Origin of the sequence: Rathayibacter sp. AY1C4 (assembly GCF_002932195.1) — a bacterium.
In the GTDB taxonomy this organism is placed as follows: Bacteria; Actinomycetota; Actinomycetes; order Actinomycetales; family Microbacteriaceae; genus Rathayibacter.
Genome location: NZ_PSWE01000019.1, coordinates 1 through 55158, shown reverse-complemented (window position 1 = coordinate 55158; position 55158 = coordinate 1). Strand labels below are relative to the sequence as shown.

Here is a 55158-nt window from a genome sequence, read left to right as displayed (position 1 = left end):
ATCAGCAGGTGCTTGCCGCGGGGGACGACCTCGTCGATCGTCTCGCCGGTGAGGTCGACCGTCGCGTACTTCGGCACGCGGACGTCGCATCGGGTCAGGACCTCGCCGTCCAGCGCCTCGGCGAGGTTGTGGGCGGATCGGTAGACGGTGTCACCCTCGGGCACGCGGGCTCCCTCCGGCGCTCACGAGCGCATCCTCAGGCCGCGCGGATTCGCGACGAAGCCGGCGGCGACGAGGGCGTCGCCGAAGGGCGTGCCGAGCGCGAAGACGCCGTCGATCTTCTCGACGGTCAGCTTCTCGACCCCGCGGGAGCGGACCAGCTGCGAGAGGGAGGCGGCCGCGTCGGCGAGGGCCGCCTCGTCGGCGGTGAAGGTGAGGGCGGTCTTGCCGCCGCGCTCGAGGTAGACCGCGAGCGCTCCGTCGACGACGGCGACCAGCGCGCCGGCCTTCCGACCGGGGCGGTGCCCCTCGCCCTGCGGCCACGGCAGAGCGGCGCCGAACGGATTGGCGGGGTCGGTCGCCGCCAGCGCGAGCACCGGGCGTGAGCGCTCCTGCGCCTCGTCCTGCGGGGCGAACGTGCGGAGCCGGTCGACGCTGCCGGCTGTGCCGAACTGCGCTGCTCCCAGCTTCTCGATGAAGTAGCCCCTCCGGGCGCGGCCCTGCTGCTCGAAGCCGCTCAGCACCTTGTAGGCGAGGGCGAAGCCGCCCAGGACGCCCTCGGCCTGCACGGAGCCGCGGGTGACGATCCCGTACCGCTCGAGCAGCGTCTCGCCGAGCGCGTGCCCGCGGATCGTCGCGTCCGACTCCGCGAGCGGCACGATCGACCAGCGGCCGCCGGCGGTCGGCGGCCCCACGCGGGTGGCCATCGTGGGGCGGGCGGTCATCCGGCCCCGGGGCGCGCGGGCGCGGGCGGGGGCGCGCGGCTGGCGGTGGGCGCCGCCGGTCGAGCCGACGAGGGTGCGCAGCGGCGCCAGGGTGTCGTTCGTGACGAGCCCGGCCCAGACCAGCTCCCACAGGGCCTCGACGAGGCCCGCGTCGTCGGTGGAGCCGACCGCGTCGGAGAGCTGGCGGAAGAAGTAGCCGCCGCCCGAGCCGAGCACGCCGACGATCTCCTGCTGGAGCTCGGTCAGGGTCACGGACTCGGCGGCGGGGACGGGGAGGGTCAGCCCTGCCGTGTCGGCGAGATGGAGGCTCACCCAGCCGTCGTTGCCGGGCAGGGTGCCCGCGCCGGCCCAGAGGACCTCGCCGGTCGCGGTGAGCTCGTCGAGCATCGCGGGGGAGTAGTCGCGCACCCGGGCGGGCAGGATCAGCGACTCCCAGGCGGACGCGGGGATGGGCGCGCCGGCCAGCTGGTCGATCACGGAGGCCACGCCGTCGATACCGCGGAGCGAGCCGCCGACGTGCTGCCAGGCGGGGAGGAAGCGGGCGTACGCGGCCGCGTCCACCGGCTCCACCTCCTTGCGGAGCGCGGCGAGAGAGCGGCTGCGCAGGCGGCGCAGCACCTCGGCATCGCACCACTCGGTCCCGGTGCCGGTGGGGCGGAACTCGCCCTCCGAGACGCGGCGCTCGCCCGCGAGGCGGCGCAGGGTGTCGGTGACGACCGCGACTCCGAGGCCCAGGCGGGTGGCGACGGCGGCGGCGGTGAAGGGGCCGTGGGTGCGCGCGTAGCGGGCGACGAGGTCGCCGAGCGGATCGCGGACCGGGTCGATGAAGGCGACGGGGACGCCGATCGGCAGGGGCACGCCGAGAGCGTCGCGGAGCCGGGAGGCGTCCTCCATCGCGGCGTACCGCTGCTCACCGCCGAGGCCCACGGGCAGGACGCGCTTGGCCTTCACGAGCGCGGCCACGTCGGCCTCGAGCACCGCGCGCTCGATCGCGGGCGCCTTCGCGACGTCCGCCGAGGCGACCGACTCGTCGACCAGGCGCTCCCCGAGCTCGTCGAGCGTCAGCGGGCCGAGCAGCCGGAGCAGGTCGGCGGCGCCCTCGAGCCCGCGGAGGCGGCGCTCGGGCTCGACGCGCTGCAGCTCGCGCTCGATCTGCGCGAGGACGGCCGGGTCGAGCAGCTCGCGCAGCTCCGCCCGGCCGAGCAGCTCGCCGAGGAGCGTCGCGTCGACCGAGAGCGCCGCCGCGCGGCGCTCGGCGAGCGGGCTGTCGCCCTCGTACATGAAGGCCGCGACGTAGCCGAAGAGCATGGACCGCGCGAACGGACTGGCGGTCGGCGTCTCGACCTCGAGGATCCGCAGCTCGCGCCCGTCCAGCCGCGCGGCGAGCCGGAGCAGCGCGGGCAGGTCGTAGACGTCCTGGAGGCACTCGCGGACGGTCTCGAGGATGATCGGGAAGGTCGGGTAGGTGCGGGCGACGTCGAGCAGCTGCGCCGCCCGCTGCCGCTGCTGCCAGAGCGGGGAGCGCTTGCCCGGGTTGTACCTCGGGAGCAGGAGCGCCCGCGCCGCGCACTCGCGGAACCGGGCGGCGAAGAGGGCGGAGCCGCCGACCTCGCTCGTGACCAGCTGCTCCAGCTCCTCGCGCTCGAACAGGAACAGCTCGGAGCCCGGCGGCTCCGACTCCGTGTCGGGGATCCGCACGACGATGCCGTCGTCCCCGGCCATCGCCGCTCCGTCGACCCCGTGCCGCTCGCGGACGCGAGCGCCGATGGCGAGCGCCCACGGCGAGTGCACCTGCATCCCGTACGGGGAGTGCAGCACCAGCCGCCAGTCGCCCAGCTCGTCGCGGAAGCGCTCGAGCACGAGGGTGCGGTCGTCCGGGATCTGCCCGGTGGCCAGGCGCTGCTCGTCGAGGAAGGAGAGGAGGTTGTTGGTCGCGTACTCGTCGAGCCCGGCCGCCGTGCAGCGCTCGCGGGCCGTCTCGGGGGCGGCGGCGCCCACCTCGCGGGTGAACGCCCCGATCGCCTCGCCGAGCTCGGCGGGGCGCCCCTGCGAGTCGCCCTTCCAGAACGGGAGGCGCCCGGGCTCGCCGAACGCCGGCGTCACGATCACGCGGTCGTAGGTGATCTCCTGGATGCGCCAGCTGGTGGCTCCGAGCGCGAAGACGTCGCCGACGCGGGACTCGTAGACCATCTCCTCGTCGAGCTCTCCGACGCGGTTGCCGGTCGAGCCCGGCTCGCCGACCATGAACACGCCGAAGAGCCCGCGGTCGGGGATGGTGCCGCCGCTGGTGACGGCGAGGCGCTGGGCGCCGGGCCGGCCGGTGAGCGTGTTCGCGTCGCGGTCCCAGACGAGGCGCGGCCGCAGCTCCGCGAACTGGTCGGAGGGGTAGCGGCCCGAGAGGAGGTCGAGGGTCGCCTCGTAGGCGGAGCGGGGCAGGGACACGAAGGGGGCACTGCGGCGGACGGTGTCGAACCAGTCGTCCACGTCGAGGCTCTCGAGGGCGGTCGCGGCGACGGTCTGCTGCGCGAGGATGTCGAGCGGGTTCGCGGGGACGGCGATCGCCTCGATCAGGCCCGAGCGCATCCGCTCCGTCGTCACGGCGGAGTGGAGCAGGTCGGCCCGGTGCTTGGGGTAGAAGGACCCGCGCGAGACCTCGCCGACCTGGTGGCCGGCTCGACCCACGCGCTGCAGGGCGCTCGCGACCGAGGGCGGCGTCTCGACCTGGACGACGAGGTCGACCGCGCCCATGTCGATCCCCAGCTCGAGGCTCGAGGTCGCGACCACGCAGCGCAGGCGGCCGGACTTCAGGTCGTCCTCGATGATCGCGCGCTGCTCCTTGCTCACCGAGCCGTGGTGGGCGCGGGCGAGCAGCGGCTCCTCGTCGGGCGCGGACTGCCCGCTGCCGCTCGTGCCCCCGGCCGCTCCCATCGCCTCGGCCGGGGAGCGGCGGACGGAGGAGGAGGCCGCCTCGGCGAGCAGGGCCCCGACGGCGACGGGCTCGCCCGCCTCGCGCGCCCGCTCCGCGGCGAGCTCGCGGCGCTCGGCGTAGATCTCGTTGAGCCGGGCGGTCAGCCGCTCGGCGAGACGGCGGGAGTTCGCGAAGACGATGGAGGAGGTGTGCGCGAGGACCCGGTCGACGATCGACTCCTCGACGTGCGGCCAGATCGACCCGCTCTGCGGACCGGTGGCCCCCATCGTCGATCCGTCCTGCGGAGCCGCCGTCCCCAGCTCGGACATGTCCTCGACCGGGACGACGACGCTGAGGTCCCACTGCTTCTCGGACGCCGGAGCCACGATCGCGACCGGGGAGCGGCCGGCGAGGAACCGGGCCACCTCCTCGCGCGGGCGCACCGTCGCCGAGAGGCCGATGCGCTGCACCGGCTTCGGGAGCAGGGCGTCGAGCCGCTCGAGGGAGACGGCGAGGTGCGCCCCGCGCTTGGTCGACGCGACCGCGTGGACCTCGTCGACGATGACCGTCTCGACGCCGCGGAGCGACTCGCGCGCCGCCGAGGTGAGCATGAGGTAGAGCGACTCGGGGGTCGTGATCAGGATGTCCGGCGGCGTCTTCTGCAGCACGCGCCGCTCGGCGGCGGGCGTGTCTCCCGACCGCACCCCGACGGTGACCGTGGCCGGCGCGCTGCCGATGCCCTCGGCGCTCAGCCGCAGCGCCGTCTGGGTGACGCCGACGAGCGGCGAGCGGAGGTTGCGCTCGACGTCGACGCCGAGAGCCTTCAGCGGCGAGACGTAGAGCACGCGCGTGCGGTGCTGCGGATCCTCCGGCGGCGGGCCCTGCACGAGCCGGTCGATCGCCCAGAGGAAGGCCGAGAGCGTCTTGCCGGAGCCGGTGGGAGCGACCACGAGGGCGTGCGCTCCGCTCGAGATGGCCGACCAGGCGCCCTCCTGGGCGGCGGTCGGCGCCGGGAACGCGCCCTCGAACCACGCGCGCGTGGCGGGGGAGAAGCGCTCGAGGACGTCCGGCATGCAAACATCCTCCCTGCCACCTCCGACATTGCCGGGGTCGCGGCCCGGGGGCGAGCCCTTGACGCGGGGGAGCCCGCCCGTCAGGCGAAGCAGAGACGCACGAACGTGCCGATGTCGGCGAGCTCGGCCTGCCCGACTCCGTGGGCGACGCCCTCGTAGACCCGGGCGTCGAGCGCCGTGTGCTCCGGGAACCAGGCCGCCGCGTCCCGCACGAGCTCCTCCGGGATCACCGTGTCGAGCGTCCCGCGGCCCCAGAACACCGGAGGACGCTCGCGGGCGAGCCGCTCGTCCGCGTCGTCGCCCTCGGCGAGCGGGACCACGAACCCGGACAGAGCGACCGCGAAGGCGAAGCGGCCCGGCGCGCGCCGCAGCAGCTGCACCGCCAGCGCGGCGCCCTGGGAGAAGCCCAGCAGCCCCACCGGGCCCGGGTGCTCCAGACCGTCGAGCCACTCGATCACACCGGCCGCCGCCGCCTCGACGGCCTCGGGATCGGCCCGCGGCTCGTCCGGCACCAGCGGGACACGGAGGGGCCACCACGCGTTCGCCCCGCCGCCCAGGGCGAGAGGCGCCCGGAGGGACGCGAGGACCGGCTCCAGCGGCAGGTAGGCGCCGAGCGAGAACAGGTCCCCCTCGTGCGAGCCGTAGCCGTGCAGCAGCACCAGGAGGGGCCTGCCGACGCGGTCGCGCTCGGAGGAGGACCACAGCACCGCGTTCGCGTCGATTCCCATCGCACCATCATCCCCCTGAGTGCGGGATCGCCGCCGCCGGTCGGAACACCAGCCGCGAAGGGTGAGAATGGCTGCATGAGCGTGCGCACCCCTGACCCGAACTCCGGGTGGCTGTCCGACGACGAACTCGCCGAGATCCGCCGGCGGCTCCCGCTGCTGTACGTGGAGGCCGTGCCCGTCCGGGTCGACGGGCTCGGGCAGGTCACCGAGGTCGGCGTGCTCCTGCGCGCGACCCCCTCCGGCCAGATCACCCGCACGATCGTCTCGGGCCGCGTGATGTACGGCGAGACGCTGCGCGACGCGCTGTTCCGCCACCTCGAGAAGGATCTCGGCCCGATGGCCTTCCCCCTCCTCCCGGCGAGCCCGCTCCCCTTCCACGTCGCCGAGTACTTCCCGATGCCCGGCATGGGACCGTTCACCGACGACCGCCAGCACGCGGTCTCCCTCGCCTACGTCGTCCCCGTCACCGGCACCTGCGACCCCCGCCAGGACGCCCTCGAGCTCACCTGGATGACCCCCGACGAGGCCTGCTCCGACGCGATCTCCGCCGAGATGGAGGGCGGGCGGGGCGCGCTGATCCGCGCCGCGCTCGCTTCCGTCGGCCGCCTGTCCTAGCGGCGCGGATCGGCCGCGGCGCTCCCTTCTGCGCGCCGCTATCGGTGCGCAAGATTGGCGGGCCGGCTGGAGTGTCGGGCGTCCGCCTGGACCCATCCGCCGGCACGCGACCCGGCCGTTCGGCTCGTGGATCCGGCGTCCACGGGACCTCTGTGACCGGGCGAGGAGAGGCGGCGCCCCTGCCCGACGACGGCGCAGCAGGGAATCGCCTGATCAGGACGCGGTGAGGACTTCCGGAGCTCCCTGCGCGGGACTCCGCTCGAAGAGGTGAAGCGTGAACGACGAAGGGCCGGGGCCCGCGACCAGTAGTCGCGGGCCCCGGCCCTTCGTGATGTCGGCGCCCTGATCAGGACGAGCGCTGAGGTGCGATCACCGAACGCTCAGCCCCCGGACCAGCCGCTCCCCGCGAGGCGAACGGTCGATCCGCGTGCGAGCGGATCGGCCTAGCCGGTCGCGACACGCTCTGCGCGTCGCGACCGTGCTTGAAGCCGACCGCGGTGCGCCGCTCCGCGGCTGCCCACGAGGCGAACGGTCGATCCGCGTGCGAGCGGATCGGACCTAGCCGGTCGCGACACGCTCTGCGCGCCGCGACCGTCCTTGAAGTCGACCGCGGTGCGCCGCTACGCGGCGCACAAAACGGTTCAGCCCTGCGCGCGGCGGCCGCCGCGGCGGGCGCCGCCGCCGGCGGACTCGCGGGCGGGAGCGGCCGAGGCTGCTCCGCCGGTCGCGGTGCTGTAGAACGAGCGCGATCCGCCCGAGGTCGAGGGGGCGCCGGCGGCCGAGCGGCTGCGGCCTCCGCGGGCGCCGCCGCGGGCGGGTCCCTCGGCGGCGGTGCGGTCGCGGCGGGGGCGGTCGCCTCCGCCGGTCGCGGCACCCGTCGAGCGTCCGCCGCGGGGTGCGGCGGTGCCCTCGGTGCGGGCCGCGCGCTTGCGCTGCGCGTTGGCGCCCTGCGAGCGTCCGCCCTGCGACTGGCCGCGGACGGGCTCGACGACGGCGCTGGGGGTGACGTACGGAGCGACGTCGCCGACGAGCTTCGCGACGGCGGCCGAGTCGGCCGTCACCTGCTGGGGCGCGACCTGGATCGCGGCCTTGCGGAGGAGGGTCTTCACGTCGCTGCGCTGCGTGGGCAGGACGACGGTGACGACGTCTCCCTCGCTGCCGGCGCGGGCGGTGCGGCCCGAGCGGTGCAGGTACGCCTTGTGCTCCATCGGCGGGTCGACGTGGATGACGAGCTCGACGTCGTCGACGTGCACACCGCGGGCGGCGACGTCGGTGGCGACGAGGACCTTGACGGTGCCGGCGCCGAACGCGGCGAGGTTCCGGTCGCGGGCGACCTGCGAGAGGTTGCCGTGCAGGTCGACCGCGGGGATGCCCTGGCCGGTGAGCTGCTTGGCGAGCTTCTTCGCGTGGTGCTTGGTGCGCATGAAGAGGATGCGGCGGCCGGTGCCGGACGCGAGGGTCTTCACGAGAGCGTTCTTGGCGTCGAGGCCGTCGACCTCGAACACGTGGTGGGTCATCAGCGCTACCGGCGAGTTGGCCTCGTCGACCGAGTGGAGCACCTCGTTCTGGAGGTACTTCTTGACCAGCTTGTCCACGCCGTTGTCGAGCGTCGCGGAGAACAGCAGGCGCTGCCCGCCGCGGGGGGTCTTGTCGAGGATGCGCGTGACGACCGGCAGGAAGCCGAGGTCGGCCATGTGGTCGGCCTCGTCGAGGACGGTGATCTCGACGGCGTCGAGGTTCACGAAGCCCTGCTTCATCAGGTCCTCGAGGCGGCCCGGGCAGGCCACGACGATGTCGACGCCCTGCTTGAGCGCGGCGACCTGGCGCTGCTGCGAGACGCCTCCGAAGATCGTGGTGGTGACGATGCCGTACGCGTCGGCGAGGGGCTGCATCGCGGCGGTGATCTGCGTGGCGAGCTCGCGGGTCGGCGCGAGGACGAGTCCGAGCGGGCGGCCGGGGCGGCGGCGTCCGCCGGCGAGCGAGCCGCCGAGTCGGGCGATCATCGGGATGGAGAAGGCGAGGGTCTTGCCGGAGCCGGTCTTGCCGCGGCCGAGGACGTCGCGTCCGCCGAGGGTGTCGGGCAGCGTGTCGACCTGGATCGGGAAGGGCTCGGTGATGCCGCTCGCGGTGAGCGCGGCCACGAGGGGGGCCGGCACGCCGAGGGCGCTGAAGGAGAGGGGGGTGTTCGACATGGAGTGGTGCCTTTCGGGGGCATCATGCCGATCGAGGACGCGCGGGCGGTGGCCGGGGCGCGGGTGATCGGCGTTCGGGCGAAGGTGACGGTGGTCACATCCGTTCGCCGTACGATTCGGTGCGCGCGGCCGGGGGCCTCATGCACGTGCGCCAGATGGTCGGGACGGATCCTCGACGGTCAGAGTCCTAGGGGACAAGGGGCGTTCTACGACGCGGGGGAGCGCAGTCGCTGCGCTCGCACCATCCCACTCTAGTGGATGCCGATCCATCCGCGCATCGCGGCCTGCACGCGGGAGCCGTCGCGGTCGCTCAGCTTGGTCCCGACGAAGTCGCCCGCCCAGTCCGAGGTCTGCACGCGGAAGGCCGGCTCCGGGTCGCGCAGGGTCTTCAGGATGACGGCGGCGACGTCGGACGGGTCCTGCGCGTGGGTCGAGGAGAAGGACGACGCGGCGCGGTCGAGGTAGGCGCCGAGCGCCGGCGAGTAGGGGCCGGCCTGCGCGAGCATCGCCGCCGCGTCGATGCCGACGTTCTCGACGAAGCTGCTGCGGACCGCTCCCGGCTCGATCAGCGACACGTGGACGCCGACGGAGGCGGCGACGGGGGCGAGTGCCTCGAAGAACCCCTCGACCGCGAACTTCGCCGCGCAGTAGTCCTCGTTGAACGGCTGCCCGATCGCGCCGCCGACGCTCGAGACGGTGACGATGCGGCCGCGGGACGAGCGCAGCATCGGCAGCGCGGCGCGGGTGACCGCGACGGTGCCGAAGAAGTTGACCTCCATCACGCGGCGCAGCTCCTCCGGATCCTCCAGCTCGAGGGTGCCGAGGTGGCCGGCTCCGGCGTTGTTCACGAGGGCGTCGAGACCGCCGAGCTCCTCCTCCACGGCGCGGAGGCAGCCGGCGACGGAGTCCGCGTCGGTCAGGTCGAGCGCCCGCAGGTCGAGCTCGACGCGGGCCTCGGCGGCGGCGGCGTGCAGGCCCTCCGCCCGCTCCGGATCCCGCACGGTGGCGACCACCCGCCAGCCCGCGCGCGCGGCCTCGATCGCTGTGGCGCGGCCGATGCCGGTGGAGGTTCCGGTGACGAGGAGGACGGGACGGGGCATGCGGCTTTCCTGCTTTCCGGCGCACGACGGCGCCGCCCGGAGGCTATCGGCCGCCCCTCCGAGAACGTCCAGGGTCGGTGTCAGCCCCGGTAGCGCTCGCCGACCGGCACCTCGACCGGCAGCCGGTTGCCCGCCTGGGCGAGCGGGCAGGCCCAGGCCGGGTCGTAGGCGCAGGAGGGGTTGTAGGCGAAGTTGAAGTCGAGCACCAGCGTCCCCGGGGCGGAGCCCGGGCCGAGGTCGGCGCCCTTCACGGTGTCCAGGAGGTAGCGGCCGCCGCCGTAGGTGCCGCCGGGTGTCCCCGCGAGGGCGTCCTTGACCGGCAGGAACAGGCCTCCGCCGTAGGACGCCAGGCGCCAGACGTCGAGGCTGCCGGTGTCCGGCACCTCGACCGTGCCGATCAGCTCGAAGGGGACGGTGCCGTCGGTGCCGGTCTCCACGTCCATCCGCCGCGCCTCCTCGGCCGGGGCCACCTCGAGCTCGAAGCGCCAGGCCGCGTCGTAGGGCGCGATCGGCAGCGAGCGGAAGTGCGCGCGGTCGGCCGGGAGGAGGGGGGTGGAGGGGTGCTGCGCGAAGAGCGCGTTGCGCCCGCGGATCCAGGACGCGTGCGCGGCGAGCAGGTCCACGTTCGAGAGCCGGCGCACCTCCGCGTAGAGGGCCTGGACATGGCGGCGCCAGTCCGACACCTCGACCGCCGTCGTGAGGCGGCGGCGGGGCGAGACGCCGTCGTCGTCCTGCTCCTCCTCGTCGGCGGAGGGCCACTGGAGGCGCAGGAGCTCCGAGCGCGACAGCTCGGTCTCCTCCTCGGCGACGCCGTCGGGGCTCATGCGGCGGACTCCCCGCGCGGGCGGGTGTCGGCACCGAGATCGTGGCGCCAGGACGGGGCGAGGGAGCGGATGCGGATGCCGCGCCACTGCCAGAACGCCCACATCGAAGGCCAGAGCGCGGCCGAGGCGAGACCCGCCGAGAACTCGAGGCGGTCGCGGAAGAGCGTGCGCCCGTCGGGGAGCGGGGCCACGGCCATGCGGTGGTCCCACGCGGTGATGAGGCGGAGGGAGCCCGTGAGGGGCCCGCCGCTGTCGCGCAGGATCCGCACGTCGGGCATCGAGGGGACGCGGCGGTAGGAGAGGTCGATCTCCTGCGCGCCCATCGGCACGATCCCGAGGGCGTCCATCGCGACCTCGTGGGAGCCGAGCCCCCAGGTCGGGCGGAAGCCGCCCTCGTCCAGCGACGCGGCGGTCAGGAGCGGGGACATCACCTCCCGGAACACGGCCGGACTCTGCAGGGCGCGCCAGGCGGAGTCGGCGTCGGTGTCGAGCACGTGCTTGAGCATCACCTTCACGAGGGACATCCTCCTCCGCCCGCCCCTGCGCGGGAACCGGGTGCGCGCGGAGCCCCGGACGTGTATGCGCCTCCGGGGCTCGCTACCGTGTCAGGGTGACCGCTCCCGCCGCCTCCGTCGACCAGTCGACCTACCAGATCCGCTTCGAGTGGGGGGCCCGCGCCCTCCGCGTGCTCGCCCCCGCCCACGTCACGGTGCTCGTCGACGCTCTGCCCGGAGGCGAGAGCCCCGACCTCGGGGGAGTGGAGGGCCGCGTCGTCCGCGCGGGCCTGGCCGACCGCTCGGCCGTCGCCCGCTGGATCCTGGAGCGCCAGCACGAGAACGGCGGGCGCACCAGCGTCAACGTGATCGCACTCGGCGACGTCGACGACAGCGGAGCGGCGCGGTTCGCGATGGAGGACCAGCTGGCGGCCGGCGCCGTCGTCGACGCGCTCATCGGGCTGGGCATCGACCACGTCTCGCCCGAGGCCGCGGTGGCCTGCGCGTCCTACGAGGGCCTGCGCCGGGCGTGCGCGCATCTGCTCACCGCGTCCGAGTCCGGCCGCCTGCTCGCCGCCGAGGGGCGGGCGGACGAGGTCCGCGCCGCCGCCCGGGTCGACACCGTCGACGAGGTGGCGGTCCTCCGCTGACCCGCCGCTCCGGCGGGCGCGGCCTCCGAGCGGTGCAGGGCGTCCGCGGAGCGCACAAGCCCCTGCGGATCCGAGCCGCCGCCTCGACCACTCGCCCGCCCCCGGCGTAGCGTTCGGCGGAGGCGGTCCCTCCGCCCCCCGCCCCGACCGAAAGCTGGCCCGCATGAAAGCCGTCCTCAACGACGTCGTCCTCGCCGACGCCCCCGACTCCGACCTGATCTCGATCGAGGGCAACTGGTACTTCCCGCCGTCGAGCATCGCCGAGGGCGTGCTCGTCGAGAGCCCCACGCCCTACACCTGCCCGTGGAAGGGCGAGTGCCAGTACTTCTCGGTGCAGACCGGCGACGGCCTGCAGAAGGACAAGGCCTGGTCGTACCCGCACCCCTACCCGACGGCGTTCGACCGCGTCGGCAAGGACTTCTCGGGCTACGTCGCCTTCGACCGCTCGGTCCGCGTCTCCGACTGACTCGTCCCGCCGCGGCGCCGCTCCCGGTGCCGCGGCAGTGCGTCAGCCGCGCGGGGCGGCGGCGCGCGCCCGGTACGCCCGGACCTTCGACCGGTTCCCGCAGCGCTGCATCGAGCACCAGCGGCGCGACCCGGCGCGGGACGTGTCGAGGTAGAGCATCCGGCACTCCGGATCCGCGCAGCGCCTCAGCCGTCCGGCCACGGCCGGGCCCAGCAGCCCCACGGCCTCCCGGGCGATGGACGCGAGCGCCTGCCTGCCCGCCGCATGGAGCCGTCCTGCCTGCCGCGACCCTCCGCCCAGCACCGGTGGGATGTCGGGCATCGCCGCGACCAGGTTGACCACGTCGACGTCGCGCGGGTCGGGCGCGGTGCCGGCCTCGGCCGCGACGGCCAGCCGGGCGATCGCGCCCCGGAGCATCAGCGCGTCGTCGAGGCGCGCGTCCCGGCTCTCGGGGCCGACCGCCTCGAAGCGCTCGGCGAGCCAGGCGGCCAGGGCGGCGTCGGAGTCGAGGTGCTCGGCCGCTCCCGGAGGCAGTGCTCCTGTCGTGGCGAAGTCGAGTGCGAGGCTTCCGGAGTCGAACCACCAGCGCCGGCCGTCGGCCTCGGGGAGCCACTGCCCGGTGACCGGCGTGCGGCCGCCGTGAGAGGCCTCGTCCGGGGTCACGGCGCCGGGACCGGTCGGCGCCGCCACTGGATCGCGTTCGCGGGCTCGAACCGGCGCGCGCAGCGGCCGCAGGCCAGGGGCCGGGTGGGCCGGCGATGGCGGTAGAAGAGGTGTCCGCCTGGGCAGATGCCGACCCACGGCGCGAGCTCGTCCGCGGTCGGGTTGCTGTGGGTGCGCGATCCCGTGTAGCCGAGCCGCGCCGCGATCCGCCGCCACTGCGGTCCGTGCCCGGCGTCGGGCCCCGCGAGCGCGTGAGCGACCTCGTGCAGGAGTGTCTGCCGGACCTCCTCGTCGCTCCAGCGGGCGGCGAGGTGGCGCGAGACCGTGATCCGGCGGCGCGTCCAGTGGCAGGCGCCGCCGCGGGTGCGCGCGTGGTCGAGCGCGAAGGACCAGGAGGGGTCGAGGTGCTCCTCGATCAGCGCGTCGGCCCAGCGGGCCACGTCCTCGAGGTCGGCCACCGGTGGCGCTTCCTAGGACTCGTCGCCGTCGGCGCGGCGGCGGCCGCGGGCGGTGCCGTCGGTGCGGGCTTCGCGGTCGGTCCCGTCCTGGAACTCGGAGGCGGCGGCGTAGCCCAGGCGCGCGACCTCGAGCTCCTCCTCGGGGACCCCGACGCGCTCGCCGAGGGCGGTCGCGGCGTCGAAGTCGCGCATCGCCCGGCCGTACTCGCCCAGCTCGAAGAAGGTGAGGCCGCGGTGCTTGAGCGCGAAGGAGTGCTCGAGGTGCCACTCGTGCGTGCGCGCCTCCTCGACGCAGAGCGCGAGCTCCGAGAGGGCCTCGTCGGTGCGGCCCCGCAGCTGCATGAGGCGGGCGCGGTTGACACGGGCGGTGAGCAGCTCGGCGCGGTCGCCGGAGAAGCGGGTGCGGCGGACGGCCTCGTTCGCGAGGTCCCACGCCTCGTCGACGCGCCCGAGCAGGCGCAGCAGCTCCGCCTTCTCGGTGAGCGCGGCGAGGCTGCGCAGCGCGCCGATCTCCTCTAGGCGCTCCTGGGCGGCGTCGACGTCGATCTCCTCGTGGAGGGTCGCGGGGTCGTGGCGGATGATGATGCTCAGGGCGATGCTTCCTCGTGGAGTGCGGATCCGGATCGTCGCGCGCGGCGGACGAGAGGACGGTCGGGGTCGCTGACCCCGGCGTCGAGTGTACCGGCGGGTCCCCGGACGGCGCCCCGACGCGCGGCCCGGGTCAGCCCCGTCGCACCTGGAAGATGCTCCGCGCCGGCAGCGGCGACGGGGTGGCGGTCTCGTCCGTGACGACGAGGGCGCCGGCGATGAAGTTCTCGAGCTCCCGCCCCTGCACCAGCTTGGAGGGCGCGGGGTCGGAGGCGAGGCGCCGCGGCAGGCCGTCGAGCGGCAGCGGATCGGCCGAGGCGAGCATCACCACGTTCCCGAAGCGCTTGGCCTTGAGCATCTGGGTGTCGGTCATGATCGCGGTGTGCGCGAAGACGGAGGCGAGCGTCGCGGCCTGGGCGCGGGCGAAGGCGAGCGCGCCGCCGTCGGCCACGTTCACCGCGACCAGGCCGCCGGGGGCGAGCAGCGGCGCGATCGCCCCGTAGAACTCGGCGCTGGTCACGTGCGCGGGAGTGCGCGCGCCCGAGAAGATGTCGACGACGACCACGTCGACCGTGCTGCGCAGCCCGGGCGGCAGCTTGCCGAGCACCTCGCGGGCGTCGCCCTGGCGGATGCGGATCTGCGCCCCGCGGGGGAGCGGGAGCGCCTCGCGCACCAGCTCGACCAGAGCGCCCTCGATCTCGACGACCTGCTGGCGCGAGCCCGGCCGGGTCGCGGCGACGTAGCGGGGGAGGGTCAGCGCTCCGGCGCCCAGGTGGAGCGCCGTGACGCTCTCGCCCTCGGGGGCGACGAGGTCGATCGCGTGGCCGATCCGGCGGACGTACTCGAAGGAGAGGTGCGTCGGATCCGCGAGGTCGACGTGCGACTGCGGAGTGCCGTCGACGACCAGGGTCGCCGCCTCGGGCGAGTGCCGGTCGGGCTCGATCCGCGCGGTGTACCCGCTGGCGAGCACGGCGCGGGGGTGCTCGGAGTCGTCTCCGCGTCGGCGGCCGGTGCGTTCCTGCATCCGACCAGTCTGCCGCGGCGGCGGGACGGCGGGGCTCCGCGCCGGGCCCGGTCGGATCGATCCGGGAGGCCGTGGCCTCGTATACCGGACCCCGCGGGGCGGCGCAAGCATCCGCACTTGCGCGGCGTGGCGCGATGCGGCTATATTCGTACTTTGCGCTCCCGAGTACCCATGCCCTCATATCGCGGTCGGCAGGTCACCGGAACCCGGCATCAGATGGTGGATGCCGTTGCCACACTCTAGCCCCGCCCCCAAGACCGAGTCGCCTCGGTCCGCACGGCGTGCGGGCAGGGGTGGCGGCCCGTCCGGCGGGAGCCCACTCCACACATCCCACAGATTGAGACCCGCGAGGGTCTACGGAGGTTCCTTCCTTGGCTGCTGCGTCCACCGCGACCACCACCTCACCCAAGAACGGACGCGGAGCTTCGCGTCTCTCGTTCGCCAAGATCAGCGACACCCTGACCGTTCCGGATCTGCTCGCGCTGCAGACCGAGAGCTTCGACTGGCTCGTCGGCTCGGAGGCGTGGAAGACCCGCGTCGCCGAGGCGAAGGCCGCCGGCCGGGAGGACCTCCCCGCCAACTCCGGCCTCGACGAGATCTTCGAGGAGATCTCCCCGATCGAGGACCTCAGCGAGACGATGCAGCTGAGCTTCACGAACCCGTACCTCGAGCCCGAGAAGTACACGATCGAGGAGTGCAAGGAGCGCGGCAAGACCTACGCCGCTCCGCTGTACGTCGAGGCCGAGTTCATGAACCACCTCACGGGTGAGATCAAGACCCAGACGGTCTTCATGGGCGACTTCCCGCTGATGACCGAGAAGGGCACGTTCATCATCAACGGCACCGAGCGTGTCGTCGTGTCCCAGCTCGTGCGCAGCCCCGGCGTCTACTTCGAGCGCCAGCAGGAGAAGACGTCCGACAAGGACATCTACTCCGCCCGCGTCATCCCGAGCCGCGGCGCCTGGCTCGAGTTCGAGATCGACAAGCGCGACCAGGTCGGCGTGCGCATCGACCGCAAGCGCAAGCAGTCGGTCACCGTGTTCCTCAAGGCCCTCGGCCTGACGAGCGAGGAGATCCTCGAGCAGTTCGCCGGCTACGAGTCGATCGAGCTGACCCTCGAGAAGGACAACATCCTCACCAAGGAGGACGCCCTCCGCGACATCTACCGCAAGCTCCGTCCGGGCGAGCAGGTCGCCGCCGAGGCCGCCCGCGCGCTGCTGGACAACTTCTACTTCAACTCCAAGCGCTACGACCTCGCGAAGGTCGGCCGCTACAAGATCAACCGCAAGCTCGGCATCGACAAGGCGCTGTCCGACTCGGTGCTCACGGTCGAGGACATCATCGCGACCATCAAGTACCTGGTCGCCCTGCACGACGGCCGCACCGCCCTCCCCGGCGTGCGCGACGGCGAGTCGGTCGAGCTGCGTCTCGACGTCGACGACATCGACCACTTCGGCAACCGCCGAATCCGCGCGGTCGGCGAGCTGATCCAGAACCAGGTCCGCACCGGACTGTCCCGCATGGAGCGCGTCGTCCGCGAGCGCATGACCACGCAGGACATCGAGGCGATCACCCCGCAGACCCTGATCAACGTGCGCCCCGTCGTCGCCGCGATCAAGGAGTTCTTCGGGACCAGCCAGCTGTCGCAGTTCATGGACCAGAACAACCCGCTCGCGGGTCTGACCCACAAGCGCCGCCTGTCGGCGCTCGGCCCCGGCGGACTCTCCCGCGAGCGCGCCGGCGTCGAGGTCCGCGACGTCCACCCCTCGCACTACGGCCGCATGTGCCCGATCGAGACCCCGGAAGGCCCGAACATCGGCCTGATCGGATCGCTCGCGTCCTTCGCGCGCATCAACTCGTTCGGCTTCATCGAGACCCCGTACCGCAAGGTCGTCGACGGCACCGTCACCTCGCAGATCGACTACCTCACCGCGTCCGAGGAGGACGAGTACCTGGTCGCCCAGGCGAACGCCCCCCTCACGAAGGACTTCCGCTTCGCGGAGGGCAAGGTCCTGGTCCGCCCCAAGGGCGGAGAGGTCGAGCTCGTCGACGCCGAGCGCGTCCACTACATGGACGTCTCGCCGCGCCAGATGGTCTCGGTCGCGACCTCGCTGATCCCGTTCCTCGAGCACGACGACGCGAACCGCGCGCTCATGGGCGCGAACATGCAGCGTCAGGCCGTCCCGCTGCTGCGCAGCGAGTCGCCCGTCGTCGGAACCGGCATGGAGGGCTTCGCGGCCATCGACGCCGGCGACGTCATCACCGCCGACAAGGCCGGTGTCGTCCAGGAGGTCTCCGCCGACTCCGTCACCGTCCAGCTGGACGAGGGCGGCACGCAGACCTACTTCCTCCGCAAGTTCGACCGCTCCAACCAGGGCACCTCGTACAACAACCGCGTGGTCGTCTCGGCCGGCGAGCGCATCGAGGTCGGCGAGGTCGTCGCCGACGGCCCCGCCACCGAGAACGGCGAGCTCGCGCTGGGCAAGAACCTGCTCGTCGCGTTCATGCCGTGGGAGGGCCACAACTTCGAGGACGCGATCATCCTCAGCCAGAACCTGGTGAAGGACGACGTCCTCTCCTCGATCCACATCGAGGAGTACGAGGTCGACGCCCGCGACACCAAGCTCGGCAAGGAGGAGATCACCCGCGACCTCCCCAACGTCAGCCCGGAGCTCTTGGCCGACCTGGACGAGCGCGGCATCATCCGCATCGGCGCCGAGGTCCGCCCCGGCGACATCCTCGTCGGCAAGGTCACGCCCAAGGGCGAGACCGAGCTCTCGGCCGAGGAGCGCCTGCTCCGCGCGATCTTCAACGAGAAGAGCCGCGAGGTCCGCGACACGTCGCTGAAGGTGCCACACGGCGAGCAGGGCACGATCATCGGCGTCAAGGTGTTCGACGCGCAGGACGGCGACGACGAGCTCGGCTCGGGCGTCAACCAGCGCGTGGTCGTCTACATCGCCCAGAAGCGCAAGATCACCGAGGGCGACAAGCTCGCCGGCCGCCACGGCAACAAGGGCGTCATCTCGAAGATCCTGCCGGTCGAGGACATGCCGTTCCTCGCCGACGGCACCCCGGTCGACATCGTCCTCAACCCGCTCGGCGTCCCCGGCCGCATGAACTTCGGCCAGGTCCTCGAGATCCACCTCGGCTGGATCGCGAAGCAGGGCTGGAAGGTCGAGGGCCAGCCGGAGTGGGCCGCGCGCCTGCCCGAGCACGCCCGTGAGGCGGCGCCCGGCACCAAGGTCGCGACCCCCGTCTTCGACGGCGCGGCGGAGGAGGAGCTCGCAGGGCTCCTCGACTCCACCACCCCGACCCGCGACGGAGAGCGCCTGATCGGCTCGTCCGGCAAGACGCAGCTGTTCGACGGCCGCTCCGGGGAGCCCTTCCCGGACCCGGTCTCGGTCGGCTACATGTACATCCTGAAGCTGCACCACCTCGTCGACGACAAGATCCACGCGCGCTCGACGGGCCCGTACTCGATGATCACCCAGCAGCCGCTCGGTGGTAAGGCGCAGTTCGGCGGACAGCGCTTCGGCGAGATGGAGGTGTGGGCCCTCGAGGCCTACGGCGCCGCCTACGCCCTCCAGGAGCTCCTCACCATCAAGTCGGACGACATCCTCGGCCGAGTGAAGGTGTACGAGGCCATCGTCAAGGGCGAGAACATCCAGGAGCCCGGCATCCCGGAGTCCTTCAAGGTCCTCATCAAGGAGATGCAGTCCCTGTGCCTGAACGTCGAGGTCCTCTCGGCCGACGGCACCGCGGTCAGCCTGCGCGACACCGATGACGAGGTCTACCGCGCCGCGGAAGAGCTCGGCATCAACATCTCCTCCCGGTTCGAGTCGTCCTCCGTCGACGACATCTGATCCGCGCCAGCATCTGACGACCTCCCGTCTCTGACGAGACACCCTGTTTTCCGACAAGGAGAAAACATTGCTCGACGTAACCACTTTCGATGAGCTGCGCATCGGCCTCGCAACGGCCGATGACATCCGTCGCTGGTCGCACGGTGAAGTGAAGAAGCCCGAGACCATCAACTACCGCACCCTGAAGCCCGAGAAGGACGGCCTGTTCGGCGAGCAGATCTTCGGTCCCTCTCGCGACTGGGAGTGCTCCTGCGGCAAGTACAAGCGAGTCCGCTTCAAGGGCATCGTCTGCGAGCGCTGCGGCGTCGAGGTCACCAAGTCCTCGGTCCGCCGCGAGCGGATGGGCCACATCGAGCTCGCCGCCCCCGTCACCCACATCTGGTACTTCAAGGGCGTCCCCTCGCGCCTCGGATACCTGCTGGACATGGCGCCGAAGGACCTCGAGAAGGTCATCTACTTCGCGGCGTACATGATCATCGACGTGGACGACGACGGCCGTCACGCCGACATGCCCGGCCTCGAGAACGAGCTCCGGCTCGAGATCAAGACCCTCTCGGACCAGCGCGACTCCCGCATCGCGGACCGTCTGGCGCGCCTGGAGACCGACCTCGCCGCCCTGGAGGCGGAGGGCGCCAAGAGCGACCAGAAGCGCCGCACCAAGGACGGCGCCGAGAAGGAGATGGGCCAGATCCGCAAGTCCTTCGACGAGGACATCGCGCGGCTCGAGAGCGTGTGGGAGCAGTTCCGCACCCTCAAGGTCGGCGACCTCAAGCCCGAGGACGCGGTCTTCAACGAGCTCGTCGACCGGTACGGCGTCTACTTCGAGGCCTACATGGGCGCCGAGGCGATCAAGAAGCGCCTCGAGCAGTTCGACCTCCAGGCCGAGGCCGAGACGCTGCACCTGCAGATCGCCGAGGGCAAGGGTCAGAAGAAGATCCGCGCCATCAAGCGCCTGCGCGTCGTCAACTCGTTCCTCGCCACCGGCAACTCGCCGGCCGCGATGGTCCTCGACGTCGTCCCGGTCATCCCGCCGGAGCTGCGCCCGATGGTGCAGCTCGACGGAGGCCGGTTCGCGACCAGCGACCTGAACGACCTCTACCGTCGCGTGATCAACCGCAACAACCGACTCCGCCGCCTGCTCGACCTCGGTGCCCCCGAGATCATCGTGAACAACGAGAAGCGCATGCTCCAGGAGGCGGTCGACGCCCTCTTCGACAACGGCCGCCGCGGCCGCCCCGTCACCGGAACCGGCAACCGCGCCCTGAAGTCCCTGAGCGACATGCTCAAGGGAAAGCAGGGTCGCTTCCGCCAGAACCTGCTGGGCAAGCGCGTCGACTACTCGGGCCGCTCGGTCATCATCGTCGGCCCGCAGCTCAAGCTGCACCAGTGCGGTCTGCCCAAGCAGATGGCGCTGGAGCTGTTCAAGCCGTTCGTGATCAAGCGCCTGATCGACCTGTCGCACGCGCAGAACATCAAGGCCGCCAAGCGCATGGTGGAGCGCTCGCGCCCGCAGGTGTGGGACGTGCTCGAGGAGATCATCCGCGAGCGCCCCGTCCTGCTGAACCGCGCGCCCACGCTGCACCGTCTCGGCATCCAGGCCTTCGAGCCCCAGCTGGTCGAGGGCAAGGCGATCCAGCTGCACCCGCTCGTCTGCGCCGCGTTCAACGCGGACTTCGACGGCGACCAGATGGCCGTCCACCTGCCGCTGTCCGTCGAGGCCCAGGCCGAGGCGCGCATCCTGATGCTCGCGTCGAACAACATCCTCAAGCCCTCGGACGGCCGTCCGGTCACCCTGCCCACGCAGGACATGATCATCGGCCTCCACCACCTGACGACGATCCGCGAGGGCGCCGCCGGCGAGGGCCGCGCGTTCTCCTCCGTCTCGGAGGCGATCCTCGCGAAGGACCAGGGCTCGCTGCACCTGAACTCGAAGGTCAGGATCCGCATGTCGGACGTGTACTTCGCGCAGGGTCAGGCACCCGAGGGCGTCGAGATCGACGAGAACGGCAAGGTCACCGCGCCGGTCCTCCTCGAGACCACGCTCGGCCGCGCCCTCTTCAACGAGGCGCTGCCGGTCGACTACCCCTACTTCGAGCAGGTCGCCGACAAGACGACCATCTCCGGGATCGTCAACGACCTCGCGGAGCGCTACCCGAAGGTGGAGGTCGCCGCCTCCCTCGACCGGATCAAGGACGCCGGCTTCTACTGGGCCACCCGCTCGGGTGTCACCGTGGCGCTGTCCGACATCCTCACGCCTCCGTCGAAGCCCGAGATCATCGCGGGCTACGAGAAGAAGGCCGCGAAGGTCGAGTCCGAGTACGACAAGGGTCTGACCACTCAGGCCGAGCGCCGCCAGGAGCTCGTGAAGATCTGGACCGAGGCGACCGACGAGGTCGCCAAGGCCATGCGCGCGAACTTCCCGACGGACAACACCATCAACCGCATGGTCACCTCCGGTGCCCGCGGCAACTGGCTGCAGGTGCGCAACATCGCCGGCATGCGAGGCCTGGTGAACAACCCGAAGGGCGAGATCATCGCCCGACCGATCATCTCCTCGTACCGCGAGGGCCTGTCGGTCGCCGAGTACTTCATCGCCACGCACGGTGCCCGCAAGGGCCTGGCCGACACCGCGCTCCGCACCGCGGACTCGGGCTACCTGACGCGTCGACTCGTCGACGTCTCGCAGGACGTCATCATCCGCGAGGAGGACTGCGGCACCTCGAAGGGCCTCGACCTGCCGATCATGCTCCAGGACGCCACCGGCGCCTGGATCAAGGACTCCAACGTCGAGAACTCCGTCTACGCCCGTTCGCTCGCCACCCCGGCGTCGAACGAGGCCGGCGAGCTCGTCGCCGAGGCCGGCGAGGACGTGGGCGACGTGCTCATCGAGAAGCTGGTCGGAGCGGGCGTGCGCCACATCAAGGTGCGCTCCGTCCTGACCTGCGAGTCCGCCGTCGGCGTCTGCGCGGCCTGCTACGGCCGCTCGCTCGCCACCGGCAAGCTCGTCGACATCGGAGAGGCCGTCGGCATCATCGCGGCCCAGTCGATCGGCGAGCCCGGCACGCAGCTCACGATGCGCACCTTCCACACCGGTGGATCGGCCTCGGCCGACGACATCACGCAGGGTCTTCCCCGCGTGCAGGAGCTCTTCGAGGCCCGCACCCCCAAGGGCGCGTCGCCGATCGCGGAGGCCGCCGGCCGGATCACCATCGAGGACACCGACCGTGCCCGCCGCGTCATCCTCCAGCCGGACAACGGCGACGAGGCGGTCATCTACCCGGTGCTCAAGCGCTCGCAGCTCCTCATCGAGGACGGCCAGCACGTCGAGCTCGGGCAGCAGCTGCACGTCGGAACGGTCGACCCCAAGGAGGTCCTGCGCGTGCTGGGCGTCCGCGAGGTCCAGAAGCACCTGGTGGGCGGCGTCCAGGGCGTCTACCGCTCGCAGGGTGTGCCGATCCACGACAAGCACATCGAGGTCATCGTGCGTCAGATGCTCCGCAAGGTCACCGTGGTCGACCACGGCGACACGGAGCTGCTGCCGGGCGAGCTCGTCGACCGCTCGCGCTACAGCGAGGTCAACCGTGCGGCTCTGACCGAGGGCAAGCGGACAGCGTCCGCCCGCCAGGAGGTCATGGGCATCACCAAGGCCTCGCTCGCGACCGAGTCGTGGCTGTCGGCCGCGTCCTTCCAGGAGACCACCCGCGTCCTCACGCAGGCGGCCATGGAGGGCAAGCGCGACCCGCTGATGGGCCTGAAGGAGAACGTGATCATCGGAAAGCTGATCCCGGCGGGAACCGGTCTGCCCAAGTACCGGAACGTGTCGGTCGAGGCGACCGAGGAGGCGAAGGCCGAGCGGTACCCCAACCGCATCTTCGCCGACGACGCCGCGTTCAGCGACGCCGACCTCTCGTTCGTCGACTTCGACTCGTTCTCGAGCGACGGCTACGAGCCGGGCAACTACAGCTGATCCAGGTGAGCTGAACGATCGAAGGCCCCGTCGGGACACCGGCGGGGCCTTCGTCGTGCCCGGCCCGCGGTCACCCGCACGGGGGGCCGCCCGTTCGCGACGAGCGTCCTCCCCCGCAGGAGCGGGGTGATTGACTCGATGCGTGCTCGTCGGGTCGAGCCTGTACCCGTTCCCCGTCCTGGTCGCGGCACGTGAGGAAACGCGCGGATGAGACTCGTGATCGTCGTGCTGGCCGCACTGCTCGTGGTGGTCGGCGTCGTCGTGGTGCCCGCGGGGCGGGCGGAGGCGGGCGAGGCGGTCGCACCCTCGTCCTGCGGCGTCGCCGAGCTGGCTCCCGTGCTCACGGGCGACGACGTCCGGCCGCGCTCCGCCGCCGCCCTGGTCCCCATCGTGATGCTGCACGGCTGGCTGGGCACGGCGACGCACGACGCCGACCGCACAGGGGCCTTCTCCCATCTCGTCGACATGGTGTCGTCGGAGTCGGCGACCGCTCCGCTCGACGCTCCCGAGCCGTCCCTCCTCGGCCGGCTGCAGCAGATCGACGGCGCCGCGGTCTACACCTTCGACTACCGCCGGCTCGCCGCGCGCTGGGTCACCGACCCGGGGATCAGCGACGCGCTCGCCTCCTCGATCGCCTGCCTCGTCTCCGCGACCGGGCACCGCGCCGTCGTCGTCGCGCACTCGATGGGAGGGCTCGCCGCCCGCCAGGCGCTGAGCGGCTCGGTCGACGGGACCGCCGTCGCCTCGATGGTCTCGTCCGTCCTCACCTTCGGCACCCCGAACACGGGATCCGACGTCGCGGAGCGCCTCGGACGAATGGTCGACGACTCCGGCCAGGTCAGCCCCGCGGTGATCGCAGGACTGGACCCGCAGAGCCGGCTGAGCGTCTCGGCGATGCTCGCCTCCTGCGGGGACGCCGTCTCGGAGGACGCCGAGCACGCGGGGGAGTGCACGGGAGTGCCGATGATCGACGCCCTCGCCTCGGCGGCGGGCAAGGGCCTGCGGACGGGATCGACCGAGCTCGGCTCCCTGCCGCCCTGGCCCGCCGGCGTGCACGTGACGGCACTGGTGGGTGACATCCAGGTGACCGCCGCGGTGGCGCTCGGCCTCGCCACCGCGCCGGTCGACCTCGGCGACATCATGGTCGCAACCGGATCGGCGACGGCCGGAGTCGACGACTACGTGGTCTCGACCTGCCGCTACACCTACCTCGCCGCGGCGGACGTGCCGTCCCTCGTCGCCGAGCTCTCGCCGTTCGCGCGGCTCGGCGATGCTCTGCGCTTCGCGAAGCTCGTGGTCGACGTCGACGCGAGCCCGTGCCACCACGCGCGGCTGACCCGGAACGTCGACCTCGTCGAGCACGCCACCGGCGTCGTGTCGGACGTCGTCGCGGGCGAGCTGTCCGCTCCGCACGCCTCTCGAGCGCAGACCGCGGCGAGGGCGCTCCCGGCGGCGGAGGAGTCCCGGAGGCGGTCCTCGTGACCGGTCGGCGGACACCGCCGAGGAGACACCATGTCGCGTCAGTTGACGGACGTCTGTCGGGAAGCATACGGTCGGACCGGCCCATGGGGAGGCCGCCTGGGGGACAGGCAGCGCGGCCCGCGCGGCACCCGAGCCGCATGCGCGGGCCGCGCCCGTCTCCGATCTCCTCTCACGTTCCGCGCTCCCTCCGGGTACGCTCGGCTGGACAGCAGATGTCGGAGGCTCCTCCGTGCATCCCGGCGCCGGAGGCCTGATGAGCGACGACCCCCTCGATGCGGAGGAGCCGGCGCGTCCTCCCCGCCTGACCCGCGAGCAGGTCCGCACCCGCCTGCTGGACGCCGCTCTCGCGGTCGTCCGCGCCGAGGGCCTGCGCGTCGGAGTCGCCCACCTGCCCCTCGAGGACGTCATCCGCTCGGCGGGTGTTCCGCGCAGCACCGTGTACCGGATCTGGCCCACTCGCCAGTCGTTCTACGACGAGCTGATCGCCGCGATCCCGGAGCGGGTCCTCGCCACCCGCCTCGACCAGCCGTCCCTGCGGGCCGGGAACTCCCACCTCCACCGCAGCCTCGACCCCGAGCCGACCCCGGCGCAGCGCCGCGAGGCCCTGATCGCCTCCGTCCGGGTCGCCGTCGATGCGAACGTCGACAACGTCTTCTCGTCGCAGCACTGGCGCAACTTCATCGCTCTCGCCGGCGCGGTGGGCTCGCACGAGGAGCCGGCACGGACCGCCATCGGATCCGCTCTGCGGTCCCGCCAGCTGCACTTCATCGACAACATGGCGAAGTACTACGAGCACACCCTCGCCGAGGCGGGGCTCCGGCTGCGCCCGGACCGCGGCTCCGCCGCTCTCGCCTCCGCCGTCTCGGCCCTGATCGAGGGGCTGTGCATCGCGCGGATCGCGACACCGGAGCTGGTGACCGGCCCGCTCGACCCGGCCGATCCCGAGGGGCCGTCACTGGCGGTGGTGTCGGTGCTGCTGCTGATCGACGGGTTCACCGAACCGGACGAGTGATCCGGGTCGCGGGGTCCGCTCAGTCCTCCGCGACCGGCTCCAGCATCCCGTCGACGATCGAGCGGATCGTCCAGGCCGCCAGGGTCCACTCGACCGGCTCGCCGTCGAGGCCGGGGGCGGTCACCGGAGCGTCGAGGTCGTCGTCGAGGAGCCGGCCGCGGTGGGCGAGCCCGTCGATCACGATCGCGGTGAGGTGGGCGAGCTGGAGCGTCGTGAATCCCGGGCGCATCGTCCCGCCGAAGACCTGCAGCGTCTCCTCGTAGAAGTCGCGCATCCGGCGCGTGAGCATGCCCTCGATCCGCTTCGCCGTGGCGCGCACGGCGTCGCGTGCAGGCCCCTCCTCCATCGAGAAGGTGCAGGCGAGCAGCGCGTTGTACGACGACCAGTCGGCGGAGCGGCGGAGCGATTCGGCATTGGCCCGCGCGCCGATGCGGATGGTCTCCCAGGCGACCCGGCGGCGGCCGGCGGCCGTGGAGAGCAGATCGGTGGAGCGCTCGTAGACTTCGCGCATCTCCTGCTGGGCCTCGGGATCGGCGCCCTCCGCGTACCGGTCCCGCACGAAGACCTCGCCGACCAGGTCGGCCACGAACTCCTCGCGCGTGCTCCAGATCCGGTAGACGGAGCTGCGCGGCACGCCGGCCAGGCGGATGTACTCCTCCATGGGCAGGTGCGCGAAGCTCACCGTGAGGCCGTGGTTCGAGACGACGTCGCGCGCCGTGGCGATCATGCGGCTGCGGACCTGCTCCGCGGGGATCCTCCGGGCCCGCCGGGAGCCCTCTGCGCTGTCGTCCATGGAGAGGGACACTAGCCGGAGACGGTGCCGCGGGTGGTCCTCCACGCGCTCCGTGAGCCGATCCGGAGTGCTCTGGGGCGTCCTCCCACTGAGACGGAATGTCCCATCACGTGCACGACGACGTCGCGGACCGCTACGGTGCAGCCGGGGCGGACCCGAACCTGCCCCTGCTAGGGGACCCCCGTGACCGGATTCGATCGGTTCACGCTGGCCGTCGTCGACGGACCAGCGATCGAGCGTGCCGCGCTGCAGGCGCTGCTCGCGCAGCTGCTGCCGCAGTTCTCGCACGACGAGGAGGGCGTCGACCGCATCGCGGTCCTCGACCTGGACGGCGTGCCCGGCGAGGAGGTGGCCGACGCCCTCGAGCGTGCGGCGGCTTGGACCGTCGGCCTCGTCGTGCTCTCCTCCTCCGACTCCCTGGAGCCGGTGCGGGCCGTGCTGCGACGGGAGAGAGCGGCGTACGTCTGGAAGGGCGACGACCCCAGCGAGCTCGCGGCGGCGGTCGTCTCGGTCGCCTCCGGCCGCACCTGGATCTCGGACACCGCCCGCCACCGGCTCGTGCACGGGCGCGAGGAGCGCCGCCCGGTGCTGAGCCCGCAGGAGAGCCGGGTGATGCGCGCCTACGGAGCGGGTGCCGCGGTCCGCACCGTCGCGGTCGACCTCAGCGTCGCCGAGCACACCGTCCGCACCTACATCAAGCGGATCCGCGCCAAGTACCTCGAGACCGGCGTCACTCTCGACTCACGGGTCGACTTCTACCGCCACCTCGGCGACCACGACGTCGCCATCCGCCGCGGCGGAGACCGGGTGCGGGCCGGCGCGCAGCAGGCGGCCGGCGACGTGGTCGGCGAGCGCCGAGCCTGAGGCGAGCAGGATCGCGTTCCCGCCGGTGCGCCCCTCGACGAAGGCGGTCGATCCGACCGCTGCGGTGACCGGGAGCAGCTCCCGGACGACCCCGCGCAGGCGGTCCAGCCTCCGGTGGTCGGCGTCGTCGGCGACGTTGACCGCGAGGAGCCCGTCCGCGCCGACGCGGGCGGCGAGCGGAGCGAGGACGGACGCGCGGTAGAACGGCTCCGGGATCTCGTCCCCGTCGTAGACGTCGAGCACGACGAGGTCGGCGCTCCAGGGCGGCAGGGGCCCTGCGGCGTCGGCCGTGAGGAGTCGGACGCGCGCGCCGCGGGGGAGCGGCGCGTGCTCGAGCACGAACTCCACGAGTCCTGCCGCGCTCTCCACCGCGAGCTGCTCGGAGCCCGGCCGGGTCGCGGCGACGTACCGGGCCAGGGCCAGGGCTCCGGCTCCGAGGTGCAGCACGCGCAGCGGCTCGCCGGAAGGGGCGGCGGCGTCGACCACCGCGCCGAGGCGCGCGAGGTACTCGAGGTGCAGAGCCCGGGGATCGCCCGGATCGATCAGCGACTGCTCCGCGCCGTCGACCGTGAGCAGCAGCGCCTCCGGCCGCACGGGATCCGGCCCCAGCACGGCTGTGCGGCCTCCCGGCAGCAGGAGGGACGGAGGCATCCCGTCACGCTAGCGCTCCTCGCGCGATCCGCCCCGCCGCCGCTACGGTGACAGGCATGGCCGCCCTGATCCTGCTCGACGTCGACGGCGTCCTGAACCCCTCCGTCCGCAGCGATCGCGCCTCGGGCTCGCACCGCCTGGAGCTCGAGCCGGAGCGGGCGGCGCTCGTCGCCCGTCTGGCCGCGGTCGGCACGATCGTGTGGGCCACGACCTGGCCGCCGCGCTTGACGCGGGTCCTCGCCCAGGACCTCGGGCTGCCGGCGGGCACGGAGGCGATCGTCTTCGACGGCGGCCTCCCGCGCGACCCGCGGTTCCCGGGCCGGACGGGCAAGCTCCAGCCCGTCGCGGTGTGGCTGGAGGCGGCCGCCGAGCGCGGCGCGATCGGCGCCGTGGTGTGGATCGACGACAACCTCCACGAGGACGCGTACGACTGGGCCCGCGAGCAGAGCACCCCCTTCCACCTGGTGCGTCCGGAGTCGGCGACGGGCCTCACGAGCGACGAGGTCGCCGGTGCCGAGCACTTCCTGGCCGGACTCCCGGCGTCACACGGCGACATCCGGGAATAGGGCCGCCCCCTCCACTGGTTATCGTCACTCCGGGCGGTTCCGCCGAGCAGCGGTCCGCCCCGGGACGACCCGTCCCCTCGTCGATCCCCGCGCCGCATCCGGCGCAGCGGGACCGCCACGACTCCGTGATGCACCGAAGGACAACACCGTGACCCTCTCCGCCCGCACCTCCCTGCGCGTCCTGCTCGGCACGACCGCCGCCGCCGCCGCCCTGGTCCTCGCCGGCTGCGCGCCCGCCTCGACCGACGACGTGGTCTCCGGCTCGAGCGGCGAGGGCACCGCCTCCGCCAGCTCCGGCCTGACTCTGGCCGAGGTCGAGGACTCGGGGAAGCTCACCATCGGCACCGAGGGCACCTACCCGCCCTTCTCCTTCCACGCCGACGGCGGGACGGGAGCCCTCACCGGCTACGACGTCGACGTGATCACCGCCGTGGCCGAGAAGCTGGGCGTCGAGCCCGACTTCCAGGAGACGCAGTGGGACGCCATGTTCGCGGGCCTGGACGGAGCGCGCTTCGACGTGATCGCGAACCAGGTCTCGATCAACGACGAGCGCGAGGCGAAGTACGACTTCTCGGAGCCGTACTCGGTCAGCCCTGGCGTCGTGATCGTCCCCTCGAGCGACACCTCGATCACCGACCTCGCCGGCCTCTCCGGCAAGACCACCGCGCAGTCGCTCTCGAGCAACTGGTACACCGTCGCGCAGGAGAACGGCGCCGAGGTCGAGGGCGTCGAGGGCTGGGCGCAGGCCATCGCCCTCGTCGAGCAGGGCCGCGTCGACGCGACCGTGAACGACCGCCTCACCTGGCTCGACTGGTCCACGACCTACCCCGACCAGGCCGCGGGCCTCAAGGTCGCCGTCACCACCGACGACACCTCCGAGAGCGCCTTCACCTTCCCGAAGGGCTCGGACGACCTCGTCGAGGCCGTCGACTCCGCCCTCGACGAGCTGCGCGAGGACGGCACACTCGCCTCCATCTCCGAGCGCTACTTCGGAGCCGACGTCTCCCAGTAGCCCCACCCCGAGACGGCTCCTCCCCTTCCGGGAGGGGCCGTCTCGTGCGTGAGCGGTCCCGTCGCGGGGGAGCGGCGGAGCGGCTCAGGCCGCGGGTCCGCCTGCAAGGGCGCCCGCCCCGGCGCGAAGCGTGCCAGCATTCCCCAGGAGGCGGACACGATCCGCCCCCGACGCCACCACCCGATCGAGCCGACTGCGGATCCTCCCGCGAAGGCGGGAGAACACAATGGACCTCGTCCTCCGGTCGTTCTGGCCGATCCTCTCCGGGGGCATCGTCGGGACGATCCCGCTCGCGCTGGCGAGCTTCGCCATCGGGCTCGTGCTCGCGCTGGCGGTCGCCCTGATGCGGCTCTCGCGGGTGCGGATCCTCTCCTGGGTCGCGCGCGCCTACATCTCCGTCATCCGGGGCACGCCGCTCCTGGTGCAGCTGTTCGTGATCTTCTACGGGCTGCCGAGCCTCGGACTGAAGATCGACCCCTGGCCCAGCGCCACCATCGCGTTCGCCCTCAACGTCGGCGGCTACGCGGCGGAGGTGATCCGCGCGGCGATCCTCAGCGTCCCGAAGGGGCAGTGGGAGGCGGCGCACACGATCGGCATGAGCCGCTCGCTCTCGCTGCGGCGCATCATCCTCCCGCAGGCCGCGCGCGTCTCCGTCCCGCCGCTGTCGAACACCTTCATCTCGCTGGTGAAGGACACCTCGCTGGCCTCCCTCATCCTGGTGACCGAGCTCTTCCGGCAGGCGCAGAAGATCGCCACCGCGTCGAGCGAGTTCATGCTCCTCTACCTCGAGGCCGCTCTGATCTACTGGCTCATCTGCCTGGTGCTCTCCAGCGGCCAGGGCCTGCTCGAGAAGCGATTGGACCGCTATGTCGCCCGCTGACACTCCGACCGACGCGCGGCCCGTGCTCACGGCCCGCGGCCTCCGCAAGTCGTTCGGCGGGGTGGAGGTGCTGCGCGGCATCGACCTGGAGATCCGCCGCGGCGAGGTCGTCGCCCTGATCGGGCCCTCGGGCTCGGGCAAGACCACCGTCCTGCGCTCGCTGAACAGCCTCGAGGTGCCGGACGGCGGGGTGGTCGAGCTCGCCGACGGCAGCGTCCTCGACTTCGACCGCGGCGTCGGACGGAAGGCGCTGACCGGGCTGCGCGACCACTCCGCGATGGTCTTCCAGCACTTCAACCTCTTCCCGCACCTGACCGTCCTCCAGAACGTGACGGAGGGGCCGCTGCGAGTGCAGCGCCGTCCCGCGTCCGAGGTGGTCCCGGAGGCGGAGCTCCTGCTCGAGCGCGTCGGCCTCGGCGGCCGGGGGAGCGCCTACCCCTTCGAGCTCTCCGGCGGTCAGCAGCAGCGCGTGGGCATCGTCCGGGCGCTCGCGCTGCGGCCCGATCTGCTCCTCTTCGACGAGCCCACCTCGGCGCTGGACCCGGAGCTGGTCGGCGACGTGCTCTCGCTGATGCGGGAGCTGGCGGGGGAGGGCTGGACCATGCTCGTCGTGACGCACGAGCTCGAGTTCGCCCGGCAGGTGGCCTCGGAGGTCGTCTTCATGGCCGACGGCGTGGTCGTCGAGCGGGGCGCCCCTGCGCAGATCCTCCGGGAGCCGCGGGAGCCTCGCACCCGGCAGTTCCTGCACCGCCTCCTCCACCCGCTCGAGTAGACGGTCGGCGCTGTCCCCCGTCGACGGGGAGCCGCGCGGCGCACCGGGCGCGGCGGAAGGCGTGCCTATGCTGTCCGGGTGACCTGGAGCAGCGACGCCGAGACCACGCGGATCCCCTCCGCGACCGAGACGTCCGGCGGAACCGGACCCCAGCCGACCCGGGAGTACGTCTGGCCCGAACCCGTGACGGGCCGTCAGCCGACCGTCGAGCCCGCCGCCCCGGCCGCCGCGGCGTCCGCCCCCAGCGCCCTCGGGCCGGTCGAGGCCGAGCCCGAGCCGGTCCGGCGCTCCGGCAACCGCCTCGCGGGCCTCGCGCTCGCCCTCCTGACGACCGCGGTCTTCGCCGTCCTGTACCTCGTCGCCCTGGCGGCGATCCGCCTGCTGGTCGACCGCGTCGGCGGCGACCCGGTCGCCCTCGCGCTCGACGCTGCGCCGACCGCGCTCTTCCTCGCCCCGGTGGCCGCGTTCCTCGTCGGCCTGGCGCTGATCGTGCTGGTCGTGAACCGCGCGGGCTGGTGGGCCTACGTCCTCGGCGGCTTCCTCGTCGCCCTCCTCACGGCCGCGGCCGCGCTGGTCGGCGGCTGGAGCGCCGTCGGACCGCTCGCCCTGCCGATCGACCGCTCCCTCGCGCTCGACTACGTCCGCGATCCCGCCGTCCTCGCGGCGGTCCTCGCCGCCGGCGTCCTCGGCCGGGAGGCGAGCGTCTGGGGCGGCGCCGCGATCGCGGCCCGCGCCCGGGGCGTCAAGCGCCGCAACGCCGAGCGCGAAGCGGCCGCGCAGTCGTGACTCCGGAGGGGCAGGGGCAGGGCCGCGGAGCCGGTCTGGGCTACGGCCTCGCGCTGGCCGGCTTCGCCGCGTTCCTCTACCTCGCCCTGGTCGTCTGCGCGTTCGGGGTCCTCAGCCTCCTGCTGGACCAGGACGTCGTGCCCGAGCGCGACGCCGGTCCGCTGCTGGGGCCGGTGTCGGTGGCGGTCTGCGTCGTCGCCGTGCTGGTCGCGATGGTGACCCTCGCCGCCCGTCCCGCCGTCCACCGCGTCCTCGGCCCGACGCTGCTGACCGGGGTCGTCGTCTACCTGCTCTTCCTCGTCACGGGCGGAGCGCTCTACGGGCTCGGCCGCCAGGAGCCGGGGGAGATCCTCGGCTGGATCCTCGACCACGCCCCCACTGTCTTCGCGATCGCGACCGGCGTGCTCGCGGCGGCCGTCCAGCTCGTGTTCCTCCTGCTCCTGGCCCGTCGCGACGCCGGCGGCCGCAGCCCTCACTGGGGCTGGGAGGGCGACGAGCGGGAGTGAGGGCGGAGTCCCGGCGCGGCTCGTCGCGGCGCTGCGGCATCTCCCAGGGCGAACGCCGCTCGGTTGACCGGCCCCGTCACTCCCCGTAATATTCTTCGGGTGTGCGCTTTGCCGTGCGCTCGTGTCGTGCCTCCGGGTCGATGCGGTCGCCGCACTTCGCTCCACCGGGTCCGCGAGGATCCGCGGGTTCGTCCGATCGGGCGGCCCCCACGGCATACCCCTCACCCTCCCGGTCCCGCTCGCGGGGCCGCGGGGTGCGTCGGGTCCAGATGAACTCGGCCGTTCCCGGAGACGGGAGGGCCGAATGTCGACCATCGATCCGCTGTCACCGTGCAGCATTCAAGGAGCAAAACCAGTGCCAACGATTCAGCAGTTGGTCCGCAAGGGACGCACGCCGAAGGTCACCAAGACCAAGGCGCCCGCCCTGAAGGCCAACCCCCAGCAGCGCGGCGTCTGCACGCGCGTCTACACGACCACGCCCAAGAAGCCGAACTCGGCCCTCCGCAAGGTGGCCCGCGTGAAGCTCTCCAACGGCACCGAGGTCACCGCCTACATCCCCGGCGAGGGCCACAACCTGCAGGAGCACTCGATGGTGCTCGTGCGCGGCGGTCGCGTCAAGGACCTCCCCGGTGTCCGCTACAAGATCGTTCGCGGCGCCCTGGACACCCAGGCCGTCAAGAACCGCAAGCAGGCTCGCAGCCGGTACGGCGCGAAGATGGAGAAGAAGTAATGCCTCGTAAGGGCCCCGCTCCCAAGCGCCCCGTCGTCGCAGACCCCGTCTACGGCGCCCCCATCGTCAGCCAGCTCGTCAACAAGATCCTCCTGGACGGCAAGAAGGGCCTCGCCGAGCGCATCGTCTACGGTGCCCTCGAGGGCGTCGCCGGCAAGAACGGTCAGGACGCGGTCGTCACCCTCAAGAAGGCGCTCGACAACGTCCGCCCGACCCTCGAGGTCCGCAGCCGCCGCGTCGGCGGCTCGACCTACCAGGTCCCGGTCGAGGTCAAGCCCCACCGCGCCAACACCCTCGCGCTCCGCTGGCTCACCAGCTACGCGAAGGCCCGTCGCGAGAAGACGATGACCGAGCGTCTCATGAACGAGATCCTCGACGCGTCGAACGGTCTGGGCGCCGCTGTCAAGCGTCGCGAGGACACCCACAAGATGGCCGAGTCGAACAAGGCCTTCGCGCACTACCGCTGGTAGCGCACCCCGCGGCCGCCCCCGGGCGACCGCGACCACCGGGCCCGCGGCGTCACCGCTGCGGGCCCGGTCCCGGCGGCGGATCGCCCGATCCCCGCGACCGGGCGACCGCCACCACCAGAATCCCAGCCATTCGGCCATGAACCCGGTGCGCTGGCTCCATCACCTATCGGAGGAACTCCGTGGCACAAGATGTGCTCACCGACCTGAACAAGGTCCGCAACATCGGCATCATGGCCCACATCGATGCCGGCAAGACCACCACCACCGAGCGCATCCTGTTCTACACGGGTATCACGCACAAGATCGGCGAGGTCCACGACGGCGCCGCGACGATGGACTGGATGGCGCAGGAGCAGGAGCGCGGCATCACGATCACGTCCGCCGCGACGACCTGCTTCTGGAACAAGAACCAGATCAACATCATCGACACCCCCGGTCACGTCGACTTCACGGTCGAGGTCGAGCGCTCGCTCCGCGTCCTCGACGGCGCCGTCGCCGTCTTCGACGGCAAGGAGGGCGTCGAGCCCCAGTCCGAGACCGTCTGGCGTCAGGCCGACAAGTACGACGTCCCGCGCATCTGCTTCGTCAACAAGATGGACAAGCTCGGCGCCGACTTCTACTACACGGTCGACACGATCATCAAGCGCCTCGGCGCGAAGCCGCTGGTCATCCAGCTGCCCATCGGCGCGGAGTCCTCCTTCGAGGGCGTCGTCGACCTGGTCGAGATGCGCGCGCTCACGTGGCGCGGCGACTCGAAGGGTGACGTCGCGCTCGGCGCGAAGTACGAGATCGAGGAGATCCCGGCCGACCTCGCCGACAAGGCGGCGGAGTACCGCGAGAAGCTCCTCGAGACCGTCGCGGAGACCTCCGACGAGCTGCTCGAGAAGTACTTCGGCGGCGAGGAGCTCACCGTCGCGGAGATCAAGGGCGCCATCCGCAAGATGACCGTCAACTCCGAGATCTACCCGGTGCTCTGCGGCTCGGCGTTCAAGAACCGCGGCGTCCAGCCGATGCTCGACGCTGTCGTGGACTACCTCCCCTCCCCGCTCGACGTCCCCGCCATCGAGGCGCACGACGTCCGCGACGAGGAGAAGGTCATCATGCGCCACGCGGACTCGACCGAGCCCTTCTCGGCGCTCGCGTTCAAGGTCGCCGTGCACCCGTTCTTCGGCCGCCTGACCTACGTCCGCGTCTACTCGGGCAAGCTCGACTCCGGCGCCCAGGTCATCAACTCGACCAAGGGCAAGAAGGAGCGCATCGGCAAGATCTTCCAGATGCACTCCAACAAGGAGAACCCGGTCGACTCGGTCACCGCCGGCCACATCTACGCCGTCATCGGCCTCAAGGACACCACCACCGGTGACACCCTGAGCGACCCGGCCGCGCAGGTCGTGCTCGAGTCGATGACCTTCCCGGAGCCCGTCATCGAGGTCGCCATCGAGCCCAAGACGAAGGCGGACCAGGAGAAGCTCGGCACCGCGATCCAGAAGCTCGCGGAGGAGGACCCCACCTTCCGCACCGAGCAGAACCAGGAGACCGGTCAGACGGTCATCAAGGGAATGGGCGAGCTGCACCTCGACATCCTGGTCGACCGCATGAAGCGCGAGTTCAACGTCGAGGCCAACGTGGGCAAGCCCCAGGTCGCGTACCGCGAGACGATCCGCCGCACGGTCGAGAAGTACGACTACACCCACAAGAAGCAGACGGGTGGCTCCGGCCAGTTCGCGAAGGTCCAGATCACCATCGAGCCGATGGAGGTCGAGGCCGACAAGACCTACGAGTTCGTCAACGGCGTCACCGGTGGCCGCGTCCCGCGCGAGTACATCCCCTCCGTCGACGCGGGCATCCGCGACGCCATGCAGGTCGGCGTGCTCGCCGGCTACCCCATGGTCGGCGTGAAGGCGACCCTGGTCGACGGAGCGGCGCACGACGTCGACTCCTCCGAGATGGCGTTCAAGATCGCCGGCTCGATCGCGTTCAAGGAGGCCTCGCGCAAGGCGCAGCCGGTCCTCCTCGAGCCGCTCATGGCCGTCGAGGTCCGTACTCCCGAGGAGTACATGGGCGACGTCATCGGCGACATCAACTCGCGTCGCGGGATGATCCAGTCGATGGAGGACGCCACCGGCATCAAGGTCATCCGGGCCAACGTCCCGCTGTCCGAGATGTTCGGCTACATCGGAGACCTGCGCTCGAAGACCTCGGGCCGCGCCGTCTACTCGATGACGTTCGAGACCTACGCCGAGGTCCCCAAGGCCGTGGCCGAGGAGATCGTCCAGAAGAACAAGGGCGAGTAGCTCCGCCCCTGGGCCGTCGCCGTTCCCCGGAACGGCGGCGGCCTGGTAGTGTCGTGCGGGTTTGCTGCCGAGTGCAGCGCGCCCCCTGTCGCAGCGGGACGGCCGCACGACCACTGCCGGTAACATACGTACACAAAACCCCCGCAAGTCCTCCTGTCCTCGTGCCGCCCCGTGCGGCCGCCCGGATGCGGATGCTTGCACCTAAGTCCTGAGGAGGACCCACAGTGGCTAAGGCCAAGTTCGAGCGGACCAAGCCGCACGTCAACATCGGAACCATCGGTCACGTCGACCACGGAAAGACCACGCTCACCGCGGCGATCTCGAAGGTTCTGGCGGACAAGTTCCCGTCCGCGACCAACGTCCAGCGTGACTTCGCGTCGATCGACTCCGCTCCCGAGGAGCGCCAGCGCGGCATCACGATCAACATCTCGCACGTCGAGTACGAGACGCCGAAGCGCCACTACGCGCACGTCGACGCCCCGGGTCACGCCGACTACATCAAGAACATGATCACCGGCGCGGCCCAGATGGACGGCGCGATCCTCGTGGTCGCCGCCACCGACGGCCCGATGGCTCAGACCCGTGAGCACGTCCTCCTCGCCAAGCAGGTCGGCGTCCCCTACCTCCTCGTCGCGCTGAACAAGGCCGACATGGTGGACGACGAGGAGATCCTGGAGCTCGTCGAGCTCGAGGTCCGCGAGCTCCTCTCGTCGCAGGGCTTCCCCGGCGACGACGCCCCCGTCGTGCGCGTCTCCGGCCTCAAGGCACTCGAGGGCGACGACACCTGGACCCAGTCGATCCTCGACCTGATGGACGCGGTCGACGAGTCCATCCCGGACCCGGTGCGCGACAAGGACAAGCCGTTCCTCATGCCGATCGAGGACGTCTTCACGATCACCGGTCGTGGAACCGTCGTCACCGGCCGTGCGGAGCGTGGAACCCTCGCTCTGAACTCCGAGGTCGAGATCGTGGGCATCCGCCCGACGCAGAAGACCACGGTCACCGGAATCGAGATGTTCCACAAGCAGCTCGACGAGGCCTGGGCCGGCGAGAACTGCGGTCTGCTCCTCCGCGGCACCAAGCGCGAGGACGTCGAGCGCGGCCAGGTCGTCGTCAAGCCGGGTTCGGTCACGCCGCACACGGACTTCGAGGGCACCGCGTACATCCTGTCCAAGGATGAGGGTGGGCGTCACAACCCGTTCTACGCGAACTACCGTCCGCAGTTCTACTTCCGCACCACCGACGTCACCGGCGTCATCACGCTGCCCGAGGGCACCGAGATGGTCATGCCCGGCGACACCACCGACATGACGGTCGCGCTGATCCAGCCGATCGCCATGGAGGAGGGCCTCGGCTTCGCCATCCGTGAGGGTGGACGCACCGTGGGTGCCGGTACGGTCACCAAGATCATCAAGTAGGTCCGTCCTACTGATCTCTCGAGAGGGGTCGTCCGCTTCGGCGGGCGGCCCCTCTCGTCGTTCCCGGGGACGCCCGGCTAGCGTGGCGGCATGCCCTTCGTGAAGAGCGACCCCCGTGCCCTCCCGCAGTTCTTCGAGTGGGAGGCGGCCGGCCTGGACTGGCTGCGCGAGGCGGACGGCGGTGCGCGCTGTGTCGGGGTGGAGAGGGTGTCGCCCGGGCGCATCGAGCTGGAGGAGATCCGCTCCGTGCGTCCCTCGGCCGAGTCGGCTCGGGCTCTCGGCGCCGCGCTCGCCCGGACGCACGACGCCGGAGCCGCGGCGTTCGGAGCGCCGCCCCCGGGATGGACCGGCCCCGCGTACATCGGCCGCCGCGGGATGCCGTGCCGCCCGGACGACTCGTGGGGGCGCTTCTACGCGGAGCAGCGGGTGCGGCCGTTCCTCGGCCCCGCCGTGGAGGCGGGCAACCTCACGGCAGCCGAGTCGCGGCTCGTCGAGCAGGCTCTGGGCCGGGTGGCGGCCGGAGCCTTCGACGACGGTGCGGGGCCCGCCCGGATCCACGGGGACCTCTGGACCGGCAACGTGCTCTGGACGGCGGACGGCGCCGTCCTGATCGACCCCGCCGCTCACGGGGGACACCGCGAGACCGATCTGGCGATGCTGGCCCTCTTCGGTGCTCCGCACCTCGACGCCGTCCTCAAGGGCTACCGCGAGCAGCATCCGCTGGGGGCCGGCTACGAGGAGCGGGTGCCGCTCCACCAGCTGCACCCGCTCGCCGTCCACGCCGCCGGTCACGGTCCCTCCTACGGCCGCGCCCTGGCAGACGCGGCGGAGCAGGTGATCGCACTGGCCGGCTGACCGGCGCGCCCGCACCGTTCCCCCAGCCGGGAGCGCCACACTGAGGCACGCGCCGCCCTGTGCGCGTTTACAAGGAGGCATCATCGTGGATCTCGGGAAGCTCGGACGCCAGGCCGGCGAACTGCTCAACAGCCGGAAGGCCCAGGACGCGCTGCGGAGCGAGAAGGCCGAGCAGGTCTCGGACCAGACCCTCGAGAAGGCGGGCGAGATCGCCAGCCGCCTCACCAACGGCAAGTACGACGACCGCATCGAGGACCTGAAGCGCCAGGCCGACAAGCGGATCGGCAACGAGTAGCGGCTGCCGTCCGACTGCTCCTCCCCGCCGTCAAGCGGGTGCGGGCCTCGGATCCGCCGTCCTATCGTCGGATCGATGGCTGACACTCGCGCGCAACGACTCCGCAGGACCGATTCGAGCGGGCGCGGCTACACCCGGGTGCGCGCGGGCTCCGGCTTCAGCTACCGCGACCCGAAGGGCGCGACCGTCGCCGACAAGGAGCTGCGCGCGCGCTTCGACCGTCTCGGCATCCCGCCGGCCTGGACGGACGTCTGGATCGCCCCGTATCCCAACGGGCACATCCAGGCCACCGGCGTCGACTCCGCCGGCCGCCGCCAGTACATCTACCATCCGACCTGGCGCGAGCAGAAGGACCGGATCAAGTTCGATCGGGCGCTGCGGCTCGCGGAGGCCCTGCCCGGGGCGCGCCGGGCCGTGACCACCGCCCTCCGCTCGGACGGACCCAGCCGCGAGCGCGCGCTGGCCACCGCCTTCCGGATGCTCGACACCGGGTCGCTCCGCGTCGGCAGCGAGAGGTACGCGAAGGAGCACGGCAGCATCGGCCTCTCGACGCTCCTGTGCGCGCACGCCACGACCCACGGGGACCGGGTCGCCCTCGCCTTCCCCGGGAAGAGCCACCAGGCGTGGACGAGCGAGATCCTCGACCACGACCTCTCGCGCGTCGTCCGTGCACTCAAGCGTCGCGGGCCGAACGCCCGCCTGCTTGCCTGGAAGGACGGGCGGGAGTGGCGGCCGATCTCGGCACCCGAGATCAACGACTACGTGCGCGAGCGCGCCGGCGACGACTTCACGGCGAAGGACTTCCGCACTCTGCACGGCACGGTCGCGGCCGCGCTGAGCCTGGCGAAGTCGGGACCGCAGGCCACGCAGCGCGCTCGGAACTCCGCGATCGCCCAGGCGATGCGCGACGCCTCGGACGTGCTCGGGAACACGCCGACGGTCGCCCGCGCCAGCTACGTCGACCCGCGGCTGCTCGACCACTTCCGCGCCGGCGAGACCATCGACGCGTCGCGCCCCGCGTCGGCCGAGACCGCCGTCCGGGCGCTGCTCTTCGAGTAGCGGGGGAGGCGCTCCGACCCGCGCTGCTGCTCGGAGCGACCGGCTCCCCAGGGCCGTCACGACGTGCTCGCGGAGGAGCCCTCCGGCGCGACACGCCCGGGTTGCAGGGGTGGGCCATCTGTGGGAGACTCTTCTAGTTCAAAATTTCCTCTCGGGCGGCGTGCTGCTCGGAGGGGGACACTGCCAGGCAGTGCCGAGACGGCATCGCGGAGGCTCGACCCGAGAGGGCGGCCACGCGGATGCGACGTCGAGGCGGCGGGTAGCAGAACGACAACAACCGACATCTCAACGGTCTCTCCGTGCGTCGTGCGTTCTGCACGCCGATCGGAGCGCCCCAGGGGTGCGGTGCTTTTGACAGAAGAACACTGGTTGCACTTTTCCGGGTCACCGGAGTTCCTTCGCGAGCGCGTCCAATGCGAGACGAGTCCGGCTCCGGCCGGGGGAGTCGCGTACGACGCAATAACAAGAGAGTGAGAGATCACACATGGCGGGACAGAAGATCCGCATCCGACTGAAGTCGTACGACCACGAGGTCATCGACACGTCGGCGCGCAAGATCGTCGACACGGTCACCCGTGCCGGTGCAACGGTGGTCGGCCCCGTGCCGCTGCCGACCGAGAAGAACGTGGTCTGCGTGATCCGTTCTCCCCACAAGTACAAGGACAGCCGCGAGCACTTCGAGATGCGCACCCACAAGCGCCTCATCGACATCATCGACCCGACGCCCAAGGCCGTCGACTCGCTCATGCGCCTCGACCTGCCGGCCGACGTCAACATCGAGATCAAGCTCTAAGGAGGAGTGCCACCATGTCTGTCACTGTTTCCCCCACGCTGAAGACCAGCAAGGGCCTCCTCGGCACCAAGCTCGGAATGACCCAGGTCTGGGACGAGAACAACAAGCTCGTGCCGGTCACCGTCATCGAGATCAGCCCCAACGTCGTGACCCAGGTCCGCACGGAGGAGAAGGACGGCTACACCGCCGTCCAGCTCGCCGCCGGTGCGATCGACCCGCGCAAGGTGAACAAGCCCGCCGCCGGTCACTTCGACGCCGCGGGCGTCACCCCCCGCCGCCACCTCACCGAGGTCCGCACCTCCGACGCCGCCGACTACTCGGCAGGCCAGGAGCTGACCGTGGACGCCGTCTTCGAGGCCGGCACCAAGGTCGACGTCGTCGGCACCAGCAAGGGCAAGGGCTTCGCCGGCGTCATGAAGCGTCACAACTTCAAGGGCGTCTCGGCTTCGCACGGTTCGCACCGCAACCACCGCAAGCCCGGCTCCATCGGCGCCTCCTCGACCCCCAGCCGTGTCTTCAAGGGCATGCGCATGGCCGGTCGCATGGGTGGCGAGCGCGTCACCGTGCTCAACCTCAAGGTGCACTCCGTCGACGCCGAGAAGGGCCTGCTGCTCGTCAAGGGCGCCGTCCCCGGTGCCCGCGGTCGCCTCGTGTTCGTTCGCAACGCCGTGAAGGGAGCGTAGTTCCATGGCTACCTCTGTCGACATCATCGACGTCAAGGGCCAGAAGGCGGGCTCGGTCGAGCTCCCCGCCGCGCTCTTCGACGTCCAGACCAACATCCCCCTCATCCACCAGGTCGTCGTGGCCCAGCTCGCCGCGGCGCGCCAGGGAACCCACAAGACGAAGAACCGCGGTGAGGTCTCCGGAGCCGGTCGCAAGCCGTTCAAGCAGAAGGGAACCGGTCGCGCTCGTCAGGGCTCGATCCGTGCCCCGCACATGACCGGTGGTGGCGTGGTCCACGGACCGACCCCCCGCAGCTACGCGCAGCGCACCCCCAAGAAGATGATCGCCGCGGCTCTGCTCGGCGCTCTCTCGGACCGCGCCCGCGGTGCCCGCATCCACGTGGTCGAGTCCCTCGCCCTCGGCGACACCCCCCGGACCAAGGACGTCCTCGTCCTGCTCGACGCCCTCTCGGTGTCGCGCAACGTCCTCGTGGTGCTCGAGCGCGACGACTACATCGCCGAGCTCTCGCTCCGCAACGTGCCGTTCGTGCACATCCTGCCGGCCGACCAGCTCAACGCGTACGACGTGCTCGTCTCCGACGACATCGTGTTCTCGAAGGGCGCGCTCGACGCGTTCATCGCGGCCAAGTCGGGCGTCGAGTCCAACAAGGAAGAGGTGAACGCATGAGCCAGTCCGCCGCGTTCAACAAGGACCCCCGCGACGTCATCATCTCCCCGGTGGTCTCGGAGAAGTCCTACGGCCTGATCGACGAGGGCAAGTACACCTTCGTGGTCGACCCGCGTTCGAACAAGACCGAGATCAAGCTCGCCATCGAGAAGATCTTCGGCGTCGAGGTCGCGTCGATCAACACGCTGAACCGCCAGGGCAAGACCCGCCGCACGAAGTTCGGCACCGGCAAGCGCAAGGACACCAAGCGCGCGATCGTCACGCTGAAGTCCGGCTCCATCGACATCTTCACGAGCGTCGGCTGAGCCGAAGAAGCGTAGAGGAAACAGACAATGGCTATTCGTAAGTACAAGCCCACGACCCCCGGTCGCCGCGGCTCCAGCGTTGCCGACTTCGCCGAGATCACCCGCTCGACGCCCGAGAAGTCGCTCCTGCGCCCGCTGTCCAAGACCGGTGGCCGCAACAACTCCGGCCGCATCACGACGCGTCACATCGGTGGTGGCCACAAGCGCCAGTACCGTCTGATCGACTTCCGTCGCAACGACAAGGACGGCGTCAACGCCAAGGTCGCTCACATCGAGTACGACCCCAACCGCACGGCGCGCATCGCGCTGCTCCACTTCGTGGACGGCACCAAGCGCTACATCCTGGCCCCGAACAAGCTCTCGCAGGGCGACGTCGTGGAGTCGGGCGCCGGCGCCGACATCAAGCCCGGCAACAACCTGCCGCTGCGCAACATCCCGACCGGTACGGTCATCCACGCCATCGAGATCAAGCCGGGAGGCGGCGCCAAGCTCGCCCGCTCGGCCGGCACCTCGGTCCGCCTCGTCGCCAAGGACGGCCCCTACGCGCAGCTCCGCCTGCCGTCGGGCGAGATCCGCAACGTCGATGCGCGCTGCCGCGCCACGATCGGCGAGGTCGGCAACGCCGAGCAGTCGAACATCAACTGGGGCAAGGCCGGCCGCATGCGCTGGAAGGGCGTCCGCCCGACCGTCCGCGGTGTCGCGATGAACCCGGTCGACCACCCGCACGGTGGTGGAGAGGGCAAGACCTCCGGTGGACGCCACCCGGTCAGCCCGTGGGGTCAGTCCGAGGGACGCACCCGTCGCCCCAACAAGGAGAGCGACAAGCTCATCGTTCGCCGCCGCACCGCCGGTAAGAAGCGCAAGTAGGAGTTGTAGAAGATGCCTCGCAGTCTCAAGAAGGGCCCCTTCGTTGACGACCACCTGCTCCGCAAGGTGTTCACGGCCAACGAAGCCGGCAACAAGAACGTCATCAAGACCTGGTCGCGCCGTTCGATGATCATCCCGGCGATGCTGGGTCACACCATCGCGGTCCACGACGGTCGCAAGCACATCCCCGTGTTCGTGACCGAGACCATGGTCGGCCACAAGCTCGGCGAGTTCGCCCCCACTCGGACCTTCCGCGGTCACGAGAAGGACGACAAGAAGGGCCGTCGCCGCTGACGCGGCGACGAGAAGGAGGAGAGAAATGGTGGAGTCGATCGCACGCGTGCGACACATCCGCGTCACCCCCCAGAAGGCTCGCCGTGTCGTGAACCTGATCCGCGGGAAGCAGGCTCAGGAGGCACTGGCCATCCTGAAGTTCGCGCCGCAGGGTGCGTCCGAGCCCGTCTACAAGCTCGTCGCCTCGGCGATGGCCAACGCTCGCGTCAAGGCCGATGCCTCGAACGAGTACCTCGACGACCAGGACCTGATCGTGTCCCGCGCCTTCGTCGATGAGGGAACCACCCTCAAGCGATTCCAGCCCCGTGCTCAGGGTCGTGCCTTCCGCATCAACAAGCGCACCAGCCACATCACCGTCGTGCTGGCCACTCCTGAGGAGGGGACCAAGTAATGGGTCAGAAAGTAAACCCCTACGGTTTCCGTCTGGGAATCACCACCGACCACGTGTCGCGCTGGTTCTCCGACAGCACCAAGAAGGGCCAGCGGTACAGCGACTACCTCGCCGAGGACGTCAAGATCCGCCGACTCCTCGCCACGCAGCTCGACCGTGCGGGCGTCGCCCGCATCGAGATCGAGCGCACCCGTGACCGCGTCCGCGTCGACATCCACACCGCCCGCCCGGGCATCGTGATCGGCCGCCGCGGCGCCGAGGCCGAGCGCATCCGCGCCGACCTCGAGAAGCTCACGGGCAAGCAGATCCAGCTGAACATCCTCGAGGTCAAGAACCCCGAGGCCGAGGCTCAGCTGGTCGCGCAGGGCATCGCCGAGCAGCTCTCCGCCCGCGTGGCCTTCCGCCGCGCGATGCGCAAGGGCCTGCAGGGTGCTCAGCGCGCCGGCGCGAAGGGCGTCCGCATCCAGGTCTCCGGCCGCCTCGGCGGCGCCGAGATGAGCCGCTCGGAGTTCTACCGCGAGGGACGCGTGCCGCTGCACACCCTCCGCGCGAACATCGACTACGGCTTCTACGAGGCGAAGACCACCTTCGGCCGCATCGGCGTGAAGGTCTGGATCTACAAGGGCGACATCACCAACAAGGAGCTCGCCCGCGAGCAGGCGAACAGCAAGTCGTCGCGCCCCGAGCGCAGCGACCGTCCGCGCCGTGCACCCCGCCAGCAGAGCGAGGCGCCCGTCGCAGCAGGAGTTGAGGCATAACCATGTTGATTCCGCGTCGAGTCAAGCACCGCAAGCAGCACCACCCGGGCCGGTCCGGCCAGGCAACCGGTGGCACCAAGGTGTCGTTCGGTGAGTTCGGCATCCAGGCCCTCACCCCCGCCTACGTGACCAACCGTCAGATCGAGTCCGCTCGTATCGCGATGACGCGTCACATCAAGCGTGGCGGAAAGGTGTGGATCAACATCTACCCCGACCGTCCGCTCACCAAGAAGCCCGCCGAGACCCGCATGGGTTCCGGTAAGGGCTCGCCGGAGTGGTGGGTCGCGAACGTCAAGCCGGGTCGCGTCCTCTTCGAGGTCGCCGGCGTCGACGAGCAGCTCGCTCGTGAGGCCATGACCCGTGCCATCCACAAGCTGCCACTCAAGGCACGCATCATCAAGCGCGAGGAGGGAGACGCGTAATGGCGATCGGATCCAAGGAGCTCGCCCCCGCCGAGCTCGACACCTACGAGGACGAGCGTCTCGTCACCGAGCTGAAGAAGGCCAAGGAGGAGCTGTTCAACCTCCGCTTCCAGTCGGCCACCGGTCAGCTGGACACCAACGGCCGCCTGCGTGCCGTCAAGCGCGACATCGCCCGCATCTACACGGTCATCCGTGAGCGCGAGCTGGGCATCCGCGCCACCCCCGCACCCGTCGAGGCCCCGGCCAAGGCGGAGAAGAAGCCCAAGACCAAGAAGGCCGCCAAGGCCGAGGTCGAGGCGACCGAGTCGAACGAGGAGGCCAAGTAATGGCAACCGTCAATGACAGCGCCGGCCACGAGTCGGCCGCCCACGACGTGAAGGAGGCGGGCGCTCGCGGATACCGCAAGACCCGTCGCGGCTACGTCACCAGCGACAAGATGGACAAGACCATCGTCGTCGAGGTCGAGGACCGGGTGAAGCACCCGCTGTACGGCAAGGTCATCCGCCGTACGTCCAAGGTCAAGGTCCACGACGAGCTGAACTCCGCCGGCATCGGCGACTCCGTCGTCATCAGCGAGACCCGTCCCCTCAGCGCCACCAAGCGCTGGCGCCTGGTCGAGATCCTCGAGAAGGCCAAGTAGGCCGCGGCCTACTTGAGTTAGCAGGAGAGACACATGCTTCAGCAAGAATCCCGAGTCAAGGTCGCCGACAACACCGGCGCCAAGATGCTCCTCACCATCCGCGTCCTCGGAGGCTCCGGCCGTCGCTACGCGGGCCTCGGTGACATCATCGTCGCCACCGTCAAGGACGCGATCCCCGGTGGCAACGTGAAGAAGGGCGACGTGGTCAAGGCCGTCATCGTCCGCACCATCAAGCAGACCCGTCGCGCCGACGGCTCGTACATCAAGTTCGACGAGAACGCCGCCGTCATCCTCAAGAACGACGGGGACCCCCGTGGCACCCGCATCTTCGGACCGGTCGGTCGCGAGCTCCGCGACAAGAAGTTCATGAAGATCGTCTCGCTGGCACCGGAGGTTATCTAGTCATGGCCAAGATCAAGAAGGGTGACCTCGTCCAGGTCATCTCGGGCGCTACCCAGGCCCGCGGTGGAGACCGCGGCAAGCAGGGCAAGGTCCTCGAGGTGCTGGTCGAGCGCAACCGCGTCGTCGTCGAGGGCGTGAACTTCGTCAAGAAGCACGTCCGCGTCGGCCAGACGCAGCGCGGCTCGAAGGAGGGCGGCATCGAGACCGTCGAGGCCTCGATCCACATCTCCAACGTCGCGCTCGTCGACCCGAAGACCAAGAAGCCGACCCGGGTCGGCCACCGCAACGTGGCCGTCACCAAGGACGGCGTGACCAAGACCGTTCGCGTGCGCTACGCGAAGGCGTCGGGTGAGGAACTGTAATGACTGACACCACCGCAGTGGCTGCGAAGGTTCAGCCGCGGCTCAAGGCCAAGTACCAGGCCGACATCATCCCCGCTCTCAAGGAGCAGTTCGGCTTCGGCAACGTCCATCAGGTCCCCGGCCTGGTCAAGGTCGTCGTCAACACCGGTGTCGGTGAGGCCGCCCGCGACGGCAAGATCATCGACGGCGCGGTCAAGGACCTCACCGCCATCACCGGTCAGAAGCCGCAGGTCACCAAGGCCCGCAAGTCCATCGCGCAGTTCAAGCTGCGCGAGGGTCAGGCCATCGGCGCTCACGTCACCCTCCGGGGCGACCGCGCCTGGGAGTTCCTGGACCGCCTGCTCTCGGTGGCGCTGCCCCGCATCCGCGACTTCCGCGGGCTGTCGGACCGCCAGTTCGACGGCAACGGCAACTACACCTTCGGCATCACGGAGCAGTCGATCTTCCACGAGATCGACCAGGACCGCATCGACCGCGTCCGCGGCTTCGACGTGACCGTCGTGACCACCGCCAAGACCGACGACGAGGGTCGCGCGCTTCTCAAGCAGCTCGGCTTCCCGTTCAAGTCGTCGGACAACGCGTAAGCAGCAAGCCTCGAGGCCGGGGGACGGTGAGAACCGCCCTCCGGCCTCGTCGTGCGTCCGCCGCCGGACCGGTCCGTCCGGAGCCGGCGGCGGGCGCCACGCGGGATCCCCGGATCCCGTGCACGATCAGCCCTCGACCGCAGGACCTCCGCCATGTAGCATGGCTCGTTGGCCTGCGTTCGCGCGGCCGCATGGGCGTCGACGTCGTCGGCGCCGTCCCACACCACAGGTCGTCACTCTTGTAAAGGGTGCCGAAACCAGGCGAGAAAGGCACCATCAGCCATGACCATGACTGATCCGGTCGCAGATCTGCTGACCAGAATCCGTAACGCGAACTCCGCGCACCACGACTCCATCACCCTCCCGGGCTCGAAGCTCAAGGCGAACATCGCCGAGATCCTCAAGACCGAGGGCTACATCGCCGACTGGAAGGTCGAGGAGGCGCGCGTCGGCACGACGCTCTCCATCTCCCTCAAGTACGGCCCGAACCGCGAGCGCTCGATCGCCGGCATCAAGCGGGTCTCGAAGCCCGGACTCCGCGTGTACGCGAAGTCGGCCGAGATCCCCACCGTGCTCGGCGGCCTCGGCGTCGCCATCCTGTCCACCTCGAGCGGTCTCCTGACCGACCGCCAGGCCGAGAAGAAGGGCGTGGGTGGGGAAGTCCTCGCCTACGTGTGGTAACCCCTCATGTCGCGTATTGGAAGACTCCCCATCGAGATCCCGGCGGGCGTCGACGTCTCCGTCGCCGGATCCGCTGTAACCGTCAAGGGCCCCAAGGGCGAGCTGACCGTCTCGGTCGCCAGCCCCATCCAGGTGTCCGTCGAGAACGGCCAGGTGCTGGTCTCGCGTCCCGATGACGAGCGCGAGTCGCGCTCGCTCCACGGCCTCACCCGCACGCTCATCGCGAACGACATCATCGGTGTCACGCAGGGCTACTCCAAGGGCCTCGAGGTCGTCGGAACCGGTTACCGCGTGCTGGCGAAGGGCTCGGACATCGAGTTCGCGCTCGGCTTCTCGCACCCGGTCGTCGTCACCCCGCCCGCGGGCATCTCGTTCACGGTCGAGGGCAACAACAAGCTCACCGTGCACGGCATCTCGAAGCAGGCCGTCGGTGAGGTGGCCGCCAACATTCGTAAGATCCGCAAGCCCGAGCCCTACAAGGGCAAGGGCGTGCGCTACGCCGGCGAGGTCGTTCGCCGCAAGGCCGGAAAGAGCGGTAAGTGATCATGGGACTCGGAACCAGAGGAAAGAGCAAGTCCGCTGCGCGCGGTCGTCGTCACGACCGTCTGCGCAAGAAGGTCGTCGGATCCGCCGAGCGCCCCCGCCTCGTCGTCAACCGCTCGGCCCGCCACGTCTTCGTGCAGGTCGTCGACGACGCTCAGGGCCGCACCCTCGCGTCGGCGTCGACCCTCGAGGCCGACCTGCGCGTGTTCGACGGCGACAAGACCGCCAAGGCCCGCAAGGTCGGCGAGCTCGTCGCCGAGCGCGCCAAGAACGCCGGTGTCGAGGCGGTCGTCTTCGACCGCGGAGGCAACAAGTACGCCGGTCGCGTCGCCGCGATCGCCGATGGAGCACGAGAGGCAGGGCTCAACCTGTGAGCGCCGCAGAGAACAAGGAACCCGAGGTCGCCGCTGTGTCGGAGGCCCCCGTCGAGACCGCTGCGTCCACGCAGCCGCAGCAGGAGGCTCGTGAGCCCCGCCGCGGCGGCCGCGACCGCAACCAGGGTGGCCGCGACCGCGGTGGCCGTGACGCCGAGAAGAGCCAGTTCCTCGAGCGCGTCGTGACCATCAACCGCGTGTCGAAGGTCGTCAAGGGCGGCCGTCGCTTCAGCTTCACCGCGCTCGTGGTCGTCGGAGACGGCAACGGACTGGTGGGCGTCGGCTACGGCAAGGCCCGCGAGGTCCCGACCGCCATCTCCAAGGGCGTCGAGGAGGCGAAGAAGAACTTCTTCCGCGTCCCCCGCGTCGCCTCGACCATCCCGCACCCTGTCCAGGGTGAGGCCGCCGCCGGTGTGGTGCTCCTGCGCCCCGCCGCCGCGGGTACCGGTGTCATCGCCGGCGGTCCCGTCCGCGCCGTCCTCGAGTGCGCCGGCATCCACGACGTCCTGAGCAAGTCGCTCGGCTCGTCGAACACCATCAACATCGTCCACGCGACCGTCGAGGCTCTGAAGCAGCTCGAGGAGCCGCGCGCCGTCGCCGCTCGTCGTGGTCTCGACTTCGACCAGGTCGCGCCGGCACGTCTCGTCCGTGCCGAGGCCGACGCCCTCGCCGCCGCGTCCAACGCGAAGGCAGGTGCCTGATGGCCCAGCTCAAGGTGACCCAGATCAAGTCGAAGGTCAGCGAGAAGCAGTACCAGCGCGACACGCTGCGCTCGCTCGGCCTCAGGAAGATCGGTCAGAGCGTCGTCCGCGAGGACAACGCCCAGAACCGCGGATACGTGAAGACCGTCGCCCACCTGGTGAAGGTCGAGGAGATTGACTAATGGCTGAGACGAAGAAGGCCGCCGCCGCGGAGTCCACGACTCCCGCGCAGGCGACCACCACGAAGGGCGCGGCGGCGCCGGCGACCAAGGAGCACGTGCTCAAGGTCCACCACCTCCGCCCCGCTGCCGGAGCCAAGAAGGCCAAGACCCGCGTGGGTCGCGGTGAGGGCTCCAAGGGAAAGACCGCCGGTCGCGGCACCAAGGGCACCAAGGCCCGCTACCAGGTGCGCGTCGGCTTCGAGGGTGGGCAGATGCCGCTGCACATGCGCACCCCGAAGCTCCGCGGCTTCAAGAACCCGTTCCGGGTCGAGTACCAGGTCGTGAACCTGTCCGCTCTCGCGGAGCTCTACCCCCAGGGCGGCGACGTCACCATCGGCGACCTGGTCGCCAAGGGTGCTGTCCGCAAGAACGAGAAGGTCAAAGTCCTCGGGGACGGCGACATTGCGGTTAAGCTGAACGTCGCGGTCGACAAGGTCTCCAGCTCTGCCGAGCAGAAGATCGTCGCTGCGGGCGGATCCATCAAGTAGCACCAGCAGCTTGTCGGTCGAGCTTGCCACGCCGACTCCCTCCGGGAGCGCGTGGCAAGCTCGACCTGTATCCCGCACCACAGAATTGAGCAGGAGACCTTAGGTAGTGTTTGGCGCCGTTGCGCGGATCTTCCGCACCCCCGACCTCCGCCGCAAGATCGGCTTCACCCTCGCGATCGTGGCGATCTTCCGGCTGGGATCCTTCATCCCTGCTCCGTTCGTCGACTTCAGCGCCGTGCAGGCCTGTCTCGCCGGCAACCAGGGCACCTCGGGTCTCTACGAGCTCGTGAACCTCTTCAGCGGTGGAGCACTGCTCCAGCTGTCGATCTTCGCGCTCGGGATCATGCCGTACATCACGGCGTCGATCATCGTGCAGCTGCTGCGCGTGGTCATCCCTCACTTCGAGACCCTGTACAAGGAGGGGCAGTCCGGTCAGGGCAAGCTCACCCAGTACACGCGGTACCTCACCATCGCGCTCGGCGTCCTCCAGTCGACGACGCTGATCACCGTCGCCCGCTCGGGCGCCCTCTTCGGCAACTCCGGCGTCCCGGAGTGCTCGGCGCTCATCATCACCGACGAGTGGTACTCCATCCTCCTCATGGTCATCACCATGACCGCGGGCACCGGGATCATCATGTGGATGGGCGAGCTCATCACCGAGCGCGGCATCGGCAACGGCATGTCGCTGCTGATCTTCACCTCGATCGCCGCCCAGTTCCCCACCTCCCTGTGGTCGATCGCGCAGTCGCGCGGCTTCGAGACCTTCCTCCTCGTCCTCGGCGTGGGCCTCGTGCTCGTGGTCGCCGTGGTCTTCGTGGAGCAGTCGCAGCGGCGGATCCCCGTGCAGTACGCCAAGCGGATGGTCGGCCGCCGCACCTACGGCGGCAACAACACCTACATCCCGATCAAGGTCAACATGGCCGGCGTCGTGCCCGTCATCTTCGCCTCGTCGCTGCTGTACCTGCCCGCGCTCATCGCGCAGTTCAACCAGCCCGCCGCTGGCCAGGAGGCCCCGGTCTGGGTCACCTGGATCACGAACTACCTCACCAAGGGCGATCACCCGCTCTACATGGCGCTGTACTTCCTCCTGATCGTTGGCTTCACCTACTTCTACGTCGCGATCACCTTCAACCCGGACGAGGTCGCCGACAACATGAAGCGCTACGGCGGCTTCATCCCCGGCATCCGCGCCGGCCGCCCGACCGCCGAGTACCTCAACTACGTGCTCACCCGGGTGACGCTGCCCGGATCGGTCTACCTCGGCCTCATCGCGCTCGTGCCCCTCGTGGCCCTCGCGCTGGTCGGTGCGAACCAGAACTTCCCCTTCGGCGGCACGTCCATCCTGATCATCGTCGGAGTCGGCCTGGAGACGGTGAAGCAGATCGACTCCCAGCTGCAGCAGCGCCACTACGAAGGACTCCTCCGATGACGTCGCACCCGATCGGCTTCCGTCTCCTGCTGATCGGCCCTCCCGGCGCAGGCAAGGGGACCCAGGCCGCTCGGCTGAGCGACATCCTCCGGGTGCCCGCCATCTCGACCGGGGACATCTTCCGCGCGAACGTCGCCAACGAGACCGAGCTCGGTCTCCAGGCGAAGGCCTACCTCGACAACGGGCGCTACGTGCCGGACGAGCTGACCAACGCGATCGTGCACGACCGCCTCCAGGAGGCGGACGCGTCGACCGGGTTCCTGCTCGACGGCTACCCGCGCACCACGGAGCAGGTCGACGAGCTCGACCGCATCCTCGCCGCGGACGACAACCGGCTCGACGCGGTCGTCCAGCTGACGGCCGATCCCGACGAGGTCGTCGGCCGCCTGCTCAAGCGCTCGCTCGAGCAGGGGCGCAGCGACGACACCGAGGACGTCATCCGGCGCCGACTCGCGCTCTACGAGGAGCAGACCGCTCCGCTCATCGACGTCTACGCGGCCCGCGGGCTCGTGGTCGTGGTCGACGGCCTCGGGCCGGTCGACGAGGTGACCGAGCGGATCGTCGTCGCCCTCGAGGGCCACCGCGTGGGCCGCCTCGACACCCCGGCCGCCTGAGCCGTGGCGTTCCGCTCCTCGCTCTACAAGACGCCCGCGCAGCTGCGGTCGATGCTCGCTCCGGGCCTCGCCACGGCCGCCTCGCTCGACGCGGTCCGCGCGGCGGTCCGCCCGGGCGTCACCACGCTCGAGCTCGACGCGATCGCCGAGGCGGCGATCGTCGCGCTCGGCGGCCACTCGAACTTCCAGCTCGTCCCGGGCTACCGGCACACGATCTGCGCCTCGGTCAACGACGAGGTGGTCCACGGCATCCCCGGCGGGCGCGTGCTCGAGCCGGGCGACCTGGTCTCCATCGACAGCGGCGCCGAGATCGACGGCTGGAACGGCGACTCCGCGATGACGGTGGTCCTGCCCGATCCCTCCCGCCCGGAGGAGGTCGCGGCACGCGCCGAGCTCTCGCGGGTGACCGAGGGATCCCTGTGGCGGGGGATCGCCGCCCTCGCCTCCGCCCGCCATCTCAACGAGGTCGGCGCGGCGATCGAGGAGTACATCGAGGACGAGGCCGAGCGCTCGGGCCGCGTCTACGGCATCCTCACCGACTACATCGGCCACGGCATCGGGCGCACCATGCACGAGGCTCCGCCGGTCTTCAACTACCGGGTGCGCCAGCGCGGCCCCGAGGTGAAGCCGGGACTCGTCGTCGCGATCGAGCCGATGGTCACCGCGGGCAGCGCCGAGACCTTCGTCCGCGAGGACGAGTGGACGGTCGCGACCGAGGACAGCAGCATGGCCGCCCACTGGGAGCACTCCGTCGCCGTGCACCACGACGGCATCTGGGTCACCACGCTCGCCGACGGCGGCGCGGCCGGCCTCGCCCCCTACGGGATCGTGCCGACGCCCTTCGCCTAGAGGCCCCAACGCGGAGCTCCTCCGATCCGATGCGGAGGAGGCTCCTCGTGGCCTCTCGCGCCCGGCGGGGGTCCGTCGGGCGCCCACGAAGCGCGGGAGCGGGAGGACGACAGCGCCCTCCGGCTCCACCCGGAGTGCGGGTGTCGGCTAGCTGTCGATCACCCGCACCAGCTCCTCGATGAAGCCGCCGAAGTCCGAGGAGCGCCGGATGAGGCGCTGCACCTCCGCCCGGTCGGCGAACACCTCGACGAACTGGTCGAACACCGACTGGAAGGTGCTGCGGCCGGCCGAGGCGAACGCGATCATCGCGATCACGTTCACCCGCTGCTCGCCCCACTCCATCGCGGTGTCGTTCACGACGATCGCGATGGAGGTGCGGCGGGCGCTCATCGCCATCGCGTGCGGGACCGCGAGGTTGTCGGTGAACGCCGTGGAGCTCATCCGCTCGCGCTCGATGGCGCCGTCGACGTAGTCCTCGTCGATGATGCCGCCGGCGATCATCCGCTCGCCCAGCATCCGGATCATCGCCGCCTCGTCGCGCGCGTGCACGTTGCGGAAGAACAGCTCCTCGTCGAAGAACTGCAGCAGCTCGTCCTTGATCTGCGCGCGGCGGCGGTGCCGGCGGACGCGGGCGATGGCCCGGCGCACCGTCTCGACGTCGTGGTCGGTGAGGAACGGCTGCACGACCACGACGTCATCGGACGCGGGGCGCTCGTCGATCGTGGTGATCACAAGGTCGGCGGTGAGCCGGTCCCAGTCGACGTCGCTCCGCGTGATCAGCGAGCGCACCTCCACCTCGGTGCCGAGCGAGCGCTCGACGCGCAGGCGCAGCATGTGAGCGAGGTCGTAGTAGTTGGGGCAGACGATCACGCAGGACAGACGCTCCTCCCGCCGGGACACCCGCTCGAGGAACGAGCCGACGTGGAGGGCGATGTAGGCGATCTCGTCCTCGTTGACCACGACGCCCCGCCGGCGCTGCAGCCCGCTCGCCAGGAACACGGCGATCTCGTAGGTCATCGGGTAGCTGGTCTTGATCGAGCGGGTGAGCGGGTTGCGAGAGTAGCCGCCCTCGGCGGCCCGGGCGATCAGGTTCCGCACGTGCAGGGCGAGGCGGACGATGAAGCCCTCGTCGTCGAGGTCGACCAGGTACTCGCGGTTGACGTCGGCGACGAGCTCGCGGACGACGGCGAGGTCCTCCGGGTCGAGGTAGTTCTCGACCACGGCGGCGACCGGCTCGTTCTGCCCGGGCGTCGCCACCCGCGTCGTCATCAGGATCGCGAGCTGGGCGAGCTCGGCGTCGGTCAGGCGCGTCGCGAAGTGCCGCTCCACCAGCTCCGCCAGCAGGGCCGCGAGCTCGCCGTGGATCGCGGGGGAGGGGCGGGAGCCGGAGGGGTCCCCGATGCCCCGGGCGACGCGGTCGACGGCGATCGCGATGTGGAGGAGGACGCTGTTCACGCCGTAGTCGTTGATGTAGTAGCCGCGGGTCTCGAGCTCGGCCAGCAGCTCGGTCTTGAAGGCGCCGAGGCCGGGGGAGGCGAACTCGCGCTGGACGTCGTCGAGCGTGAAGACGCCCTGCGCGCTCTCGTCGCGGAACATCCGCGAGATCAGGCGGCGGCGGGCCTCCTCGCTGCCCTCGAGGCGCACCGACGGGCCGCGCCGGACCAGCCCGAGGCCGGCCTCGTCGGCGAGGGCCTTCACCCGGCGCAGATCGGCGTCGACGGTCGACTCGCTCACCGACAGCGCGTCGGCGAGGGCGAAGACGTCCAGGCCCTCGTCGGAGTCGACCAGGCGGCGGACGATGCTGTACAGCCGGTCACGCGGTGTGTCGGGCTCGACGTCGCGGCTGCGCTGCGCCTCCAGGTAGGCCGCGTACGCCTCGCGCGCGAGCCGGTAGCCGTTCGCGGAGGACTCGACCGGCTCCAGCGGGGCGGCCTGCGCCTTCACCGCGGTGACGTAGCTCCGGACGCTGCGGGTGGTGACTCCGAGCCTGTCGGCGAGCTCGTGCGCCGTCACCCAGCCGTCGGCGCGGGAGAGGTACTCCAGCAGTCGTTCGCGGTTGTCAGGCATCAGGCTCCAGGCGTGCGGTCGGGGCGGGCGCCGGGAGCGCCACGACCCTGCCGCGGGCCCGCAGGACGCGGGCGGCGAGTCGTACGTCCCGTCAGTCAATCACCCCGGCGACGCGCCCGGGAGCCCCCGCGCCGCGGGCGGAAGGGGCCGTCTTCCGCCCCCGCGGAAGATTGTCTGCTGGAGGGTGCCGCCCCTCCGAGGGGATGCTTGGATGAATCACGACCCGGACGCGAGGAGGCGAACGAGGTGCGGAAGATCCTGATCGTCTGCGGTGCAGGCGCGTCGAGCACGTTCCTGGCCCACCGGCTGCGAGCGGGCGCGAAGGAGCGCGGCATGGATGCCGTGTTCCGCTCCGAGACCCTCACCGGTCTCGACCACTCCCTCCCCGAGGCCGACGTCCTCCTCGTGGGGCCGCACCTCGAGTCGCAGTTCGACGGACTCCGCCACCGTGCGGAGCTCGTGGGAGCCGCGGCCGCCCTCCTCCCGCCCGATGTCTTCGGAGCGCACGGTGCCGATGCCGTGCTCGAGACCCTGCCCGTCCTCTTCGCCGCTCGCGCGGTCGTCGCAGGCGCGGACGGGGACTCCTCCACCCGCCCGGTCCGTCCGGGCGAGCCCGACTCCGGGCACCACTGATGCAGTCGCGACTGCAGGATCAAGGAGAAACGTTCATGGTCGAGCGCACCGTGCAGGTTGCATCGTCGAAGGGCCTCCACGCCCGCCCCGCCTCGCTCTTCAGCCAGGCCGCGGCGAAGTCGGGTCAGAAGGTCCTCGTCGCCAAGGGCGACGCGACCCCGGTCAACGCCGCGTCGATCCTCGGGATCATCTCGCTCGGCATCGAGCACGGCGACGAGCTCACCGTCAGCGTCGAGGGCGACAACGAGCAGGCCGTGCTCGAGGAGCTCGCGACCTTCCTCACCACCGACCACGACGCGTGACGCGGAGCGTCACGCAAGGCGGCCGGCCCCGGCGCCCACGGCGCCGGTAGCCGCGGCAGCCCCTGGAGCGTGACGTCGACTCTCACTGGGTCGCACCAAGCGCCTGCGGGACCCGGCCCCGCCCTCTGCCGGCCCCACGCCGCCGC

General features: G+C 71.0%; 59 protein-coding genes (1 of these 59 only partly in view). 46 read left to right on the top strand and 13 right to left on the bottom strand.

Going from position 1 to position 55158, the window contains the following annotated elements:
• The 3 genes from C5C99_RS11050 to C5C99_RS11040 all read right to left on the bottom strand — a co-directional run.
• Positions 1-164 carry the beginning of a DNA-formamidopyrimidine glycosylase family protein gene (locus tag C5C99_RS11050; RefSeq protein WP_104247584.1) on the bottom strand. The gene continues 628 nt to the left of window position 1, outside the view, so only the first 164 of its 792 coding nucleotides appear in the window; it begins with the start codon at positions 162-164; its stop codon lies beyond the left edge, outside the window.
• 18 nt (positions 165-182) lie between these two features.
• Positions 183-4865: an ATP-dependent helicase gene (locus C5C99_RS11045; RefSeq protein ID WP_104263214.1), complete on the bottom strand. Its 4683-nt coding sequence runs from the start codon at positions 4863-4865 to the stop codon at positions 183-185.
• 80 nt (positions 4866-4945) lie between these two features.
• Positions 4946-5593, bottom strand: coding sequence for an alpha/beta hydrolase (locus tag C5C99_RS11040; protein ID WP_104273246.1), 648 nt, complete (start codon positions 5591-5593; stop codon positions 4946-4948).
• A 75-nt stretch (positions 5594-5668) separates the two neighbouring features.
• Between C5C99_RS11040 and C5C99_RS11035 the strand changes: the two genes are divergently transcribed.
• Complete coding sequence (locus C5C99_RS11035; RefSeq protein WP_104225113.1) at positions 5669-6208, top strand: NUDIX hydrolase family protein; 540 nt, start codon at positions 5669-5671, stop codon at positions 6206-6208.
• Between the two features lie 641 nt (positions 6209-6849).
• On the opposite strand, the gene C5C99_RS11030 is transcribed toward C5C99_RS11035, so the two are convergent.
• The 4 genes from C5C99_RS11030 to C5C99_RS11015 form a co-directional block, all read right to left on the bottom strand.
• Complete coding sequence (locus C5C99_RS11030) at positions 6850-8400, bottom strand: DEAD/DEAH box helicase (RefSeq protein WP_104225114.1); 1551 nt, start codon at positions 8398-8400, stop codon at positions 6850-6852.
• 251 nt (positions 8401-8651) lie between these two features.
• Entirely contained in the window at positions 8652-9500 is an 849-nt protein-coding gene (locus tag C5C99_RS11025) for an SDR family oxidoreductase (RefSeq protein ID WP_104226770.1), read from the bottom strand.
• 80 nt (positions 9501-9580) lie between these two features.
• Positions 9581-10324, bottom strand: a complete 744-nt coding sequence (locus C5C99_RS11020) for a DUF1684 domain-containing protein (RefSeq protein ID WP_104226769.1) — start codon at positions 10322-10324, stop codon at positions 9581-9583.
• Positions 10321-10848, bottom strand: a complete 528-nt coding sequence (locus C5C99_RS11015) for a hypothetical protein (RefSeq protein WP_244248113.1) — start codon at positions 10846-10848, stop codon at positions 10321-10323. The genes C5C99_RS11020 and C5C99_RS11015 overlap by 4 nt, the downstream gene beginning before the upstream one ends.
• An 86-nt stretch (positions 10849-10934) precedes the next feature.
• On the opposite strand from C5C99_RS11015, the gene C5C99_RS11010 reads away from it, so the two are divergent.
• Positions 10935-11468 (top strand): 2-phosphosulfolactate phosphatase, encoded by a 534-nt coding sequence (locus C5C99_RS11010; protein WP_104233930.1) that lies wholly within the window; start codon positions 10935-10937, stop codon positions 11466-11468.
• Between the two features lie 163 nt (positions 11469-11631).
• Positions 11632-11934 (top strand): DUF427 domain-containing protein, encoded by a 303-nt coding sequence (locus C5C99_RS11005; RefSeq protein WP_104224584.1) that lies wholly within the window; start codon positions 11632-11634, stop codon positions 11932-11934.
• 42 nt (positions 11935-11976) lie between these two features.
• Here the strand turns inward: C5C99_RS11005 and C5C99_RS11000 are convergent, their stop codons facing one another.
• The 4 genes from C5C99_RS11000 to C5C99_RS10985 all read right to left on the bottom strand — a co-directional run bounded on the left by C5C99_RS11000 (position 11977) and on the right by C5C99_RS10985 (position 14667).
• Entirely contained in the window at positions 11977-12597 is a 621-nt protein-coding gene (locus C5C99_RS11000) for a CGNR zinc finger domain-containing protein (RefSeq protein WP_104340079.1), read from the bottom strand.
• Positions 12594-13055, bottom strand: a complete 462-nt coding sequence (locus C5C99_RS10995; protein ID WP_104340072.1) for a SprT-like domain-containing protein — start codon at positions 13053-13055, stop codon at positions 12594-12596. Before C5C99_RS10995 ends, C5C99_RS11000 begins: the two co-directional genes overlap by 4 nt.
• A 12-nt stretch (positions 13056-13067) precedes the next feature.
• On the bottom strand, positions 13068-13397 hold the full coding sequence (locus C5C99_RS17145) for a hypothetical protein (protein WP_181027192.1): 330 nt from the start codon (positions 13395-13397) through the stop codon (positions 13068-13070).
• Positions 13398-13776: 379 nt separating this feature from the next.
• Entirely contained in the window at positions 13777-14667 is an 891-nt protein-coding gene (locus C5C99_RS10985) for a spermidine synthase (protein WP_104340071.1), read from the bottom strand.
• A gap of 371 nt (positions 14668-15038) precedes the next feature.
• On the opposite strand from C5C99_RS10985, the gene rpoB reads away from it, so the two are divergent.
• From rpoB to C5C99_RS10965, 4 genes are all read left to right on the top strand, one after another.
• Positions 15039-18530, top strand: coding sequence for a DNA-directed RNA polymerase subunit beta (gene rpoB, locus C5C99_RS10980; RefSeq protein ID WP_104260909.1), 3492 nt, complete (start codon positions 15039-15041; stop codon positions 18528-18530).
• Positions 18531-18597: 67 nt separating this feature from the next.
• The gene (locus tag C5C99_RS10975; protein WP_104224580.1) at positions 18598-22497 is read left to right on the top strand and encodes a DNA-directed RNA polymerase subunit beta'; all 3900 of its coding nucleotides are present in this window, start codon (positions 18598-18600) and stop codon (positions 22495-22497) included.
• Positions 22498-22704: 207 nt separating this feature from the next.
• Positions 22705-23979, top strand: coding sequence for a triacylglycerol lipase (locus tag C5C99_RS10970; protein ID WP_104250883.1), 1275 nt, complete (start codon positions 22705-22707; stop codon positions 23977-23979).
• A 253-nt stretch (positions 23980-24232) separates the two neighbouring features.
• Positions 24233-24991 (top strand): TetR/AcrR family transcriptional regulator, encoded by a 759-nt coding sequence (locus tag C5C99_RS10965; protein ID WP_104340070.1) that lies wholly within the window; start codon positions 24233-24235, stop codon positions 24989-24991.
• Positions 24992-25010: 19 nt separating this feature from the next.
• Here the strand turns inward: C5C99_RS10965 and C5C99_RS10960 are convergent, their stop codons facing one another.
• The gene (locus C5C99_RS10960; protein WP_146076607.1) at positions 25011-25784 is read right to left on the bottom strand and encodes a hypothetical protein; all 774 of its coding nucleotides are present in this window, start codon (positions 25782-25784) and stop codon (positions 25011-25013) included.
• Between the two features lie 183 nt (positions 25785-25967).
• Here C5C99_RS10960 and C5C99_RS10955 point away from each other — a divergent pair, with 183 nt between their 5' ends.
• The 37 genes from C5C99_RS10955 to map all read left to right on the top strand — a co-directional run bounded on the left by C5C99_RS10955 (position 25968) and on the right by map (position 52010).
• Positions 25968-26648 carry a LuxR C-terminal-related transcriptional regulator gene (locus tag C5C99_RS10955; protein ID WP_104247592.1) on the top strand — a complete coding sequence of 227 codons (681 nt, stop codon included), beginning with the start codon at positions 25968-25970 and terminating at the stop codon, positions 26646-26648.
• A gap of 707 nt (positions 26649-27355) precedes the next feature.
• A complete protein-coding gene (locus tag C5C99_RS10950) occupies positions 27356-27865 on the top strand; it encodes an HAD domain-containing protein (protein WP_104269387.1) in 510 nt (169 codons plus the stop codon).
• Between the two features lie 148 nt (positions 27866-28013).
• Positions 28014-28877 (top strand): amino acid ABC transporter substrate-binding protein, encoded by an 864-nt coding sequence (locus C5C99_RS10945; RefSeq protein ID WP_374953121.1) that lies wholly within the window; start codon positions 28014-28016, stop codon positions 28875-28877.
• Between the two features lie 226 nt (positions 28878-29103).
• Positions 29104-29757 (top strand): amino acid ABC transporter permease, encoded by a 654-nt coding sequence (locus C5C99_RS10940; protein WP_104340069.1) that lies wholly within the window; start codon positions 29104-29106, stop codon positions 29755-29757.
• Positions 29744-30529: an amino acid ABC transporter ATP-binding protein gene (locus tag C5C99_RS10935; RefSeq protein ID WP_104340068.1), complete on the top strand. Its 786-nt coding sequence runs from the start codon at positions 29744-29746 to the stop codon at positions 30527-30529. The genes C5C99_RS10940 and C5C99_RS10935 overlap by 14 nt, the downstream gene beginning before the upstream one ends.
• 78 nt (positions 30530-30607) lie before the next feature.
• Positions 30608-31315 (top strand): hypothetical protein, encoded by a 708-nt coding sequence (locus C5C99_RS17140; RefSeq protein WP_181074589.1) that lies wholly within the window; start codon positions 30608-30610, stop codon positions 31313-31315.
• Complete coding sequence (locus C5C99_RS10925; protein ID WP_104273241.1) at positions 31312-31821, top strand: DUF6121 family protein; 510 nt, start codon at positions 31312-31314, stop codon at positions 31819-31821. Before C5C99_RS17140 ends, C5C99_RS10925 begins: the two co-directional genes overlap by 4 nt.
• 355 nt (positions 31822-32176) lie before the next feature.
• Positions 32177-32551 (top strand): 30S ribosomal protein S12, encoded by a 375-nt coding sequence (rpsL, locus tag C5C99_RS10920; protein ID WP_011186743.1) that lies wholly within the window; start codon positions 32177-32179, stop codon positions 32549-32551.
• Positions 32551-33021, top strand: coding sequence for a 30S ribosomal protein S7 (gene rpsG / locus C5C99_RS10915; protein ID WP_068251443.1), 471 nt, complete (start codon positions 32551-32553; stop codon positions 33019-33021). The genes rpsL and rpsG overlap by 1 nt, the downstream gene beginning before the upstream one ends.
• 179 nt (positions 33022-33200) lie before the next feature.
• Positions 33201-35315: an elongation factor G gene (gene fusA, locus C5C99_RS10910; protein ID WP_104224571.1), complete on the top strand. Its 2115-nt coding sequence runs from the start codon at positions 33201-33203 to the stop codon at positions 35313-35315.
• Positions 35316-35539: 224 nt separating this feature from the next.
• Entirely contained in the window at positions 35540-36733 is a 1194-nt protein-coding gene (gene tuf / locus C5C99_RS10905; protein WP_104224570.1) for an elongation factor Tu, read from the top strand.
• 90 nt (positions 36734-36823) lie between these two features.
• Entirely contained in the window at positions 36824-37588 is a 765-nt protein-coding gene (locus tag C5C99_RS10900) for a fructosamine kinase family protein (RefSeq protein WP_104333992.1), read from the top strand.
• Positions 37589-37673: 85 nt separating this feature from the next.
• Complete coding sequence (locus tag C5C99_RS10895) at positions 37674-37883, top strand: antitoxin (RefSeq protein ID WP_159939075.1); 210 nt, start codon at positions 37674-37676, stop codon at positions 37881-37883.
• Positions 37884-37958: 75 nt separating this feature from the next.
• Positions 37959-38942: a DNA topoisomerase IB gene (locus C5C99_RS10890; RefSeq protein ID WP_104340067.1), complete on the top strand. Its 984-nt coding sequence runs from the start codon at positions 37959-37961 to the stop codon at positions 38940-38942.
• A 484-nt stretch (positions 38943-39426) separates the two neighbouring features.
• On the top strand, positions 39427-39735 hold the full coding sequence (rpsJ, locus tag C5C99_RS10885; RefSeq protein WP_005050520.1) for a 30S ribosomal protein S10: 309 nt from the start codon (positions 39427-39429) through the stop codon (positions 39733-39735).
• A gap of 14 nt (positions 39736-39749) precedes the next feature.
• On the top strand, positions 39750-40418 hold the full coding sequence (gene rplC, locus C5C99_RS10880) for a 50S ribosomal protein L3 (RefSeq protein WP_104224566.1): 669 nt from the start codon (positions 39750-39752) through the stop codon (positions 40416-40418).
• A gap of 4 nt (positions 40419-40422) precedes the next feature.
• On the top strand, positions 40423-41085 hold the full coding sequence (rplD, locus tag C5C99_RS10875; RefSeq protein ID WP_104224565.1) for a 50S ribosomal protein L4: 663 nt from the start codon (positions 40423-40425) through the stop codon (positions 41083-41085).
• A complete protein-coding gene (gene rplW / locus C5C99_RS10870; RefSeq protein ID WP_068209445.1) occupies positions 41082-41390 on the top strand; it encodes a 50S ribosomal protein L23 in 309 nt (102 codons plus the stop codon). Before rplD ends, rplW begins: the two co-directional genes overlap by 4 nt.
• 27 nt (positions 41391-41417) lie before the next feature.
• A complete protein-coding gene (gene rplB / locus C5C99_RS10865; RefSeq protein WP_068251462.1) occupies positions 41418-42257 on the top strand; it encodes a 50S ribosomal protein L2 in 840 nt (279 codons plus the stop codon).
• A gap of 12 nt (positions 42258-42269) precedes the next feature.
• Complete coding sequence (rpsS, locus tag C5C99_RS10860) at positions 42270-42551, top strand: 30S ribosomal protein S19 (protein ID WP_055787078.1); 282 nt, start codon at positions 42270-42272, stop codon at positions 42549-42551.
• Between the two features lie 25 nt (positions 42552-42576).
• Positions 42577-42942 carry a 50S ribosomal protein L22 gene (rplV, locus tag C5C99_RS10855; RefSeq protein WP_077221988.1) on the top strand — a complete coding sequence of 122 codons (366 nt, stop codon included), beginning with the start codon at positions 42577-42579 and terminating at the stop codon, positions 42940-42942.
• Complete coding sequence (gene rpsC / locus C5C99_RS10850; protein WP_068209439.1) at positions 42942-43700, top strand: 30S ribosomal protein S3; 759 nt, start codon at positions 42942-42944, stop codon at positions 43698-43700. Before rplV ends, rpsC begins: the two co-directional genes overlap by 1 nt.
• A gap of 2 nt (positions 43701-43702) precedes the next feature.
• Complete coding sequence (gene rplP / locus C5C99_RS10845; protein WP_068209436.1) at positions 43703-44122, top strand: 50S ribosomal protein L16; 420 nt, start codon at positions 43703-43705, stop codon at positions 44120-44122.
• The gene (gene rpmC, locus C5C99_RS10840; RefSeq protein WP_104224564.1) at positions 44122-44448 is read left to right on the top strand and encodes a 50S ribosomal protein L29; all 327 of its coding nucleotides are present in this window, start codon (positions 44122-44124) and stop codon (positions 44446-44448) included. Before rplP ends, rpmC begins: the two co-directional genes overlap by 1 nt.
• On the top strand, positions 44448-44762 hold the full coding sequence (rpsQ, locus tag C5C99_RS10835; RefSeq protein ID WP_104224563.1) for a 30S ribosomal protein S17: 315 nt from the start codon (positions 44448-44450) through the stop codon (positions 44760-44762). Before rpmC ends, rpsQ begins: the two co-directional genes overlap by 1 nt.
• Positions 44763-44795: 33 nt before the next feature.
• Entirely contained in the window at positions 44796-45164 is a 369-nt protein-coding gene (gene rplN / locus C5C99_RS10830) for a 50S ribosomal protein L14 (protein ID WP_104224562.1), read from the top strand.
• A gap of 2 nt (positions 45165-45166) precedes the next feature.
• Positions 45167-45526, top strand: coding sequence for a 50S ribosomal protein L24 (gene rplX, locus C5C99_RS10825; protein ID WP_104224561.1), 360 nt, complete (start codon positions 45167-45169; stop codon positions 45524-45526).
• Positions 45526-46110 carry a 50S ribosomal protein L5 gene (rplE, locus tag C5C99_RS10820; RefSeq protein ID WP_068209425.1) on the top strand — a complete coding sequence of 195 codons (585 nt, stop codon included), beginning with the start codon at positions 45526-45528 and terminating at the stop codon, positions 46108-46110. Before rplX ends, rplE begins: the two co-directional genes overlap by 1 nt.
• A gap of 282 nt (positions 46111-46392) precedes the next feature.
• Positions 46393-46791 carry a 30S ribosomal protein S8 gene (gene rpsH / locus C5C99_RS10815; RefSeq protein ID WP_068209423.1) on the top strand — a complete coding sequence of 133 codons (399 nt, stop codon included), beginning with the start codon at positions 46393-46395 and terminating at the stop codon, positions 46789-46791.
• Positions 46792-46797: 6 nt separating this feature from the next.
• On the top strand, positions 46798-47334 hold the full coding sequence (gene rplF / locus C5C99_RS10810; protein ID WP_104224560.1) for a 50S ribosomal protein L6: 537 nt from the start codon (positions 46798-46800) through the stop codon (positions 47332-47334).
• Positions 47335-47336: 2 nt separating this feature from the next.
• On the top strand, positions 47337-47708 hold the full coding sequence (gene rplR / locus C5C99_RS10805) for a 50S ribosomal protein L18 (protein WP_056037296.1): 372 nt from the start codon (positions 47337-47339) through the stop codon (positions 47706-47708).
• Positions 47705-48409, top strand: a complete 705-nt coding sequence (rpsE, locus tag C5C99_RS10800; RefSeq protein WP_104224559.1) for a 30S ribosomal protein S5 — start codon at positions 47705-47707, stop codon at positions 48407-48409. The genes rplR and rpsE overlap by 4 nt, the downstream gene beginning before the upstream one ends.
• Entirely contained in the window at positions 48409-48591 is a 183-nt protein-coding gene (gene rpmD, locus C5C99_RS10795; RefSeq protein ID WP_181024623.1) for a 50S ribosomal protein L30, read from the top strand. The genes rpsE and rpmD overlap by 1 nt, the downstream gene beginning before the upstream one ends.
• Positions 48591-49118, top strand: a complete 528-nt coding sequence (gene rplO / locus C5C99_RS10790) for a 50S ribosomal protein L15 (RefSeq protein WP_104226755.1) — start codon at positions 48591-48593, stop codon at positions 49116-49118. Before rpmD ends, rplO begins: the two co-directional genes overlap by 1 nt.
• Positions 49119-49224: 106 nt before the next feature.
• On the top strand, positions 49225-50547 hold the full coding sequence (secY, locus tag C5C99_RS10785) for a preprotein translocase subunit SecY (protein WP_104224557.1): 1323 nt from the start codon (positions 49225-49227) through the stop codon (positions 50545-50547).
• The gene (locus tag C5C99_RS10780) at positions 50544-51161 is read left to right on the top strand and encodes an adenylate kinase (protein ID WP_181028829.1); all 618 of its coding nucleotides are present in this window, start codon (positions 50544-50546) and stop codon (positions 51159-51161) included. The genes secY and C5C99_RS10780 overlap by 4 nt, the downstream gene beginning before the upstream one ends.
• A gap of 3 nt (positions 51162-51164) precedes the next feature.
• The gene (gene map, locus C5C99_RS10775; RefSeq protein ID WP_104226753.1) at positions 51165-52010 is read left to right on the top strand and encodes a type I methionyl aminopeptidase; all 846 of its coding nucleotides are present in this window, start codon (positions 51165-51167) and stop codon (positions 52008-52010) included.
• Positions 52011-52157: 147 nt separating this feature from the next.
• Here map and C5C99_RS10770 read toward each other — a convergent pair whose 3' ends face one another.
• Entirely contained in the window at positions 52158-54077 is a 1920-nt protein-coding gene (locus tag C5C99_RS10770; protein ID WP_104340066.1) for a BglG family transcription antiterminator, read from the bottom strand.
• Between the two features lie 207 nt (positions 54078-54284).
• Here C5C99_RS10770 and C5C99_RS10765 point away from each other — a divergent pair, with 207 nt between their 5' ends.
• Together C5C99_RS10765 and C5C99_RS10760 are read left to right on the top strand one after the other, a co-directional pair.
• Positions 54285-54710 carry a PTS sugar transporter subunit IIB gene (locus C5C99_RS10765; RefSeq protein WP_181065531.1) on the top strand — a complete coding sequence of 142 codons (426 nt, stop codon included), beginning with the start codon at positions 54285-54287 and terminating at the stop codon, positions 54708-54710.
• A gap of 35 nt (positions 54711-54745) precedes the next feature.
• Complete coding sequence (locus C5C99_RS10760) at positions 54746-55012, top strand: HPr family phosphocarrier protein (protein ID WP_104224553.1); 267 nt, start codon at positions 54746-54748, stop codon at positions 55010-55012.
• Positions 55013-55158: the final 146 nt, after the last annotated feature.

What these genes read in the sequence shown, in the direction of transcription:
- C5C99_RS10965 (WP_104340070.1), top strand. Translation starts at nt 24,233, where the DNA reads ATGAGCGACGACCCCCTCGATGCGGAGGAGCCGGCGCGTCCTCCCCGC.
- C5C99_RS11040 (WP_104273246.1), bottom strand. Translation starts at nt 5,593, where the DNA reads ATGGGAATCGACGCGAACGCGGTGCTGTGGTCCTCCTCCGAGCGCGAC.
- rplW (WP_068209445.1), top strand. Translation starts at nt 41,082, where the DNA reads ATGAGCCAGTCCGCCGCGTTCAACAAGGACCCCCGCGACGTCATCATC.
- C5C99_RS10770 (WP_104340066.1), bottom strand. Translation starts at nt 54,077, where the DNA reads ATGCCTGACAACCGCGAACGACTGCTGGAGTACCTCTCCCGCGCCGAC.
- C5C99_RS11025 (WP_104226770.1), bottom strand. Translation starts at nt 9,500, where the DNA reads ATGCCCCGTCCCGTCCTCCTCGTCACCGGAACCTCCACCGGCATCGGC.
- C5C99_RS11005 (WP_104224584.1), top strand. Translation starts at nt 11,632, where the DNA reads ATGAAAGCCGTCCTCAACGACGTCGTCCTCGCCGACGCCCCCGACTCC.
- rplC (WP_104224566.1), top strand. Translation starts at nt 39,750, where the DNA reads ATGTCTGTCACTGTTTCCCCCACGCTGAAGACCAGCAAGGGCCTCCTC.
- rpsH (WP_068209423.1), top strand. Translation starts at nt 46,393, where the DNA reads ATGACCATGACTGATCCGGTCGCAGATCTGCTGACCAGAATCCGTAAC.
- rpmC (WP_104224564.1), top strand. Translation starts at nt 44,122, where the DNA reads ATGGCGATCGGATCCAAGGAGCTCGCCCCCGCCGAGCTCGACACCTAC.
- rpsQ (WP_104224563.1), top strand. Translation starts at nt 44,448, where the DNA reads ATGGCAACCGTCAATGACAGCGCCGGCCACGAGTCGGCCGCCCACGAC.
- rpsG (WP_068251443.1), top strand. Translation starts at nt 32,551, where the DNA reads ATGCCTCGTAAGGGCCCCGCTCCCAAGCGCCCCGTCGTCGCAGACCCC.
- C5C99_RS10970 (WP_104250883.1), top strand. Translation starts at nt 22,705, where the DNA reads ATGAGACTCGTGATCGTCGTGCTGGCCGCACTGCTCGTGGTGGTCGGC.
- C5C99_RS17145 (WP_181027192.1), bottom strand. Translation starts at nt 13,397, where the DNA reads ATGCAGCTGCGGGGCCGCACCGACGAGGCCCTCTCGGAGCTCGCGCTC.
- C5C99_RS10780 (WP_181028829.1), top strand. Translation starts at nt 50,544, where the DNA reads ATGACGTCGCACCCGATCGGCTTCCGTCTCCTGCTGATCGGCCCTCCC.
- rpmD (WP_181024623.1), top strand. Translation starts at nt 48,409, where the DNA reads ATGGCCCAGCTCAAGGTGACCCAGATCAAGTCGAAGGTCAGCGAGAAG.
- C5C99_RS10940 (WP_104340069.1), top strand. Translation starts at nt 29,104, where the DNA reads ATGGACCTCGTCCTCCGGTCGTTCTGGCCGATCCTCTCCGGGGGCATC.
- C5C99_RS11020 (WP_104226769.1), bottom strand. Translation starts at nt 10,324, where the DNA reads ATGAGCCCCGACGGCGTCGCCGAGGAGGAGACCGAGCTGTCGCGCTCG.
- C5C99_RS10985 (WP_104340071.1), bottom strand. Translation starts at nt 14,667, where the DNA reads ATGCAGGAACGCACCGGCCGCCGACGCGGAGACGACTCCGAGCACCCC.
- rplF (WP_104224560.1), top strand. Translation starts at nt 46,798, where the DNA reads ATGTCGCGTATTGGAAGACTCCCCATCGAGATCCCGGCGGGCGTCGAC.
- C5C99_RS10960 (WP_146076607.1), bottom strand. Translation starts at nt 25,784, where the DNA reads ATGGACGACAGCGCAGAGGGCTCCCGGCGGGCCCGGAGGATCCCCGCG.
- C5C99_RS11035 (WP_104225113.1), top strand. Translation starts at nt 5,669, where the DNA reads ATGAGCGTGCGCACCCCTGACCCGAACTCCGGGTGGCTGTCCGACGAC.
- rplR (WP_056037296.1), top strand. Translation starts at nt 47,337, where the DNA reads ATGGGACTCGGAACCAGAGGAAAGAGCAAGTCCGCTGCGCGCGGTCGT.
- rplO (WP_104226755.1), top strand. Translation starts at nt 48,591, where the DNA reads ATGGCTGAGACGAAGAAGGCCGCCGCCGCGGAGTCCACGACTCCCGCG.
- C5C99_RS10890 (WP_104340067.1), top strand. Translation starts at nt 37,959, where the DNA reads ATGGCTGACACTCGCGCGCAACGACTCCGCAGGACCGATTCGAGCGGG.
- rplV (WP_077221988.1), top strand. Translation starts at nt 42,577, where the DNA reads ATGGTGGAGTCGATCGCACGCGTGCGACACATCCGCGTCACCCCCCAG.
- rplE (WP_068209425.1), top strand. Translation starts at nt 45,526, where the DNA reads ATGACTGACACCACCGCAGTGGCTGCGAAGGTTCAGCCGCGGCTCAAG.
- C5C99_RS11015 (WP_244248113.1), bottom strand. Translation starts at nt 10,848, where the DNA reads ATGTCCCTCGTGAAGGTGATGCTCAAGCACGTGCTCGACACCGACGCC.
- rplN (WP_104224562.1), top strand. Translation starts at nt 44,796, where the DNA reads ATGCTTCAGCAAGAATCCCGAGTCAAGGTCGCCGACAACACCGGCGCC.
- C5C99_RS10760 (WP_104224553.1), top strand. Translation starts at nt 54,746, where the DNA reads ATGGTCGAGCGCACCGTGCAGGTTGCATCGTCGAAGGGCCTCCACGCC.
- rpsS (WP_055787078.1), top strand. Translation starts at nt 42,270, where the DNA reads ATGCCTCGCAGTCTCAAGAAGGGCCCCTTCGTTGACGACCACCTGCTC.
- rpsJ (WP_005050520.1), top strand. Translation starts at nt 39,427, where the DNA reads ATGGCGGGACAGAAGATCCGCATCCGACTGAAGTCGTACGACCACGAG.
- C5C99_RS10935 (WP_104340068.1), top strand. Translation starts at nt 29,744, where the DNA reads ATGTCGCCCGCTGACACTCCGACCGACGCGCGGCCCGTGCTCACGGCC.
- C5C99_RS10900 (WP_104333992.1), top strand. Translation starts at nt 36,824, where the DNA reads ATGCCCTTCGTGAAGAGCGACCCCCGTGCCCTCCCGCAGTTCTTCGAG.
- C5C99_RS11045 (WP_104263214.1), bottom strand. Translation starts at nt 4,865, where the DNA reads ATGCCGGACGTCCTCGAGCGCTTCTCCCCCGCCACGCGCGCGTGGTTC.
- C5C99_RS11030 (WP_104225114.1), bottom strand. Translation starts at nt 8,400, where the DNA reads ATGTCGAACACCCCCCTCTCCTTCAGCGCCCTCGGCGTGCCGGCCCCC.
- rplX (WP_104224561.1), top strand. Translation starts at nt 45,167, where the DNA reads ATGGCCAAGATCAAGAAGGGTGACCTCGTCCAGGTCATCTCGGGCGCT.
- rplP (WP_068209436.1), top strand. Translation starts at nt 43,703, where the DNA reads ATGTTGATTCCGCGTCGAGTCAAGCACCGCAAGCAGCACCACCCGGGC.
- rplD (WP_104224565.1), top strand. Translation starts at nt 40,423, where the DNA reads ATGGCTACCTCTGTCGACATCATCGACGTCAAGGGCCAGAAGGCGGGC.
- C5C99_RS10950 (WP_104269387.1), top strand. Translation starts at nt 27,356, where the DNA reads ATGGCCGCCCTGATCCTGCTCGACGTCGACGGCGTCCTGAACCCCTCC.
- rplB (WP_068251462.1), top strand. Translation starts at nt 41,418, where the DNA reads ATGGCTATTCGTAAGTACAAGCCCACGACCCCCGGTCGCCGCGGCTCC.
- rpsC (WP_068209439.1), top strand. Translation starts at nt 42,942, where the DNA reads ATGGGTCAGAAAGTAAACCCCTACGGTTTCCGTCTGGGAATCACCACC.